Below are 56,444 nucleotides of genomic sequence, written 5' to 3' on the forward strand. Positions count from 1 at the left end.
CACGGTCGTCCGAAGAAAGAAAAGATTCAATAACAGATAAAGTCGGTCGGAACAAAACACCAAAGCCGTTGCGAACAACCAAAGCTTCAGTCCTCATCCCCCAAATCCTTCTTCACCACCGCATACCTCAACAAGGTCCTCTTCCGCGCCTCAGCATGATCCACCATAGGCTTTGGATAATCCTTCCCCAACTTCACCCCCGCAGCCTTCAACAAGTCAGCAGGACACAGCCAGGGCGCATGAATATGTTTGTCCGGCACCCCCGCCAGCTGCGGCAGATAGCGCCGGATAAACTTGCCGTCGACGTCAAACCTCTCCGACTGCGTAATCGGATTGAAGATGCGGAAGTAAGGTTGCGCATCGCATCCCGAAGACGAGGCCCACTGCCATCCGCCGTTGTTGGCCGACAGATCGAAGTCATTCAGAAAATCAGCAAAGTACTTCTCGCCCCAGCGCCAGTCGATGCCCAGATCCTTGGTCAGGAAACTCGCCACCACCATGCGCAGGCGATTGTGCATGTAGCCGGTCTGGTTCAGTTGCAGCATGGCGGCATCGACTAGCGGATAACCGGTGCGGCCCTCGCACCACTTCGCAAACAGGTCGCGCGCGTGCTTGCCGCCTTCCCACTGGATCGCGTCGTAATCGGCCTTGAAGGAACGCTCCACCACGCGCGGATAGTGAAACAGGATCATGAAATAGAAATCGCGCCAGACCAGTTCGGACAGCCACACCGGCGCACCGCGACGGCCCTCGCCGATGCGCATGGCGTCGACCGCAGCGCGCGCCAGCGTGCGGATGGAGATGGTGCCGAAGCGCAGATGCACCGACAGATACGACGGCCCTTTGACTGCCGGGAAGTCGCGCGTGTCGCCGTATTTTCCCAGCCGCGGCAGGAAGTCTTCCAGCAATTGCGCCGCGCCGGACATGCCGGTCGGGATGCGCAGGTCTTTCAGATTGGTGGGCAGGAATCCGAGGTCTTTCAGCGTAGGCAGAGCCTTGTGATGTTTCTTTGACGGCGGGGCGAGCTGTGCGAAATAGGCATCCACTGGATAAGGCTTGAGATAGAAGTCGCCGCCGGGGCCGGACAGCTTGTTCATCCACGCGTTCTTGTACGGCGTGAAGACGGAGAAGGGGCGGCCGGCCAGCGACAGTACTTCGTCCTTTTCAAAGATCACCTGATCTTTGTAGCTCAGCAATTGGCGGCCGTCTTTCTCCAATTGTTTTTTGACGGCGGCATCGCGCTTGATCGCTTGCGGTTCGTAGTCGTGATTGGCGAAGACGGCATCGACGCCAAGCTCCGCCGCCAGCGCCGGGATGTCTTGCTGCGCCGACGCATGGCGCACGATCAGCGCGCCGCCCGCCTCACGCAAGGCGGCATCGAGTTCGGCAATGCAGGCCATGATGAACTCGATGCGGCGATCGGCTTGCAGGCCGTCGGCGAGCAGAGCGTCGAGAATGTCGCGGTCGTAGACGAAGACGCAATGCACCTGTTTGCTTTGCTTGAGCGCGTAGTACAAGGCGGCGTGATCGCTGATGCGCAGGTCGCGGCGGAACCAGACGAGGGAAGAGTTGAAAGTCGGCATGGAGGAGTTGATGAAAGCAATTACGTCGGATGGTAAAGCATTCGGGCGGTACAAACAAAAACAGCGACCGTCGGGTCGCTGTTTTTGTTTGCCGAAAACCGGAAGCGATCAGCCGCCCAGATAGGCTTCGACCACTTTCGGATTGTGCAACAGGTTGGCGCCGCTGTCTTCCAGCACGATCTTGCCGGTTTCGAGCACGTAGCCGCGTTGCGCGATGCGCAGCGCCTGGCGCACGTTTTGTTCGACCAGCAGGACCGTCATGCCGGTCTTGTTGATCTCTTGCACGATGCGGAAGATTTCCTGGATGATCAGCGGGGCCAGGCCCATCGACGGTTCGTCCAGCAGCAAGACCTTGGGCTTGGCCATCAGCGCGCGGCCGATGGCGAGCATTTGCTGTTCGCCGCCGGAGAGGTTGCCGGCCAGGCCCTTGGCGCGGTTCTTCAGGACCGGAAACAGAGAGTAAACCCATTCCAGGTCGCCGGCGATGGCGGGCTTGTCCTTGCGCGTGTAGGCGCCCAGTGCAAGGTTTTCTTCGACGGTCAGCGTGGTCAGCGTGGCGCGGCCTTCGGCCACTTGCACCACGCCGCTGCCGACGATGCGGTGCGGCGACTGCTGCGTGATGTCGGCGCCGTTGAACAGCACTTTGCCGCGCGACGCCTTGACCAGGCCGGAAATTGCCAGCAAGGAGGTGCTCTTGCCGGCGCCGTTTGCGCCGACCAGCGCGGTGATTTCGCCTTCGTTCAGGGTCAGGCTGATGCCTTTGACGGCTTCAATGTGGCCGTAGGAAACCGCCAGGTCCTGGACTTGCAGAATGACGTTGGGGACTTGGCTCATGGTTACGCTTCTTCCTTGCCGAGGTAGGCCTCGATCACTTCCTGATTGTTCTTGATCTCATCCGGTGTGCCTTCGGCGATGATCTTGCCGAAGTTGAGCACGGCGACGCGGTCGCACAGGCCCATCACGAAACGCATGTCGTGCTCGATCATGAAGATCGAGAAACCGCGCTGCTTGATGTTGATGATTTCGGCCATGAGCTCGGTCTTTTCGGCCGGATTCATGCCGGCCACCGGTTCGTCCAGCAGCAGCAGCTTGGGCTTGGTCGCCAGCGCGCGGGCGAATTCCAGCTTGCGCTGTTCGCCGTAGGAGAGGCTGTCGGCGAGCATCTCGGCCTTGTGATCCAGGCGCACCCAGGACAGCAGCTCCAGCGCGCGTTCGCGGGCTTCCTTTTCGATCTTGCGGAACGAGCCGAGGTTCAGCAGCAGGCCGCCGAAGCCGTAGTCGAGGTGATCGTGCATGCCGACCACGACGTTTTCCAGCAGGGTCATTTCCTTGAACACGCGGATGTTCTGGAAGGTGCGGGCGATGCCGCGCTCGGTGATCTTGTGCGGGGCGACGTTGCCGATGTCCTGGCCGTCGAACACGATGTTGCCGGAGGAGGCGCGCAGCAGGCCGGTGATCAGGTTGAACACGGTGGTCTTGCCGGCGCCGTTGGGGCCGATCAGACCGAAGATGCCGCCTTCCGGCACATGGAACTGGACGCCTTGCAGGACCTGCAAACCGCCGAAGTTTTTACTGATCTGGTTGAATTGTAAAAGCATCAGTTCACCTTCTTGCTTGCAGAGTTAGTAGCATTACGGCGTTGCATGAACGCGCGAATGCGACGCGGATCCCAGATACCCTTCGGCAGATACAGCACGACGAGGATCAGGATCAGGCCGTTGGCGGCCAGGCGGAAGTCCTTGAAATGGCGCAGCACTTCGGGCAGCAGCGACAGGATGGTCGAGCCTATCATCGGGCCGATCAGGTTGCTGGTGCCGCCGAACACGGCCATGGTCAGGATGTCCACGGCGTTTTCAAAACCGTAGTTGTTGGGGCCGATGGTGAAGGTGTAGTGCGCATTCAAGGCGCCGGCCACACCCGCGATCGCAGCGCCGATGACGAAGGCCAAAAGCTTGTAGCCGGCCACGTTGACGCCCATCAGGCGGGCCGCGACTTCGTCTTCCTTGATCGCTTCAAAGGCGCGGCCGATCTTGGAGCGGCGCACGCGGGCCAGGAAGTACACGGTCACGCCCAGCAGCAAGACGATGTGCCACCACTCGGTCACCGGCGGCACGCCGTTGAGACCCATCGGACCGCCGGTGATGTCCATGTTCAGCACCACCACGCGCACCACTTCGCCGAAGCCCAGCGTCGCCATCGCGAGGTAGACGCCGGACAGGCGCAGCGTCGGGATGCCGATCACCAGCGCCACCAGCGCCGGCAGGGCGCCGCCGGCCGCGAGCGCAACCGGGAAGGGCAGACCTGCCTGCATGGTAATCAGGGAGGCGACGTAAGCGCCGATCCCCATGAACGCTGCGTTGGCCAGCGACAGCAGGCCGCACGACAGCGTGACGTAGATTGACAGGGCCAGCATGGCGTTGACGCCGACGCTGAAGATGACGGTGTTATACGTCGCCCAGAATCCATCCCACCATTCCATCATGTTCATGGGATTAAGCCTTTCTTTCCAGCACTTTGCCGAACATGCCGGAAGGCTTGACCAACAAAATCAAAAACAGGAGACCGAACGCTACCGCATCGCGGAAGTCGCTCGAAATGTAGGCTACCGTCAGCACCTCGGCAAAGCCGAGGAACAAGCCGCCGATCATGGCGCCGCGGATGTCGCCCATGCCGCCCAGGATGATGACGGCGATGCCCTTGTGCAGCATCGGCTGGCCCATGAAGGGCGAGATCGCGTTAAACGACAGGCCGACCAGCACGCCCGCTGCGCCACCCAGGGCTGCTGCTGCAAACGAGGTCAGGTAGAACAGGCCTTCGACGTTGATGCCCAGCAGGTAAGCGGCTTTCGGCGACTCGGCAATGGCGCGCAGCGCGCGGCCCAGTTGCGTGCGGCGCATCACGGCCAGCAGCACGATCATCAGCACGAAGGCGATGACCACGATGCCGACCTGCACGGCGGTGACGTGCAGGTTGCCGATGGTGACGCTGTCTTCCGGAATGGTGCCGACCGGGAAGCGCTTGTTCTCGGCGCCGAACAGGCCTTGCGCGAGATTGGTCAGCATGATCGCGACGCCGATGGTGGCGATCATGGGAATCAAATGGGGGGCATTGCGCTTGCGCAGCGGTTTCAGCACCAGGAAGTCGACGATGAGGCCGATCAGTCCGGTGGCGACCATTGCCGCCAGCATGGCCAGCCAGAGCGGCAGCGCCAGTTGTTCGACCAGCAGCAGGGCGGCATAGCTGCCCAGCATGAAGATCGCGCCGTGCGACAGGTTGATGACGCCGAGCACGCCGAACACCAGCGTGAATCCAAGCGCAAAGAGCGCATAGACGCTGCCTAGCGAAAGGGCATTGATAAGTTGTTGTTCTAACATAGGACCTGCGAATAGAGTAGTGACGAATGGTGAGGAGCGCCGGTCTCATCCGTCAGTCATGCATGAACATGCACGCGCTGGCAGGCTGGCGATGTATCCCTCGTTACATCAGAAAAGCGGCTTTTGGCTAGCCTGTTCTTTTTCGCGATTGGGTAAAACTGGTGACACTAACCGGGCAGTGGGAACAAAAAGACTCCGGTAAAAAATACCGGAGTCTTTGCGTTCGTTCTTCCTGCCGGAAATTACTTCAGCAGAGTGAACTTGCCGCCCTTGGCGATGCTGACGACAGCTTCCTGTTGTGCATCGAAGCCGACTTGCTTGCCGGCGACGGCAGGCGCAGCGCGGAAGGCGAACTTGCCGGTGGCGCCGTCGATCTTGACTGCAGGCAGGGCCAGACGCAGAGCGTCACGATCCTTGTCCAGTGCGCCGGACAGCTTGACGTTCTTGAGCGCTTCGGCAACCACGTGCAGCGCATCGTAGGCCTGGGCGGAGAACTGGTCAGGGTCGGATCCGAACTTGGCCTTGTACGCAGCGATGAACGCCTTGTTGGCCGGTGTCAGGTTTTCCGACGACCATGGGCTGCCCATCAGCGTGTTGTCGCCGGCATCCTTGGCGATTTCAAACAGCTTCGGCGAGTTCAGGCCGTTGCCGCCGATGAACGGTTGCTTCATGCCCAGCGTGCGGGTTTGCAGGATGATGTTGGCAGCTTCTTCGGCCAGGCAGGAGCAGACGATGGCGTCAGGGTTGCCGGCCTTGATCTTGGTCAGCTGCGCCTTGAAGTCGACGTCGCCCTTGGCATAAGCCTCGGTTGTCGTGACCGGGATCTTTTGCTGTTCCAGCGTGGCCTTGAAGACGTCGTAGCCGGACTTGGTGAACGCATCGTCGTTACCGTAGATCACGGCGACCTTCTTGATGCCGAAATGCTTGACGGCAGCCTTGACGGTCACTGGCAGCACGTCGGCTTCCATGACGGAGTTGCGGAACGTGAACGGGCCCATGGCGGTGATGCCGTCGGCAGTGTTGCTGGTGCCGAAAGCGACGACCTTGGCGGCGTTGGCGATCGGGTCAGCAGCGAAAGCGGAATTGGACAGGGTCGGGCCGAAGACCATCAGCACCTTGTCCTGGAAAATCAGTTTCTTGAAGACGTTGATGGCTTCTTCTTTCTTGCCTTGTTCGTCTTCTGCAATCAGGACCAGTTTGTTGCCGTTGACGCCGCCCTTGGCGTTGACTTCGTCGGCAGCCAAGGTGAAGCCGTTCTTGATGGCGACGCCGTATTTGGCGGCAGGGCCGGTCAGTGCTGCGGCGAGGCCGAGCTTGACGTCGGCAGCCAGTGCTGCATTTGCCAGGGTTGCACCGATCATCAGCGCAGGCAAGGTCTTTAAAGCGGTTTTAAGCATGTTGAATCGCATCGAGTTCTCTCCTTAGTTAGATATTCTTATAGAGGATGACGCGAAATATGAACCGGAGGTAACCGGTGCAGGAAATCTTGGGTGGGATCTCCCTATTTTGCTCCATCCTCTTTAGGCCGTCGTGCGGCCTTTGGGATACAACCGGTCAAGAATACCGTAAACCGGTTTAAACACACTGCTGCACTGCAACCTGATAAGTCGTTTTGCAACCGTCTGCTGACTTCGCCGAGGCGAAGGTGACACTGATGACAGATTTGATGCTGGCCTGTATTGCTACCGGCCGGTCCAACTGATTACCTCGCACTGCTACTTTTGGTACAGACTCAGTACAGCGGCATCCGGGTCGCGTTGGCAGTTCGGATGCCGCTGGTATTTCCTTATTGCTTTATTCCTTGCAGCGCATTGTTGCAACTGCGCTCTTTACAGCGACTTGCGCACTTCCGCGATCGCCAGGCGCACCTGGTTCGGGGCGGTGCCGCCGATGTGGTCGCGGGCGGCGACGGAGCCTTCCAGCGTCAGGACGCCGAAGATGTCGTTCTCGATCAATGGCGAATAGACGCGCAGTTCGTCCAGCGTCAGGTCCGACAGGTCGCAGTTGCGGTCGACGCAGGTGCGCACGGCGTGAGCGACGGCTTCGTGGGCATCGCGGAAGGGCAGGCCCTTCTTGACCAGATAGTCGGCCAGGTCGGTGGCGGTGGCGTAGCCCTGCAACGCGGCGGCGCGCATGGCTTCCGGCTTGACGGTGATGCCGCGCGCCATGTCGGCGAAAATGCGCAGCGTGTCGGTCAGCGTGTCGACGGTGTCGAACAGCGGTTCCTTGTCTTCCTGGTTGTCCTTGTTGTAGGCCAGCGGCTGGCCTTTCATCAGGGTCAGCAGGGCGATCAGGTGGCCGTTGACGCGGCCGGTCTTGCCGCGCGCCAGTTCGGGCACGTCCGGATTTTTCTTTTGCGGCATGATCGACGAACCGGTGCAGAAGCGGTCGGCGATGTCGATGAAGCCGACGCGCGGGCTCATCCAGATCACCAGTTCTTCGGACATGCGCGAAATGTGGGTCATCACCAGCGCGGCGGCGGCGCAGAATTCGATGGCGAAGTCGCGGTCGGAAACCGCGTCCAGCGAATTGCGGCAGACGTCGTCGAAGCCTAGCGTCTTGGCCACGCGCAGGCGGTCGATCGGGAAGGTCGTGCCGGCCAGTGCGGCGGCGCCCAGCGGCAGGCGGTTGACGCGCTTGCGGGCGTCTGCCATGCGCTCGGCGTCGCGGCCGAACATTTCAACGTAAGCCAGCACGTGGTGGCCGAAAGTGATCGGCTGCGCCACTTGCATATGGGTGAAACCCGGCAGGATGGTGTCGGCGTGCTGTTCGGCCAGATCCACCAAGGCGGCGCGCAGGTCGCGCAGCAGGCCGCTGATGTCGTCGATGGCGGCGCGCATGTACAGGCGGATGTCGGTGGCGACCTGGTCGTTGCGCGAGCGGCCGGTGTGCAGACGCTTGCCGGCGTCGCCGACCAGTTCGGTCAGGCGCTTTTCAATGTTCAGGTGGACGTCTTCGAGGTCGAGCAGCCATTCGAACTGGCCGCCGTCGATTTCACCCTTGATCTGGGTCATGCCGCGCTGGATATCGGCGTAATCCTGCGCGCTGATGATCTGCTGGTGCGCCAGCATTTCAGCGTGGGCAAGCGAGCCTTGAATGTCGAACTGCGCCAGGCGCTTGTCGAAAAAGACAGAAGCGGTGTAACGTTTCACCAGATCGGAAACGGGTTCGGAAAAGCGAGCCGACCAGGCTTCGCCTTTTTTCGATAATTGAGCGGTCATAGTGGGGGTCCCGGAGAATACGCGATTATAGCAAGCAGATGACATTTGAGCCACGCCACGGCGCGCCCGGACATGCATCGGCATGGCGCGGATCGTGACGGGACGCAAATTGGCGGCAAGTCCGGTGCAAGTCAATAGGGAATTTTCTGCGTGGCGCCGATGCAGGCATGATGGCAACATCGAGGCAATTTCAGTGGGGAGTGGCATAAAAAACATTGCACTCTTGCCAAATCTTGAAGATACTCAAATTGCTGTTTTGTAAATCCAACTAATTCGATTTTGTTGGGTCTGTTAACCAGAAGCCTGACAGGCTCACGTGGTCTCATCCGGGGAGAGGTCTCATGAATTTTGAAGCACTGTTTCAGCAACAAGCAGCATTGCCCAGCATTCCCAAGGTCGTACAGGAAGTCATCGAGAGCTTCAACAACGACAATGTGTCGATCGAAGACATCGCCAAGAAACTGAGCGCCGACCAGGTCCTCAGCGCCAAGCTGCTGCGCCTGGCGAACTCTTCCTACTATCACGTCTCGCGCAGCATCGGCACCGTCGACGACGCCGTGCTGATGCTGGGTTTCATGACCGTGCGCACCCTGGTGGTCAGCACCGGCCTGACCGGCAGCTTCAAGTCCATGTCGGGCGTGGATCTCAAGCTGTTCTGGCGCTATAGCCTGCATACCGCAATCGTCGCCAAATGGCTGGCGAAGAAGCAGGGACTCAACTCCGACCTGGCCTTCACGGTCGGCCTGATGCATGCCATCGGCCAACTGGTGATGCATGCCGCCATGCCGGAGCAAACCTTGCAGATCGACAAGATCGCCAGCCCTATCGATGCGCGCCGCCTGGATGTGGAACACACTTCGTTCGGTTACGATTTTTCCGACGTCGGCGCCGAGTTGGCCAAGCGTTGGCGCTTCCCTGACGAATTCTCGGATGCCATCAAGGCCTTCCCGACACCGCTGGAAGTCGCGCCTTTCAACAAGATCGCCGCCGTTATCCACATCGCGGCATGGCGTGCCCGCGCGGAGGAGAATAAGTATTCCCGCGAGGAAATGGAATCGACTTTCCCGGACGATGTTGCCGCCAAACTGGGCGTGAAATCGACGGTGCTGCTGGATGACTTGCCGCCGCTGGCCGAGCTGGGCGCGGGGATGGAAGAGTTGATTTCCTGACCGGAAATTGCTCTTCGGAAATTTGCAGATGTTGTAGGATTGCGGCCGCCTTGTCGGCCGCAATTTTTTTGACGTCGCTGAATTGAAATCTCTCAGTCGGACGAAAGCGTGCGCACCATCGTGATCTCGCTGGCGAGGAATCCCGCCTTGCGATAAAGCGCCTGCGCCGCCTCGTTATGTGCAAACACATTCAGGCTCAGGCTGCTGAGGCCGCGCAGCCTGACTTCTTCCAGCAACAGTTCCAGCGCAGCGCTGGCAAAACCGCGCCGGCGATGTTCTGCATCGATCGTCAGGTCGTACAGGAAGGCCGAGGTCTCGCCGTCTTTCGTCACTTCTCCAAACCAGATCTCGCCGACGCTGGCGCCGCTTTCTTCTTCCTGCAACAGCATCAGGTAGTGGCCCGGCGTCGCCAGTCCCAGCGGCAACAAGGCTTGCAGGTTGGCGCGCGCCTGCGGCCGGCTGGTTTCCAGCGAGGGCAGGCCGGTCAGGCGGCACTGTTCGGCGTAGTCGGCCGACGAGGTTTCGACGAAGCGCTCGAAGTCGGTGGTCGTCATGGGAATCATCTTGAGCTGGTGCGGCATGGGTGTCCTTCCGGGAATTTTTCAAGCGAGCGCATTCGGCAGCGCTCAATAGCTGGATTGACACAATTGAGCGCGGTGAATTCCTGAGCTGCCCGGTTATTTGCTGTACGGCGGCGGGGGCTGCGTACCTGCGCATCGTTGATTTGCCGGATTCCCTGTCCATTGACGAAGGGTATGCTCACTTCGGCGGGGCGATAAAAAAGCGGATGGGGCTGGCGCCCCATCCGCTTTTTTCATGATGCCGACTCCGGCTCGGGCTTATTCCAGCTTGTCTTTCAGGAATTTCAGCATCTCGCGATAGGCTTCGGCGCGGGAATCGGGATTGCCGCCGCTGGTGACGCCTTCGCCGCGTTTGCCGACGCCGGGGATGTCCATGCGCACGTGCATGGGCAGGCCGGGCGCGTCGAAGTCATGGTAGGTGTCGGGATAGAGGCGCAAGGTGATGTCGGTGTCGCTGCCCGCGACTTTCTTTTCCAGCGATTCGCAGGCTTCCGGCGGCGTCCAGTCGTCGTTCTCGCCCATCAGGATCAACATCGGCGCAGCGGGCTTGTAGGGAGTGCGGCTGCCGGCGTAGGGCGTGCAGGTCGGGTAGAAGGCAACGGCGGCCTTGGGTTGGACCTTGCGCACGGCGACGTCGGTCTGCGCCAGATTCAGCGCTGCCAGGATGGTGGTGGCGCCGTGCGACCAGCCGACCATGCCCACGCGTGCGTAGTCGACGTCCTCTTGCGTGGCGAGCCAGCGCATGGCGATCTGTACATCGTAACGGCGATTGGCGCTGCTGGCTTCACGCTGGGCCAGGCTTTCCTGGCAGATCGAGCGGCGGCCGCGCGGCGTGAAGCTGTCCGGGAACAGCACGTTGTAGCCGGCATCGGTCAGTGCGCGCGCCATGGCGATGTGGCGTGGGGTGAATTCGATTTTTTCTTTATTCACGCTGCTGTAGAGGCCGCCGCAGCCGTGCATGGCGATGATGGTCGGCTTCTTGTCCGACTTGCCTTTGCCCTTGAACCAGAAACCGAACAAGGCCGTCGCTTTGCCGCCCGGCGTATCGACGCTGGTCAGGAACACGCGTTCGGTGCGCAACGGCGGCAGCGGCGCTGGTTTGGCGGCCGGCGCCGCTGCTGTTGCAACCGCAGCGAATTGTGCGCACAGCCCTGTCAGACAGAGCGATGCAATAGTTTTGCCCCAGATACGCATGGTGAACTTCCCCAAATATTAATGTGTGCAACCGTTGGCCGCCTGCAGGTGTTTGCCTTCAGACTGACGTCGGCTTGCTGTCGATTCTGTCCGGCGACGTTGTCGTCGCCTTTGCTTTCGTTGCGGCCGGCTTCAGCACCAGCAGCAACGCCGCCCCGATCAATACGCCTCCCGCAGCGTAGGCCCAGGACAATGGTTCATTCAGAAACAGCCAACCCCACAAGACACCGAACAGCGGTATCAAAAAAGTAACGGTTAACGACTTCACAGGTCCTATATCGGCAATTAATCGGAAAAATAAAATGTAGGCCAGCGCCGAACACACAAATCCCAATGCCAACAAAGCAAACCACGTACCAGCGCTGCCGTGAAACGGGGTGCCTGCTGTGCTTGCCGTAACGGCAAAAAACGGCAACAGCAACGTAACCGCTCCCAACTGGCTGCCAAACGCAAGCAGTTTGCTGTCCAGTCCGCCGCGATCGGTGATCCAGCGCCTGGTCAGAAATCCCGCCAGCCCGTAACAAGCGGTCGCCAGTAGGCAGGCCAGCGCACCGAAAACGGTCGCCGTATCGAAAACCACCGGCCCGGTTCTTGTCAGCACGGCAACGCCGGCCAGGCCGAGCAGTACGCCCGCCGCTTTGCGGCCGGTCAGTGTGTCACCGAAAAATAACGCCCCGATGACCACGCCCATCAGCGGCGTCATCGCATTCAGGATGGCCGAATAGCCGGCAGGCAGCACCTTGGCCGCCAGGCTGTACAGCACAAAAGGAATGCCGGAATTGATGGCGCCCAGCAGCATCGCCGCACGCAGTTTTCCCTGAAATCGATATTTTACGCGCAGTGCCGCCAGGATGAGCAGCAGGCCCAACGCACCGAACAACACCCGGAAGAACGCCGTGTTCAGGGCTCCCATTTCCGGCACCGCGATGCGCATGAACAGAAAGCTTGCGCCCCAGATGGCGGACAAGACGAACAGGCGGAGCAGGTCGGCGGGTTGCATGGGGATTCCGGCAGAAGAAAGATAAGGGCATCATTCTCTGGAACGAATGATGCCCGGACACTCCGAAATTTGCTATCGTGTTTTTCCTGATGGCTCGAAGGAAGCGAAACGGGTAGGGCGAATCGCGATAGTGATCGCGTACACCGATGCGCTGCAAGCCGGTGTACGCGCAGAACAACTTACTGCATCAGCCGGTATTGCGCAGACCGGCAGCGACGCCGTTGATGGTCAGGTGGATGCCGCGCTGCACGCGTTCCTCGACCTTCTTGCCTGCTGCAGCCGTGCTGCGATGGCGCTTGATCAGCTCGACCTGCAAGTGATTCAGCGGATCGAGATAGGCGAAGCGGTTCTTGATCGAGCGCGCCAGCAGCGGATTGCCGGCCAGGCGATCCTTGTTGCCGGTAATCGCGCTGAGCAACTGGCTGGTGCGCTCATGCTCGCTGACGATGCGTCCGAAGATCGCGGTGCGCAGCTTGCGGTCGGCAACCAGCCCGGCGTAGCGCGAGGCCACCGCCAGATCGGTCTTGGACAAGACCATGTCCATGTTCGACAGCAGGGCGGCGAAGAACGGCCACTCTTTACACATGGCGCGCAGCGTCGCCAGTTTCTTGGCACTCTCTTTGGCGCCGCCTTCCTGCAGCCAGTCCGACACCGCGCTGCCGAAGCCGTACCAGCCCGGGAACAGCAAGCGGCATTGACCCCACGAGAAGCCCCATGGAATCGCGCGCAGGTCTTCGATGCGGCGCGTCGATTTGCGCGAAGCCGGGCGCGAACCGATGTTGAGTTCGGCGATCTCGGCGATCGGCGTCGACGCAAAGAAGTAGTCGGTGAAGCCCGGCGTTTCGTAGACCAGGTTGCGGTAGGCCTGATAGGCGCGTTCCGACAGGTCTTCCATCACGCGTTCGAACTCGGCCAGCTTGCGGGTTTCCTTGGCGTCGGTGGTTTCCGGCATGAGGCTGGCTTCCAGCGTCGCCGCGACCAGCAGCTCCAGATTGCGGCGGCCGATCTCCGGATTGGAGAACTTGGAGGCAATGATTTCACCTTGCTCGGTCAGGCGGATCTGGCCGTTGACCGTGCCCGGAGGTTGCGCCAGGATGGCCTGATAGCTCGGACCGCCGCCGCGGCCGACGGTGCCGCCCCGGCCGTGGAATAGGCGCAGCTTGACGCCGGTGCGGTTGAACAATTCCACCAGACGGTTTTCGGATTTGTAGAGTTCCCAGTTCGACGTGAGGAAGCCGCCGTCCTTGTTGGAGTCGGAATAACCCAGCATCACTTCCTGCAGCTTGCCTGGGTTTTTCGCATCGGCGATCAGCGGCGCCACCAGCGGGAACGACAGCCATTGCTCCATGATGTCGGCGGCGCAGCGCAAGTCGGGGATGGTTTCGAACAGCGGGATCACCATCAGTTCGAGCTCGACCAGCTTCGATGGATCCTTGGCGTCGGCATGCAGCAGGCCGGTTTCCTTTTGCAGCAGCAGCACTTCCAGCAAGTCGGAGGCCGTCTCCGTGTGCGAGATGATGTAGTTGCGGATCGCGCGTGCGCCGTAGCGTTGGCGGATCTCACGTGCAGCGCGCAGGATGGTCAGCTCGGAATTGGTTTCGTCCGAATACGTCAGGTAAGGCGAATACAGCAGGCGCGGCTTGGACAATTCGGCCAGCAGCAGCGCGATCTTTTTTTCTTCGCTCAGGCTGGCATAGGATGTCTCCACTTGCGCGCTGGCGAACAGTTCGCCCAGCACGCGCTCATGCACGTCGGAGCTTTGACGCATGTCCAGCGTGGCGAGGTGGAAACCGAAGATTTCAATCGACCGCTTCAGCACCGCCAGGCGCGGCTTGACCAGCGCCGCACCGTGATTGGCGTTGAGCGAGTCGATCAGCACCTGCAGTTCCCTGATGCATTCTTCCGGCGCGTCGTAATGCGCGGCGGCGCCGACTTCCTGACGCAGGATGTTGACCACGCCGAGATTGCGGGCGGTTGCCGCCAGGCGCGCATACACGCCGATCAGTGCGCGGCGGTAAGGCTCGTCGGCGCGATGGTTGGAGGTGTCGGGCGAGGTGTCGGCCAGCGCCAGCAATTCTGCGCTGGCGTCGACCATCAGGGTCGAGATCGACAACTCGGCGCCGAGCGCGTGGACTTCGTCGAGGTAGAAATCGAAGATCGTGGTCGACTGGCGTTGCAGCGCGCGCTGCATGGTGCCGGCGTTGACGTTGGGATTGCCGTCGCGGTCGCCGCCGATCCAGCTGCCCATCTGCACGAACGGCGGCAATTCGGCCGGCGTGGTGCGCGAACGCGCGCGTGATGGAAACTGCGCGTTGATTTCTTCTTCGATGTCGTCGTACAGCGCCGGCAGTTCGCGCAGGAAGGTGATGCGGTAATAGGACAGCGCGTTTTCGATTTCGTCGGCGACGGTCAGCTTGGTATAGCGCAGCATGCGGGTTTGCCACAGCGTGGCGATGCGGGCGCGCAGCAGTTCGGTGTTGTCGCGCAGTTCCTTGGGCGTGAGCGGGCTGTCGCGCAGCGCCAGCAGGCGGGCGATTTCGCGCTCGGCGTCGAGAATGCTCTTGCGTTGCACTTCGGTCGGGTGCGCGGTCAGCACCGGCGAGATCAGCGATTCCGACAGGAAGTTGCGCACGGTGTTGCCGGACACGCCGGCATTGTCCAGGCGCGACAGGGCATAGGCCACGCTGCTCGGCTGCGGCGCCGAGCCTGCCAGCAAATGGGCGCGGCGGCGGCGGTTGTGGTGCTGGTCTTCGGCGATATTGGCCAGATGCGAGAAGTAGGAGAACGCGCGCACCACCGAATTGGTCTGGTCGCGGGTCAGCTTCTTGAGCAGTTTGTCCAGTTCGGCGCCGGCTTTGGCGTCGGATTCGCGGCGAAAGCGCACGGCGGTCTGGCGTATGGTTTCGACCACCTCGAAGACGGCGTCGCCTTCCTGGTCGCGCAGCACTTCGCCGAGCAGACGGCCGAGCAGGCGGATGTCTTCTTTGAGCGGAGCGTCCTTGTCTGCGGACTTGACGGGGCGTTTTTCGGTGGAGCCGGGGCCAGGGGTAGGGGTGTTGCGAGCAGAAGTTTTAGTTTGTGGTTTGGTTGGCATGATCAACAATTGCTACGGTTTTCAGAGGAGAAAGTCGGGCGTGCTGGTCGAACTGTCAGTGGTGCTGCGTGCTAGAATTTGGCTCACTTGTTTGCCTCCACTATTTTTATATTTTTTATGCGCCGGGCACCTTCACAGGTGACTCGGCGACTACCGGAAGAGCCCCCTTGAAAGAATTTCCTCCCTCCAGGCTGGTCATCGCTTCGCGCGAAAGCCGCCTCGCCATGTGGCAAGCCGAGCATGTACGCGACCGGTTAGCCGCATTATATCCGCAGTGCAGCATAACTATCCTCGGAATGACCACCCGCGGCGATCAGATCCTCGATCGCACGCTGTCCAAGGTCGGCGGCAAGGGTTTGTTTGTGAAGGAGCTGGAAGTCGCCATGGCCGAGGGACGCGCCGACATGGCCGTGCATTCCCTCAAGGATGTGCCGATGGAGCTGCCGGAAGGCTTTGTGCTGGGCGGCATTCTGGAGCGCGAAGATCCGCGCGACGCCTTCGTCTCCAACGACTACGCCGGGCTGGACGATTTGCCCGCCGGCGCGGTGGTCGGCACCAGCAGCCTGCGCCGCCAGGCCTTGATCGCTGCGCGTTATCCGCACCTGGTCATCAAGCCCTTGCGCGGCAATCTCGACACGCGCCTGGGCAAGCTCGACCGCGGCGACTATGCCGCCATCATCCTCGCCGTGGCGGGGCTGAAGCGGCTCGGCCTGGAGTCGCGTGTTCGCTCGGCGATTCCGCCGGAACAAAGTCTGCCGGCACCGGGGCAGGGCGCGATGGCGATCGAGATTCTTGCCGACCGCGCCGACTTGCAACGCGTGCTGGCGCCGATCAACCATCTGGCTACCGACCGTGCGGTGACGGCCGAACGCACCTTGTCGCGCACCTTCGGCGGCAGTTGCCAGATCCCGCTGGCGGCGTTTGCCACGATAGACGGCGACAACATGCACATGCGCGCGATGGTTGCCACGCCCGACGGCCAACAGATCGCCGCCGCTGAAGCCAGCGGCCCGGCCGATGCGCCGGAAGCGCTGGGCAAGCAAGTCGCCGATCTCTTGCAAGCTCAGGGCGCAGAAGCTATTTTGGCCGCATGCAAGGCTGAATCGGCCGGGGCGGAATAATCGTCCCGGCGTATTCGATCTCGGAATCCATCCCTGAGCCGATCTCTGAATCAAACTCTGAAAGGAGCGCTGTGGCGGACCTCGGTTCCCGGCCGGTAGTCATCACGCGCCCGTTGGCGCAGGCGCAAGCCTTTGCGGGGCAGGTCGCGGCCTTGGGGCGCGCAGCGGTGATTTTTCCTTTGCTGGAGATCGCCCCGGTCGCCGACCCCGGCGAGTTGCAAGCGGTCTTGTCCATGCTGGATCGTTATGCGCTGGTCGTGTTTGTGAGCCCGAACGCAGTCGATGCGGCGTTCCGCTTCATCCAGGCCTGGCCGGACGGCGTCGCCATCGGCATCGTCGGTGAGGGCAGCCGGCTTGCCTTGCAGCGTCACGGCGTCGGCGACGACAACGCCACGATCTACGCGCCGCGCAACAGCGAGCGCATGGATTCGGAAGAATTGTTCAAGGCGCTAGCCCTCGACAGCTTGCGCGGCAAGCGCGTGTTGATCGTGCGCGGTCAGGCGGGGCGCGATTTTTTGACCGACATGCTGCGCGCCGAACAGGTTTCTGTGGAGCACGCGACCGCCTACGAGCGTTTGACGCCGCAGATGGACGAGGCAAAGATCGCGCAATTGCGTGCTCTGATCGAGGCCGACAGCGAATGGATCGTCACCAGTTCCGAGGCATTGCGCAACTTGTTGCAGATAACCACAGATGTACTCGGCGCCGAGTGTGTGGTAAAACTGCAACGTAACAAAATGATCGTTTCGCACCAGAGGATCGCTGAAACAGCGCGATCGCTGGCTTTCTCCCATGTGACCATGACCGGATCAGGCGACGAACGACTGCTTGCCGCGTTACAATCCCGACCATGAACGAACTGCAATCCTCCCCCGACCAGAACCAGCCGGACGCGAAAGCGGATCCCGGACTGCAGGCGAGCATGGTGCTCCCTTCCTTCACACCATCGGACAACGGCGTGCTGAAAAAGCGCCTGCGGCTGCTGACTTTCCTCATTGTCGTGCTGGCCGTCGTGCTGGTGGCGCAATGGTGGATGTCGCATTCCGAAATTCGCAGCCTGCGGGAAGAAGTCGCGCGCCGGCTGCAAACCGGCGACGTCGCCAACACCGAAGTTAAAGGCGTGTTGAAGACCGTGCAGGAAAGCACCAAGGAATTGCAGGCCAAGGTCAGCGTCCTCGACAGCAAGCAGGCTGAATCGCAAAGCCAGCAACTGGCGCTGGAACAGCTGTATCAGGATCTCTCCAAGAACCGCGACGACTGGGCCTTGTCCGAAATCGAAGAAGTCCTGTCGACCGCAAGCCAGCAACTGGAACTGGCCGGCAACGTGCAAGGCGCGCTGATCGCGCTCGGCAACGCCGACAAGAGCCTGTCGCGCTCGGACAAACCGCAATTCATCGCCATCCGCCGCGCCATCGCGCGCGACCAGGACCGCCTGAAAGCCTTGCCGACGGTGGACGTGCCCGGCATCGCGGTGCGCCTCGACAGCGTCATCGGCCAGATCGACGGCATGCCTTTGCTGTCGGACGAGAAGCCGGTGGTCTCCGTGACCGAACCGAAGAAACAGCCTGTCCGCCCGGCGCCGAAGGCCGCCAATGCTGCCAAGCCTAACGGCAAGGGACAGCCTGCTGATGCGGCGCCCGCCAACGACTGGCTGGCCAACGCGCAAGACAAGTGGCAAAGCCTCAGCTCAGAAATGTGGACCGAGCTGAAGCAACTGGTGCGTATCCGCAGCGTCGATACGCCGGACGCCTTGCTGTTGTCGCCGACCCAGGCTTACTACGCACGCGAAAACCTCAAGCTGCGCTTGCTCAATGCCCGCCTGGCGCTGTTGTCGCGCAACGAATTTGCCTTCCGCAACGACCTCAGCGCAGCGCAGGACACGATTGCCAAGTACTTCGACACCCGCGCCAAGCAAGTGCAGACCACGCAAGCGCTGTTGAAGCAAGTTCAGGGCAGCAACCTGTCGATCCAGATGCCGACGCTCAGCGAAAGCATCAACGCGGTGCGTAATTACAAAAGCCGGCGTGTCAATTAAAGCGGCCTAACAGTTATATGCGAATTCTCCTCTGGCTTCTTACCCTGTTTGCCTCCGCCATCGGCCTGGCGGTAGTGGCGCGCTTCAACCCCGGCAATGTGGTGCTGTTCTATCCGCCGTACCGGGTTGACCTGTCGCTGAACTTCTTCCTGCTGGCAGTGATTGTCCTGTTCATTGCGTTGTACGTAGTGATCCGTGCCGTGCGCCTGACGCAGAAATTACCGGGCCGCGTGATCGCCTATCGTCGTCAGAAGCGTGAAAATGAAGGCAACAAGGCCTTGCGCGATTCCCTGAAAGCCTTCTTCGAAGGCCGCTTCGGCCACGCCGAAAAGGCCGCCACGCGCGCTGCCGAACTGCCTGAAAACGCCGGCATCGCCGCCCTGGTCGGCGCCCGCGCCGCGCATCGCATGCGCCAGACCGAGCGCCGCGATATCTGGCTGGCCAGCACCGACGGCGACAACGGACTCAAGGCTGCGCGACTGATGACCAGCCTCGAATTGCTGGTCGATGACCACCAGTTCAAGGCCGCGCTGGAAACGGTCGAAGAACTCAACGCCAACGGCACACGCCACATCCAGGCGCTGCAATGGGCGCTCAAGGCCAACCAGCAAGCCAAGAACTGGCCGGAAGTGCTGCGTCTGGTGCAGACGCTGGACAAGCGCAATGCGCTGCATCCGGCCTTGTCCAACCGCCTGCGCGAAATGGCTTACGACGCCTTGCTGTCGGACCGTTCGCACGACGCCGAATCGATTCGCCGCCTGTGGGCCGAGGTGCCCAACGCCGATCGTCTCAAGCCTTTCATCGCCGCACGCGCCGCGCAGGCATTCAGCAGCCGCAGCCTGCACGACGAAGCGCGCACCTTGCTGGAACGCGCACTGGCGGCCGACTGGGATGACCGCCTGATCCGCGCTTACCGCGAGTCGACGGCAGAAGCCGGTTCGCCGGCCTTGCTGGCGCAGATCGAGCGTTGCGAATCCTGGCTGGCAAAGCGTCCTACCGATGCCGAACTGGCATTGACGCTGGGCATGTTCTGCCTGCGCCAAAAACTGTGGGGCAAGGCGCAGCGCCATCTGGAGCAGGCCTTGTCCGACGCGCTGGAGCCGCGCACCGTGCGTGAGTCGCATCTGAGCCTGGCGCAGTTGCATGAGGCGCTGGACCAGCATGATCAGGCGTCGGCGCATTACAAGCAATGCGCATTGGCGACCGCCATCCGCTGAAACTCCGGCATTGCCGGTTGTACAAAATCGCCGCCGCATCCCGACCCGGATCCGGCGGCGATTTTTATTGCCCGGCTTCAAGAGCGCAACTATCCGGGCCGGATGTGCGGGCCGTTAGTCTGAATGCCGTTATAATCTCGGCTTTCCCCAATTCTTCATTTCCTTACGAGAAAGCACCATGAGCCTGAATAACGTCCCGTCCGGCCGCGACCTGCCTAACGACTTCAATGTGATCATCGAGATCCCGATGAACGCCGATCCGATCAAGTACGAAGTGGATAAGGATACCGGCGCGATTTTCGTTGATCGCTTCATGGGCACCGCGATGCACTATCCGTGCAACTACGGCTACATCCCGCAAACATTGTCGGAAGACGGCGACCCGGTCGACGTGCTGGTGATCACGCCGTTTCCGCTGTTCCCGGGCGTTGTCGTGCGCTGCCGTCCTATCGGCGTGCTGAAGATGACCGACGAATCCGGCGTCGACGCCAAGTTGCTGGCCGTGCCGGTCGACAAGGTGCTGCCGATCTACACCCACTGGCAGAAGCCGGAAGACATGAACGAGCTGCGCCTGAAGCAGATCCAGCATTTCTTTGAGCACTACAAGGATCTGGAAAAGGGTAAATGGGTCAAGATCGATGGTTGGGAAGGTCCTGAATCCGCCAAGGCCGAAATCCTGGCAGGCGTCGAAGCCTTCAAGAAGCAGCAAGCCAAGTAATCGAGCAATTCCGGCCTTGCCGACAAAAAAGCGCACTCAAGGGTGCGCTTTTTTACGTCCGTGCCGGGCGCGGATCAGGTCGGCGATGAGGTGCGAAACGGATTGCGTTCGTTGAGTTCGCTCAGGTAATCGTTGATGCCGCCGCCCTCGCGTTCCAGGAAGCGTTCCACCGCATCGGCAAACGAGGGGTGCGCCAGCCAGTGCGCCGACCAGGTTTTTTGCGGCAGGAAGCCGCGCGCCATCTTGTGTTCGCCTTGCGCGCCGCCCTCGAACCAGGCGATCTTGTTGGCGATGCAAAACTCCAGCGGCTGGTAGTAGGCGGTTTCGAAATGCAGGCAAGGCACTTCTTCGAGGGCGCCCCAATAGCGGCCATAGAGCGAGTGGGCGTCATGCACCACCAGCGACGAGGCGATCGGCTTGCCGTCGCGGTAGGCCACCGTCAGCAGCAGGTGTTGCGGCATGTCGGCGGCGATGCGCAGAAAGAAATCCAGATTCAGGTAGGGCGTGGAATAGTGCGCCGAATAGGTGTGGCGATAGCAGCGATGGAAAAAGCGCCAGTCCTTTTCCGTCGCCTCGGCGCCGTCGAGATGGCGGAAGCTCACGCCGGCCTCGGCCACCTTGCGCCGTTCGGCGAGGATGTTCTTGCGCTTCTTGCGCTCCAGCGTCGACAGGAATTCGCCGAAGTCGCGATAACCTTCGTTATGCCAGTGGAATTGCACGCCGCTGCGCAGCATGAAGCCGGCTTGCGCCAGCGTCCGGGCTTCCGCTTCGGGGGGATAGAGGATGTGCGTCGACGACGTTTCTGCTGCGCTTTGCAATTCGCCCAGGGCCTGCACCAGCGCCTGCCGGGCGGTGTCGTCATGCGCCAGCAGTCGTCCCCCGGTCACCGGCGTGAAGGGAATCGCCGACAGCAGTTTGGGGTAATACGGCAAGCCGTGACGCTCGTACGCCTCGGCCCAGGCCCAGTCGAACACGTATTCGCCGTAGGAGTGGTATTTCAGGTAGAGCGGCAGCGCCGCCTTGAGCTGATCGTCTTGCCACAGCGTCAGGTACTGCGGTTCCCAGCCGGCTTCTTTGGCGGCCGAGCCGCTTTCGTGCAGCGCGTGCAGGAAAGCGTAGGACAGAAAGGGCGTTGCATCCGGCTGCGCAGCGACCAGCGCATCCCACTGGCTTTGGCCAATTTCGGCCAGAGAAGAAATGATTCGCGTGCGATAATGGACTTCTGCGTTCACTGCGTGCAGCTCCCTGGCATCGGTGTTCCGCCTTTGGTCTTCATCGTCGTCATTTTCTTACTCATTCTTACCTGCCATCATGTCAGTCAAAGTCGCCATCGCCCAGATCAACAGCACAGTTGGGGATATTTCGGGCAATCGCAACAAAATCGCCGAATTTTCGCGTCGTGCCGCCGAGCAGGGCGCCGATATCGTCCTTACGCCTGAATTGTCGCTGGTGGGTTACCCACCGGAAGACCTTTTGCTGCGTCAGGCATTCTACGCAAAAACCGAAGAAGCGTTGCAGACGCTCGCCGCCGAGCTGGCGACGTTGAAAGACGTGCACGTCGTCGTCGGCCATCCGACGCTCAAAGATGGTGCGCGCTTCAACTCCGCCTCGGTGTTGCTCAATGGCCGGATCACCGCCACCTACAGCAAACTGGAACTGCCGAACGACAGCGTCTTCGACGAGAAGCGCTATTTCACTTCGTCGGAACAGGCCGTCGTCTTCGACGTCAAGGGCACCAGGTTCGGCATCAACATCTGCGAAGACACCTGGTTCCCGTGCGCGCCCGCGCTGGCAAAGCAGGCCGGCGCACAGGTATTGCTGATCCTGAACGGCTCGCCGTACCACATGAACAAGCAATTGCTGCGCCTGGACGTGATGCGCGCCAATGTGACCCGACAAGGGATGCCGCTGGTGTTCGCCAATCTGGTGGGCGGCCAGGATGAACTGATTTTCGACGGCAATTCCTTCGCCATGGATATCGCCGGCGAGCTGGTCGCGAGCCTGGCGCATGCGGAAGAAGACCTGCAACTGATAACATTCGACGGCGTGCAGATCCGTGACCCGAAGATGGCGCCGGCGCTGTCGATCGAAGCGCAGGTGTATCAGGCGCTGGTGCTGGGCGTGCGCGATTATGTCGGCAAGAACGGTTTTCCGAGCGTGCTGATCGGCTTGTCGGGCGGGGTCGATTCCGCGCTGACGCTGGCCATTGCAGTCGATGCGCTGGGCGCCGACAAGGTGCGTGCGATCATGATGCCGTCGCCTTACACGGCCGATATTTCCTGGCTCGACTCGCGCGACATGGTCGAGCGCATCAAGGTGCGTTACGACGAGATTTCCATCAACGAATGCTTCACCGCCTTCCGCAACACCTTGTCTGAAGAATTCAAGGGGCTCAAGGAAGACACCACCGAAGAAAACATCCAGGCGCGCATTCGCGGCACGCTGCTGATGGCGATGTCCAACAAGTACGGATCCATCGTCCTCACCACCGGCAACAAGAGCGAGATGGCGGTCGGCTACTGCACGCTGTACGGCGACATGGCCGGCGGCTTTGCGGTGATCAAGGATATCGCCAAGACGCTGGTGTATCGCCTGTGCGCTTATCGCAACAGCGTGTCGCCGGTGATCCCGGAGCGTATCCTGACGCGTCCGCCTTCGGCCGAGCTGCGCCCGGATCAAAAGGATCAGGATTCGCTGCCGCCTTACGAAGTGCTCGATGGCATCATGCAGATGTACATGGAAGAAAACCGCAGCATTGGCGAAATCGAAGCCGCCGGTTATCGTATGGAAGATATCGAACGCATCACACGCCTGATCAAGATCAACGAATACAAGCGCCGTCAGGCGCCGGTCGGTATTCGGGTGACGCATCGTGCATTCGGGCGCGACTGGCGCTATCCGATCACGTCGAGATTTCGTGAGTAAGCGGCATTTCAATGCGAGGTAGGTCAGCGCATGCATTCAGGCGCGTGCGCTGAAAACTCTGATAGATTTAATTTGATTTATTGCGGCATTTTATAAGGAGGGAGTTGTCATGAAGCAAGTCACTGCTATCATCAAACCGTTCAAGTTGGACGAAGTGCGCGAGTCGCTGGCCGAGGTGGGCGTCACAGGTCTGACCGTGACCGAAGTCAAGGGTTTTGGCCGTCAGAAGGGCCACACCGAGCTGTATCGCGGCGCGGAATATGTGGTCGATTTCCTGCCCAAGGTAAAGATCGAAGTCGTTGTCGACAACAGCGTGGTCGAACCTGTCGTGGACGCCATTATCAAGGCGGCGCGCACCGGCAAGATCGGCGACGGCAAGATTTTTGTGCAGGAAGTTGAGCAGGTCATTCGCATCCGTACCGGTGAGACAGGAGCGGAAGCGGTCTAAACCGTGAAGGGGAGAACGCATGCAGGAGCGGTATCGAAACTGGTTGTTTCGAATTCTTCCGTTGCTGCTGGCGTGGTCATTCTCTCCGGTACATGCCGAAACGGGTGTCACCAATACCCGTATTCTGCTGGGGCAGTCCGCCGGACTGTCCGGGCCTACGGCGCAGATGTCGCGGCAACTGCTGATCGGCGCCAGGGCGTACTTCAACAAGATCAACAAGCAGGGCGGCGTGCACGGACGGCGCATCGAGCTGGTCACGCGCGACGACAGATACATCCCCTCCCTGGCTGCCTACAATACCCGCCAACTCATTGAAAACGACAAGGTGTTCGCCTTGTTCGGTTTCGTCGGTTTACCGACCAGCCAGGCCGCGCTTTCTGTCGCCGCCAAAGCCCGGGTCCCTTTCTTTGCGCCGATGACCGGCGGCGCGTCTGTCTATTCACCGTTCAACCGCTACGTCTTTACTCTGCGCGCCAGCTACGCCGACGAGTATCTCTACGCCTTGCGCAATCTCAGCAGCATGGGCTTGCGCAAGTTTGCACTGGTCTATCAGCAGGATCAGTATGGCGTGTCGGTCAAGCAGGCAGTGGAAAGCAGCGCCAGGGAAGAGGCCGTCGATCTGGTCACCATCGACATCGACATGGACGGAAGAAACGTCGAGCCTGTGGTTGACAAAGTGCTGGCAGCCCGCAGCGAAGTGGTGATGCTGCTCAGCGCGAATTACCTGACCAACGCGCGTATCGTCAGAGCCCTGCGCGGCCGAGGCTATCTGGGGCAATTCTTCGCCATCTCGTTCGTCGGACAGAAAGCGCTGGCGGAAGAGCTCGGCGATCTAGCGCGCGGCATGCTGGTGACGCAGGTGGTGCCGTTTCCGTGGCGGGTGTCGATGCCGCTGGTCGCGGAGTATCGCCAGTGCATGTCTGAAGCCGGCTACCAGGATCTCACTTTCAGCAGCCTGGAAGGTTATATCGCCGCGCGGGTTCTGGTGGAAGGCTTGCGGCGGGCGCGGCGCGATCTCACGCGCGAGAAACTGATCCGCGCCCTGGAGAGCATCAATGTGCGCAACTACGACGGCGGTGGTTACGCGATCAATTTTTCGCCCGACAATCACAACGCTTCCTTGTTTGTGGACATGGCCGCCATGACCAGCGGCGCGCGTTTTCTGAACTGAATATGGCTTGACCAGCATGGCGTTCCAACGATGCGATATACTGTATATTTATACAGTATATTATATCGAAGGATGGTCATGGCAAAGTCAACTTACCGACCGGTGCCGCTGCAGACGACGCGTACGCTGGAGAGCGCCGGCGAGACGTTCTCGCAGGTGTTCGACGCCCGCAAGGGGCGCGGCGCCGTCAGCAATATCCAGGGGCGGTATGAAACCGAACAGCGCGTCGGCTTCGACGACGGCTGGGGCGCCGGTGAAGAGGAGGGCCAGGGTGGCGAGCCGGATACGCTGCGCACCATCGTCACGGAAGAAGTCGCCAAAACCATCATCAGCCGCAACAAGTCTCCCGACCTGCCGTTCAATGTGTCGCTGAACCCTTATCGCGGCTGTGAACACGGTTGTGTTTACTGTTTTGCCCGCCCCACGCACGCCTATCTGGGTTTGTCGCCGGGACTGGATTTCGAGAGCCGGATTTTCGCCAAGGTGAATGCGCCGGAGTTGCTGCGCAAGGAGCTGGCGAAACCGTCCTATGTTGCCGAGACCATCACTGTCGGCATCAATACCGATGCCTACCAGCCCTGCGAGCGCGAGCTGCAGATCACGCGCCGCGTGCTGCAGGTGCTCGACGACTGCCGTCATCCGGCGGCGCTGATCACCAAGTCGTCATTGATAGAGCGCGACGTCGACATCCTTGCCGCCATGGCCTCACGACGGCAAGTGATCGCAGCGGTGACCATCGCCACGCTCGATCCTGCGCTGGCGCGCAAGCTGGAGCCGCGCGCGGCCACGCCGACACGGCGTCTGCGTGTGATCCGCACGCTGACTGACGCCGGCATTCCGGTCAGCGTCAGCATTGCGCCCATCATTCCCTTCATCAATGAGCCTGAGCTGGAAAGCATCGTCGCCGCGGCTGCCGAGGCAGGCGCGCGCCGCGCCGGTTACACCGTGCTGCGTTTGCCGTGGGAGGTCAATCCGCTGTTTCAGCAATGGCTGCTGACGCATTTTCCCGAGCGCGCCAATCGCGTGATGAATCGCATCCGCGAGATGCGCGGAGGTAAGGACAACGATTCGGATTTCGCCACGCGCATGCGCGGCGAGGGCGTATGGGCCGATCTGATTCGCCAGCGTTTCGACAAGGCGGTGCAACGCAGCGCCATGCATCAGCGCGGGTGGTTCGACATGCTCGATGCGTCGCAATTCGTCCCGCCCGCGCGTCCGCCGCGGGTATCGCTATCCGGCCAGTTCAATCTGTTCTGATGATCCGGCCGGACACCGACGTCCGGCCGGTCTTGCATTGCACCTTATTTCTCGCTGTCCAGATGCGCCATCGCGTAGGCGGCGTAGCGATCACCTGCTGCGGCGCCGGCGGGAATGGCGTCTTCGATGCGCGCCAGATCCTGCGCAGTCAGCGTGAGGCTCAGCGCGCCCAGCGACTCGGCCAGGCGCTCGGGACGACGTGCGCCGACCAGCGGCACGATGTCGCTGCCTTGCGCCAGCACCCAGGCGATGGCGACCTGCGCCGGCGTGGCTTGTTTGTCGGCGGCGACGGCGCGCAGCACGTCGATCAGCGACAGGTTGTGCTTGAGGTTGTCGCCGGAAAAACGCGGGTTGGTGCTGCGGAAGTCGTTGGCCGCCAGCTGGCGCGACGGATCCCAGTGGCCGCTGATCAGGCCGCGCGACAGCACGCCGTAGGCGGTGATGCCGATGCCCAGTTCGCGGCAGGTCGGCAGGATGTCCTTTTCAATACCGCGCGAGATCAGCGAATACTCGATCTGCAGGTCGGCGATGGGATGGACGGCGTGGGCGCGGCGCAGGGTGTCGGCGCCGACTTCCGACAAGCCGATATGGCGTACGCGGCCTGCCTTGACCTCTTCGGCAATGGCGCCGACGGTTTCTTCAATCGGCACGTTGGGATCGAGGCGCGCAGGGCGGTAGATGTCGATGTGATCGGCGCCAAGGCGGCGCAGCGTATAGGCGAGGAAATTCTTGACCGCTGCCGGGCGATTGTCCATGCCGACCCAGTTGCCGCCGGCGTCGCGCATGGCGCCGAACTTGACGCTGATGAGCGCATTGTCGCGCTTGCTTCCGGCGCCGCGCAGCGCGTCGCGAATCAGCATTTCATTGTGGCCCATGCCGTAGAAGTCGCCGGTGTCGAGCAGCGTGACGCCGGCTTCCAGCGCAGCGTGGATGGTGGCGATGCCGTCTTGCTCGTCGGCCGGGCCGTACAGATCGGACATGCCCATGCAGCCCAGTCCGATTGCCGATGAAAGCAGGCCGTTGCGGCCCAATGTGCGTTGTTCCATGATGATTCCTTCCAGTCAATAAAGTGATGCGCCGGTCCGGCAGGAATGCCTGAGCGCCTGGATCGTATTATTGGACTTATTTATTCCTGAATAAATAGCGTTAAAATGATTTCTTTATTCGAAAATGGATAATTATAAAAATGGACCGTCTTCAGGCAATGGAAGTGTTCGTGCGTGTAGCCGAACTGGGGAGCTTCAGCAAGACCGCCGAGCAGATGGGCTTGCCGGCGGCGACCGTGACCAATGCGATCCAATCGGTGGAGAAGCGCGTCGGCGTGCGCCTGCTGCAGCGGACCACGCGCAAGGTGACGCTGACCGACGACGGCGCGGCCTATCTGGAACGCTGCCAGCGCCTGCTGGCGGAATTCCAGGATGTGGAAAACCTTTTCGACCGCGAGCAGCCGCAGGGCATCGTGCGCGTGGACTTGCCGGAACGGCTGGCGCACAAGGTGGTGATTCCGCAATTGCCGGCATTCTTTGCCCGTTATCCGGATATCCGCCTGAAGCTCAACGCCAGCGACCGTTTCGTCGATCTGGTCGGCGAGGGCGTCGATTGCGTGGTGCGGGTCGGCATCCTCAGCGATTCGACGCTGATTGCGCGCAGCATCGGCGCGATGGAGCAGATCACCTACGCGTCGAAAGACTATCTGGATCGTCACGGCCGTCCGCGCACGCTGGCGGAGCTGGACAAGCACATGATGATCAATTATTTCTCCAGCCGCACCGGCCGCGATTTGCCGTGGGAGTACATGCAGAACGGCGAGCTGAAAACATTGAAGCTGCAAGGCCAGGTGTCGGTGGCCAGTTCCGAAGCCTATATGGCGTGTTGCCTGGCGGGATTGGGCATCGTGCAGGCGCCGCGTTTCGGCGTGGAAGACTTGCTGGAGCAGGGCGTGCTGGAAGAAGTGCTGCCGGCGTTCAAACCGCCGCCTATGCCGGTGTCGATCGTGTATTCGCACAACCGGCATTTGTCGCCGCGCGTACGGGCCTTCGTCGACTGGCTGGCGGAAATGCTGAAAATACGCTGAACATGCAGGGCCGCAATGCCGCGCAATCGCGGCGCGGATTTCGTCAGGCCACGTTGGTCGGCGTGCTCGACTGCAGCAGCACCACCAGCGCGCCTGAACCGCCGTCGGCCGGACGCGCCTGGCAAAAGGCGATGACCTCATCCTTTTGCGCCAGCCAGTTGCGCACTTTTTGTTTCAGCACCGGCTCCTTGTTGACCGAGCCCAGTCCCTTGCCGTGGATGATGCGCACGCAGCGTTGGCCGCGGCGGCGCGCCTGGCGCAGGAATTCGCCGAGCGCTTCGCGCGCTTCGTCGCGGCGCAGGCCGTGCAGGTCGAGCTGATTCTGGATCACCCAATGGCCGCGGCGCAGTTTGCTGAGCACGTCGCTGCCCACGCCGGGACGGGCGAAGCTCAGGTTTTCATCGCTGTTGAGCAGGGTGTCGAAGGTGAATTCGTCGGACAGCGATTCCATGAGCGCCGCCTGCTCGTCGGCGATGTGCTGGCGCGCAATCGGTAACGGTTGCGGCGGCATGAGGGTGGCTTTGTCGTTGTTGCGCAGCGGCGCTACCTTGCCGATGCTGTTGCGGAAAATGTCGGCTTCTTCGCGCAGGCGTTTTTCGTCTGCAATGCGCTGGCGTTCAGCGGCAAGGCGTGCTTCTTCCTGCGCCTTGAGATCCTTGCGCAACGACTTGAGCGCGGAAAAATCCTTGATAGTCGCCATGGTTCGCGAACCGGTGAGGGATGAAAATGCTCTCCCGAACTCAGCGGGAGAGCAGCACGAACGTTACTCCAGACCTTCCAGATAACGCTGGGCATCGAGCGCCGCCATACAGCCGGTGCCGGCGCTGGTAATGGCCTGGCGGTAGATGTGGTCCTGCACGTCGCCGGCGGCGAACACGCCGTTGATGCTGGTGGCGGTGGCGAAACCTTCGAGGCCGGTGCGGGTCTTGATGTAGCCGTTATGCATGTCGAGCTGGCCGTCGAAAATGCCGGTGTTCGGCTTGTGGCCGATGGCGATGAACAGGCCGTGCAAGGTGATCGGCGTGACGCTGCCGTCCTGCGTCGACTTGATCTTGATGCCGGTTACGCCGCTGTCGTCGCCGATGACTTCATCGAGCGTGTGATGCCATTTGATCTCGATCTTGCCCTCGGTGACCTTGTGCAGCAGGCGGTCGATCAGGATAGGCTCGGCGCGGAACTTGTCGCGGCGATGGATGATGGTGACCTTGCTGGCGATGTTCGACAGATACAGCGCTTCTTCTACCGCAGTATTGCCGCCGCCGACCACGGCCACTTCCTTGCCGCGATAGAAGAAACCGTCGCAGGTGGCGCAGGCGGACACGCCCTTGCCCATGAAGGCTTCTTCCGACGGCAGGCCGAGGTATTGCGCCGAGGCGCCGGTGGCGATGATCAGCGCGTCGCAGGTGTACTCGCCCGAGTCGCCGATCAGGCGGAATGGCTTTTCCGACAATTTGGTGGTGTGGATATGGTCGAAAATGATTTCAGTATTGAAACGTTCTGCATGTTGCAGCAGGCGTTGCATCAGTTCCGGACCTTGCACGCCCATCGGGTCGCCCGGCCAGTTCTCGACGTCGGTGGTGGTCATCAACTGGCCGCCTTGCTCGACGCCGGTGATCAGCACCGGATTGAGGTTGGCGCGCGCAGCGTAGACGGCGGCGCTGTAACCGGCGGGGCCGGAACCGAGAATCAAAACCTTGGCGTGTTTGGACGTGGTCATAAAATACTCTTAGTGAACTGAACAGAAGTGGGTGCAGCAGCAACATGGGGGCTCGCATGGTACTCAAAGCACATGATGCCGGTCTGCCGGATTTCAATATGTGCAGGGGCCAGGGCCGCTAGCGGCACGTTGCGTTGCTTGTCGGCTTATGTTGCCGTTTACCTTATATTGCGCTGCAAAACGGTTAAGATTATAGACGAAGCGCCGGACCGGCCCGATGGAATTACGCTATCCGTTCAATAGGGCTGCAGCGGTGCAAATGCCGGGCGATTTCCGCTTGCCGGTTTTCTGGACGGTAATCAGCAGAGAATCAGCAAAGAATCGCCGTTACAATGTCGCCTTAGCTCTTGAAGTGCGCCAGATAAAGATTTATGACCAAAACCAGCCAAGCCTACACCCGCACCAACAAAGCCGCCGAAGCGCCGCCGCTGCCCAGCAGGCTGGTGCGCTTGCTCTACGAAGCACGCTGGCTGGCGATGGCGACCCTGTTTGCCTACCTTGCCATCATTCTGTTGACTTACTCGCGCAATGATCCCGGCTGGTCGGTGGCCAATACCGTGCCGCACCTGCACAACTGGGGCGGCCGCATCGGCGCCTGGCTGGCGGATCTGATGCTGTACATCTTCGGCATGTCGGCATGGTGGTGGTGCGTGCTGCTGGCGCACTCCATCTGGCGCAGTTACCGCCATCTGGCCAACCGTTTCCTGGTGCAGAAGCAGACCGAGCCTGAGCATCATCAGGAGGGGCTGATCCGCGCCATCGGCTTTGTGTTCCTGCTGGCCGGCAGTCTCGGTATCGAATACATGCGCATGTACTCGCTGAAGACGCCCATGCCGCGTGCGCCGGGCGGCGTGCTGGGCGAGATGATCGGCAGCGCGGCGCAATCGTCGCTGGGCTTTACCGGCGCAACCTTGCTGCTGTTGCTGTTGTTCGGCCTGGGCTTCAGCCTGTTCTTCCACGTGTCCTGGCTGGCCGCGGTGGAGCGCATCGGCGGCGCCATCGAAGACGGTATTTTCTGGATCCGCAATTTTTACTCTGCGCGCGAAGACCGCAAGGTCGGCCACGTTGCCGCCGTCAAGCGCGAAGAAGTCGTGGTGCAGGAACGCGCCAAGATCGTCGAGGCGCCGCCGATCCGCATCGAGCCGCAAGTGGTGGCGGTGGTCAAGTCGGAGCGCATCGAGAAGGAACGTCAGACCAGCCTGTTTCAGGACATCGATTCCGGTCTGCCGCCGCTGTCGCTGCTGGATGAAGCGCCGCCGGCGCAGCAGACCGTCACAGTCGAGACGCTGGAATTCACCAGCCGCCTGATTGAGAAGAAGCTCTCCGACTTCGGCGTCGAAGTGAAGGTGGTCGCGGCCTATCCCGGTCCGGTGATCACGCGTTACGAAATCGAACCGGCGACCGGCGTCAAGGGCAGCCAGATCGTCGGCCTGGCGCGCGACCTTGCGCGTTCGCTGTCGCTGACCTCGATCCGCGTGGTGGAAGTCATCCAGGGCAAGAATTTCATGGGCCTGGAGCTGCCTAACCCCAAGCGCCAGATCGTGCGCCTGACCGAGATTCTCGGCTCCAAGGTCTACAACGACAGCCATTCCAGCCTGACGGTGGCGCTCGGCAAAGACATCGCCGGCAATCCGGTGGTGGCCGACCTCGCCAAGATGCCGCACTTGCTGGTCGCGGGTACGACAGGTTCGGGTAAATCGGTCGGCATCAACGCCACCATCCTGTCGCTGCTCTACAAGTCGACGCCGAAACAGGTGCGCCTGATCCTGATCGATCCGAAGATGCTGGAGCTGTCGATCTACGAAGGCATCCCTCATCTGCTGGCGCCGGTGGTGACCGACATGCGCCAGGCCGGTCATGCGCTGAACTGGGCGGTGGCCGAGATGGAGCGCCGCTACAAGCGCATGTCCAAGCTGGGCGTGCGTAACCTGGCCGGCTACAACCAGAAGATCATCGACGCCGACAAGCGCGGCGAGAAGATCCCGAATCCGTTCAGCCTCACGCCGGACGCGCCGGAGCCGCTGGAACAGCTCGAAACCATCGTCATCATCATCGACGAACTGGCCGACCTGATGATGGTGGTCGGCAAGAAGGTGGAAGAACTGATCGCCCGTATCGCGCAAAAGGCGCGCGCCGCCGGTATTCACCTGATCCTGGCGACGCAGCGCCCTTCGGTCGACGTCATCACCGGCCTGATCAAGGCCAACGTGCCGACGCGGATTGCCTTCCAGGTCAGCAGCAAGATCGACTCGCGCACGATTCTCGACCAGATGGGCGCGGAAGCGTTGCTCGGCATGGGCGACATGCTGTACATGCCGCCGGGTACCGGCTTGCCGATCCGCGTGCATGGCGCCTTTGTTTCCGATGAAGAAGTCCATCGCGTGGTGGACCATCTGAAAGAGCAGGGGGAACCGAATTACATCGAGGGCATCCTAGAAGGAGGCGTTGCCGACGATGCCGAAGGGGCAATCGGCGGCGGCGCTGCGGGCGGCAGCGAAGGCGATGAGCTCTACGATCAGGCCGTTGCTGTCGTGCTGAAAAACCGCCGGGCTTCGATTTCCCTGGTGCAACGTCATTTGCGCATCGGCTACAACCGCGCGGCGCGTCTGCTGGAGCAGATGGAGCAAAGCGGCCTGGTGTCGACCATGCAATCGAACGGCAATCGGGAAATCCTCGTGCCGGCAGGAAATACCTCGGAATAATCCATGCAAAGAAAAATACCAGCGATGCAAATAAAACCGGCTTTACCCCGTCTCAACAAATGGCATCTGGCCGTTTCCGTATTGGGTCTGAGCGCAGCGTTGTTTTCCGCGCAGGCTTCGGCGAGCGCGTTGGAGCAGTTCAAGCAATTCGTGTCGTCGACGCAATCGGCCAAGGGTCAGTTCGTGCAGCGCCTGGTCAAGACCGACAGCGGCACCGTCAAGGTGTCGAATACATCGAGCGGCACGTTTGTGTTTTCGCGTCCGGGCAAATTCATCTGGACCTATCAGAAGCCGTATGAACAAGTCTTGCAGGCCGATGGCGACAAGCTGTTCATCTACGACAAGGATCTGAATCAGGTCACCACCAAGAAGCTGGGCAACGCGCTCGGCTCGTCGCCTGCGGCGATCCTGTTCGGCAGCAACGATCTGGAAAAGAATTTCACGCTGAAAGAGGGCGGCGCCAAGGATGGTATGGAATGGCTGGAAGCCACGCCCAAAAGCAAAGACACGACCTTCGACCGCATCGGCATCGGTTTGAAGGACGGCGTGCCGCAAGCGATGGAGCTGCGCGATTCTTTCGGTCAGACTTCGCTGCTGTCGTTCACGCACTTTGAAAAGAACCCGCCGTTGAAGGCTACCAGCTTCACCTTCGTCGTGCCCAAGGGCGCCGACGTTTTCAACAACTGATCAGTTCGTATTGTTATCTCAGGTCGGCATCTTGAGCATGTCGATCTTGCCTTCCACGTCGCGCCATTGCTCGTGATCGGGCATCGGCGCCCGGGCCTGGGTGATCGGTTTCCAGCCCGGATGCTTGGCCAGTTTTGCGTTCAGGTCGGTGAAATGCTTCAGCGCTTCGGGCAGGTCGGTTTCGTTGTAGATCGCGCCGACCGGGCATTCCGGCACGCACATCGAGCAGTCGATGCAGCCGTCCGGATCGATCGCCAGAAAGTTGGGTCCTTCGACAAAACAATCCATGGGACAGACGCTGACGCAGTCGGTGTATTTGCAGGCGATGCAGGAATCGGTGACAACAAAAGGCATGAGCTGAAACGCCCTGAGGCGTGGAAGTGATGTAAGCAGAATGGCAAGTCCCAGCACAAGATCAACTTTAAGCCGACTCATACCTGTGAACCCGGCAGGATTCTAGCATCTGAGCCGATGTGCTGCTGTCGGATCGGTTAGACTAGCGGTCCTGCGATTTATCCGATCTTAACTCTCCATTTTGACAACCGCATGAATTCTGCGCCGTTAGCCGAACGTCTCCGCCCGCATTCCTTTGACGATGTCATCGGCCAGCAGCATCTGCTCGGCGCGGGCAAGCCGCTGCGCGTGGCGTTCGAATCGGGCGAGCCGCATTCGATGATCCTGTGGGGGCCGCCGGGTGTCGGCAAGACCACGCTGGCGCGCATCATGGCGGACAGTTTCAATGCCGAATTCATCGCCTTGTCGGCGGTGCTGTCGGGTGTCAAGGACATTCGCGAAGCGGTGGAGCGTGCGCAGGTTACCCGCGCCAATTCCGGCCGCCGCACGATCTTGTTCGTCGACGAAGTGCATCGTTTCAACAAGAGCCAGCAGGATGCCTTCCTGCCGCACGTGGAAAGCGGCTTGTTCACCTTTATCGGCGCTACCACCGAAAATCCTTCCTTCGAAGTCAACGGCGCGCTGTTGTCGCGTGCGGCCGTCTATGTGCTCAAGTCGCTGACGGAAGACGACCTCGGCGCGCTGATCGATCGCGCCTGCCGTGAAGAACTCGATGGCTTGCAATTCGAACCGGAAGCGAAAGAAATGCTGATCGCCAGCGCCGACGGCGACGGTCGCAAGCTGCTCAATAATCTGGAAATCGTGGCGCGCGCGGCGCAGGCGAAGAACGTCGGGATCGTCGGCACGGAAGTGCTGGCGGAATGCCTGGGCGACGCCTTGCGCCGTTTCGACAAAGGCGGCGACGCCTTCTATGACCAGATTTCCGCCTTGCATAAATCGGTGCGCGGCTCCAGTCCCGACGGCGCCTTGTATTGGCTGACGCGCATGCTCGACGGCGGCACCGATCCGCGCTACCTGGCGCGCCGCATCGTGCGCATGGCCTGGGAAGACATCGGCCTGGCCGATCCGCGCGCCATGACGATCGCTAATGACGCTGCCGCCACCTACGAACGCCTCGGCTCACCCGAGGGCGAGCTGGCCCTGGCGCAGGCGGTGATTTACCTGGCGATTGCCGCCAAGAGCAATGCCGGCTACATGGCCTACAACCAGGCGCGCGCTTTCGTCGCCAAGGACAAGTCGCGCGGCGTGCCGGAACATCTGCGCAATGCGCCGACCAAGCTGATGAAGGAACTGGGTTACGGCAAGCTGTATCGCTATGCCCATGATGAGCCGGAAGGCTATGCCGCGGGTGAAACCTATCTGCCGGACGGCATTCCCGATCCGCATTGGTACCAGCCGGTGCCGCGCGGGCTGGAGGCCAAGATCGGCGACAAGATGGCGCATCTGCGCGATCTCGACCGCGAATACAAGAAAAATAACAAAGGTTAAAACCGGGGTGGGTTAGCGACACCAGTCAGTTGAACTTGGAGATGGCGGTACTTGTTCAAAGAACTGTCGTCCTGACGAAAGTCAGGACCCAGTGTCGTATTGCACTTCGTGTCGTATCGCACCTCGTCACGACACTGGATCCCAGCGTTCGCTGGGACGACAGCGGTGATGATGGCTGCGTTACGCTGATACTGGCGTCTTCCACACCTCAAACACACCTTCCATCGCCCCCATGGCGCTGATCACCGCCTGGTAGGTCGCATCGTTGTCGTAACCCGGCAGCTTTGACTTGAACTCTTCCATCAGGCTTTCCAGTCCCGGCGTGTCGTTGGGCAGGCGGATGCCGCCTTTGACGGTCGCAATCATCCAGTAAGGCATAGGCAAAAAATCGTCGCCGATGGTGATCACGATGCGGTTGACGTCTTGCCAGGCAATGCTTTCAAGTTCGGCATCGCCGCGCGAGGTCTTGATGAACTCGTCGTCGAAGGCGACCGTCACCGGTTTGGCGCGTGCGGCGGCGCGGCGTGCCGGGCGCAGGTCGGCGGCGGTCGGGCCGGCATTGATCTTCCATTTGGTGGATTCAGGCGTCGGGAACAGGCGATTCTTGACGCGTTGGCCGAAGGCGAACATGGCGCCGAAGCTGAGTCCGGTCAGCACGCCGTAGCCGATGCTGGAACCGGTCAGCGCGAACTGCGAGCCGGCCCAGATGGCGCAGCAGGCGGCAAGGGCGAAGCCGATGAGGTAGGCGAACAGCGGCGGCTGCGAAGGCGTGTCGGACATGGCGCGTTCCTGTGTTGTTTCTGTGATGTGATGGAGCGATTGGCGGCAATGGTAACGCAAGCCGGAGCGGCGTTGAACACGGGCCCGGCTGTTTTCGCCGCATTATTTTTCGCAATAAGCCGCCGGATGGCGAGGACAGGCAATGTCCTTGGTACAATCTCGGTTTTACCGCATTTCTATCGCATTTTTACATTTGGCATTCCATGATCGACATCCAACTTCTTCGTAAAGACATCGACAACGTCGCCGCCCGTCTGGCTGCGCGCAAATTCCAGCTCGATGTCGCCGCTTTCAATGCGCTCGAAGGCGAGCGCAAGCAGATTCAGACCCGTACCGAGGAATTGCAGGGCAAGCGCAACAGCCTGTCCAAGCAAGTCGGCATGCTCAAGGGCAAGGGCGAGGACGCATCGGCGGTGATGGCGGAAGTCTCCGGCATCGGCGACGAACTCAAGGCGTCGGCCACGCGCCTGGAAGAAGTGCAGGCGCAACTGAGCGATTTCCTGCTGACGGTGCCGAACCTGCCGCACGAATCGGTGCCTGCCGGCGCTGACGAAAGCGGCAACGTCGAAGTGCGCAAGGTCGGCACGCCGCCTGTGTTCGATTTCGAGGTCAAGGATCACGTCGACGTCGGCGCTGCGCTCGGCCTGGATTTCGACGTCGCCGCCAAGCTGACCGGCTCGCGCTTCGCCGTCATGAAGGGCGGCATCGCCCGTCTGCATCGCGCGCTGGCGCAGTTCATGCTCGACACGCATACGCTGGAACACGGTTATACCGAGTGCTACACGCCTTACATCGTCAACGCCGAGTCGCTGCGCGGCACCGGCCAGTTGCCGAAGTTTGAAGCGGATCTGTTCGCGGCCAAGAAGGGCGGCCAGGAAGGCGACACCAGCGACAACACGGCGCTGTACCTGATCCCCACGGCGGAAGTGCCGCTGACCAATCTGGTGCGCGACGAGATCGTCGCCGGCGACACCTTGCCGCTGAAGATGACGGCGCATTCGCCGTGCTTCCGTTCCGAAGCCGGCAGCTATGGTCGCGACACGCGCGGCATGATTCGCCAGCACCAGTTCGACAAGGTCGAAATGGTCCAGATCGTGCATCCGGAAAAGTCCTACGAAGCGCTGGAAGAGATGCTCGGCCACGCTGAAAACATCCTCAAGAAGCTGGGTCTGCCTTACCGCGTGATCACGCTGTGCACCGGCGACATGGGCTTTGGCGCGGCCAAGACGTATGACATCGAAGTCTGGCTGCCGGCGCAAAACACTTATCGCGAGATTTCGTCGGTGTCGAACTGCGAAGCCTTCCAGGCGCGTCGCATGCAAGCGCGTTTCCGCAATACCCAGGGCAAGCCGGAACTGGTGCATACGCTTAACGGCTCCGGCCTGGCAGTTGGCCGCACCCTGGTCGCAGTGCTGGAGAACGGCCAGCAAGCCGACGGCAGCGTGGTGATTCCGGAGGCGCTGCGTCCTTACATGGGCGGTCTGGAAAAGCTGGCGCCTTAAGCCTCGGCAACATGCCGCGACAATAAGCCGCTGCAATGAAAAATGGCTGACGATGCAATCTCGTCAGCCATTTTTTTTGTACGGCCGCCTGTCAGTGACAGCCGTGCTTGTTATCGTTTACATTGCCCACGAGAAAGTTGCCGGAATGCGCCGCTCGATGAACAGGCTGTTGCCGGGCGTCTTCTTGGCCTGCTTTTTGGCCTTGGTGGCGGCCGAGGCGATCTGGTGCGGCGACGAGTATTGCGACGGTTCGATCTTGACCGCGCCCAGCGACAGGCTGACCAGCGGATGGAGCACGCGCGCGCCCTGGCGGTCTTCGCTGTAGTAGCCGCCGCGCTCCTTGTCTTCCATATAGTAGAAGCTCTGCGACGCGGTGCTGAAGGCATCCAGCATGGCCTTGCAGCGATGTTCCCAATCCTCGCTCTGGAACATGATCAGGAAATCGTCGCCGCCGATGTGGCCGATGAAGTCGAGCTGCGGATCGCAATACTGGCTCAGCGTGCGGCCGGTCAGCTGGATCATGTCGTCGCCCTTGCGATAGCCGTAGACATCGTTGAAGGGTTTGAAGTTGTCCAGGTCGCAGTAGCAGATGCAGAACTCCACGCCGCTTTGCAGCAGGAACTCGATGTGCTCGTTGATCGGCACGTTGCCGGGCAACTGCGTCAGCGGGTTGGCGTAGCGCGCCGCTTCGATCTGCATCTGCGTGATTTCGCGCAGCAGGTCATGGCCGGTGCCCATGCCGACATATTGCCCCTGGTCGACGATGATGAAACCGTTCGACAAGTGATGCGATTCGGCTTGTACGAGGATGTGGCTGAGGTCTTGCAGGCTGGTGTCCTGCTCGGTCAGCAGGGGATTCGGATCCATGAAGAAGGTGCAGGACTTTTTGCCGTACAGCTCGCGGCCGTAGAGGCGCGCGAAGCGCTCCACCATGCTGTAGCGATTGATCAGGCCGACCGGAATGCCGTTGCTGACCACCGGCAATGCCTGGAGCTGCGGATCGTTGACGAACAGGTCGTAGACCTCGTCGTTATGAACGGCAGGCGAGACGTATTGCGTTTCGCGCAGCAGCTTGAAGACGGTGGCGCTTTTTTTGGTCGGGCCGTATTTTTGCGTCGCCAGCGGCACCTTGTCGCGGCGCAGGATCTTGCTGATGTCGTCGCCGACCACGGTCTTCGGATGGGCATGCGGGCGGGCGATGTGATAACCCTGGCCGCAGGCGATGCCGAGGTCGCGGATGGTCAGCAGCTCAGCCTGGGTTTCGATGCCTTCGGCGATGACGATGGAGCCGGACTTCTCGGCGATCTCCTGAATGGAGCGCACGAACTGCAGTTTCATCGGGTCGTTGTTGATGCCCTGGATGAAGTGCATGTCGACCTTGACGTATTCCGGTTGCAATTCCGACCACAGGCGCAGGCTGGAAAAACCTTCGCCGAGATCGTCGATCGCAATCTGGAATCCCATGTCGCGGTAATGCATGGCGGCGTTGCGCAGCAACTGGTAGTCGTAGGTCGGTTCGTTTTCGGTCAGTTCGATGATGATGCGCTGCGGGTTGATGCCGAGTTTTTCCAGGTGGCGCAGGGTTTCGCCCTGAATGGCTTCCGGTTGCACCAGCGCGCCCGGGCTGACGTTGAGGAACAGATTTCCGGGCAAGCCCGATTGTGCGAACTGGGCCATGACGATATGGCGGCACAAGTGTTCGACCTGCACCGACAGCTTGTTGGCGCGCGCGACCTTGAACAGATTCAACGGCGAGTGCAGGGGGCTGTTGGATGGACCGCGGATCAGGCCTTCGTAACCGACGATCTCGCCGCTGCGCATGCGGATGATCGGCTGGAACAGGGCCGTCAGGCTGCGTTGCGCAATGATTTCGTGCAGATGGGACAACAGTTGCGATTCCTGTTGCTCTTCGAGCAGGCGCGCGTTTGCCGCGCCTGCTTGCGCGGCAGGGAAGGGCGGAATATTGTCGAAATCATGTGCGGCAAAAGGTGCCATTGTCAGGTCCACTGGGTCCAACCGTAGGTGAGTGTGAATGCCTTGTCCGAACGGCAGGCAACATCTGATCGTAGTGGAGATTTATGACAAGATGATGATGTGTAAATTATTTTCCAGGCCTGCCTGCATTTTCATCAGGAATAAAATTTATATAAAAACATCGCAGACCTATTTCCATCTCTAAAATGATTCTGCTATAATCTTTTGCTTTGCTGCCCTCGGGCGGTAATTTCGACTAGGTTAACCGGAGAGGTGGCAGAGTGGTCGAATGTACCTGACTCGAAATCAGGCGTACGGTTTCCCGTACCGTGGGTTCGAATCCCACCCTCTCCGCCAGATACAAGCAAAACGCCCGCTTTACGCGGGCGTTTTGCTATCCAGACTGCATCGGCATGTCAGAGGTGGTCCTTGCCGCTTCCAGAAAAATTGTTTTTTGTGTTGATTGCGCCTGAATCGTTGCCTGATCCAGGGCCGGGTTTGTTGCTTTGCGCCTGAAGAATGAATAATTGCGGACCGCTGCATCATGAAGGCGCCGCTGAAAATTGCCTGATTTGCAATTTCGACGTTCCGGCAGGTATTTCGAAGGTAATAAAGATGTCGCTGAATCGCTTATTCTGGTTAATCTCGGTTGCGCTGATGCTGATCTTTCTCGCGTTGACCGCACGGATCGTCTCCAGCGAATGGGGCGAATATCGCCGCGGCGCTCGCAGCGTCGAGACGGTGCGGCTGGTGCAGCTCACCATGATCGCCATGGAAAAGACGTCCATCGAGCGCGGTCCGTCGAATGGGCTGATGGGCGGCGAGTCGGCAGACCTGCCGCAGCTTTCCAAAAAACTCCAGGCTGCGCGCGAGCAAACCGACGAGTCGATCATCACCTTGCTCGATGCCTTGCGCGCGGATGCCGATGTGCGCTATGCCCCGGTCATCCGCAAGATCGAGTACGTCAAGGGTGCGCTGGAGCCGGCGCGACTGGATGTGGATCGCCAGGCAGGATTGCCGCGTTCCCAGCGTTCTTCCGATGATGTCTCTGCCGCAGTCAACGGCATGATCAATCTGATTCCTCCCTTTGTGACCGCCGTTGCCGATTTGACCAGCATCGCGATTCAATCCGACCCGGAATTGCTGGACGGCCTGACCGGCATGCGCGTGGCGTCGAGCTTGCGCGAATACGCCGGGCAGGTCGGCTCGAAATTTACGGCGCCGGTCGTCACGCAGCGACCCTTGACCAAGGACGAGGTCATCGAGATCGGCAAACTCTACGGCCGCATCGAGCAGCTGCGTTCCTTGCTCAATATCCAGATGCGGGCTTACCGGAACAATGCGGCATACAACGCCGCCTTGTCGGAGCTTGACGCGCAATACTTCGGCAAAGGCTTGCCGATTTTGGGCGAGTTGCTGCAAGTGGGCCTGATTTCCGGCGGCTATGAACTGACGACGGCCGAATTGGCGGCGCGCTATGTGCCGCCGATGGCGTCGATCCTGCGTTTGCGCGATGTCATTCTGGCGGATCTGGTTCACGATGCAGAAATCCGCAATCATCAGGCGCGCAATTATCTGATCGCCACGATAGCCATGGCGATCGCGGCCTTCGTCTTTTTCTTCGTGCTGATGTATCTGGTGCGCCAGCGCGTACTGGCGCCGATTTTGCGCGCGACCAGGCTGGTGACCGGGCTGGCGGTCGACAATCTCGATGTGAAGATTCCGGAGGCGCGCTATCAGGACGAAATCGGCGACATGTTGCGTGCATTGCACGTGCTGAAGGCGCGCAGTCATGAGCGTCTCGAGCTGGCCAGCGAGCGCGAGACGCTGATTCAGCAATTGCAGGTGTCGTCGAATACGGACTTCCTGACCGGCGTGCTGAACCGGCGCGCGTTCTTTGCGCACAGCGAGCAGCAACTGGCGGTGGCGCAGCGCTACAAGCGCAATCTGGCGCTCATTCTGCTGGATATCGACCACTTCAAGCGCATCAACGACAATCATGGCCACCTTGCCGGCGACAGTATCCTGCGCAATGCCGTCCAGTTGATCGCGCAGTTGCTGCGCAAGGTGGATATCCTTGCGCGCTACGGCGGCGAGGAGTTCATCATTCTGCTGCCGGAGGCCGATCTGGAGCAGGCGCTGATCGTGGCGGAAAAACTGCGGGCGACATTGGCGGGACACGCCATTGCCACTGACGATGGCTCGCAAATTTCTATTACTGCCAGCTTCGGCGTGAGCGCGCTTGCCGGCGAAGAAAATCTCGATCACATGATCCGGCTGGCCGACGAGGCGCTGTACGTCGCCAAGAATGGCGGGCGCAATCGGGTTGTGCGCGCAGGCTGAAGCGCATTGCCGTCAGTCGCGGTCGTTGAAGGCCGAGATGTTCGAGACCTGAAAGACGCTGGACAGCGAGTGCAGTTCGTTGCGATGCAGTTCCGCCAGACGATGCAGATATTGTTCGCCGATTTCCGTCAGCCTTACCTGCACCAGGCGCTTGTCCTTGTCGTCCTGCGTGCGTGTCACCAATCCCGCTTTTTCGCATCGCGTCACCAGCGCCACCACGCCGTGGTGTTGTGATTGCAGGCGCTCGGCCAACTCGCTGATGCTGGCCCAATCGCGTCCCGGAAACCCCTTGATATGCAGCATCAGCAGATATTGCAGTGGCGTGAGGCCTTCGCTTTGCGCGGCGTCTTCGCTGAAGCGGATGAAGCGGCGCAACTGATAGCGAAACTCCGACAGGGCTTCGAAATCGTCTTTTTGCAAGCGTGAGGGTGTTTTCATCGATGGTGTGGCGAGGCGGTGGTGCGGGAGTGAAAATCCCGCAATCCTGCATAGTAATGCCTTGCTTCGGCAAAATATATCATCTTGTGATGTAATTGCGTATTCGGTTTTGTTGATTACTTCCAAGAATGGGTTGGGGCATGCGCGATTTTATCCTGCAATGGCTGGAGAGTTTTATTCCGCAAAAGGCGGCGGTGGATCGTTTTGAACGCATGCGCGCCAGTGTGGGCGCCTTGTTCGGCATTTTGCTGACGGGATTGTTGAGTGTGTCGGTCTTGCCGCACGAGGCGGCGGTATGGCTGATCGCGCCGATGGGGGCGTCGGCAGTGCTGTTGTTTGCTGTGCCGGCCAGCCCGCTGGCGCAGCCGTGGTCGCTGATCGGCGGCAATCTGGTGGCGGCGCTGGTGGGGGTGACATGCGCCAGGCTGGTGGCTGAACCGTTTCTGGCGGCGGCGTTGGCGATTGCCCTGGCGGTCGCGTGCATGTTCGCGTTGCGCTGTATCCATCCGCCCAGCGGCGCGGTGGCGTTGACGGCAGTGCTCGGCGGGCCGGCGGTGCATGCCATGGGATATGGTTTTGTGTTGGCGCCGGTGCTGCTCAATTCATTTCTGTTGCTGGCGACGGCCCTGTTTTTCAATAACGCGACAGGGCGCCGCTATCCGCATGCCCAGCAAAACGAACATCGCCACAACATGCACCGGACGGCCGATGCAGCGCCGACGACGCGCCTGGGTTTCTCGCATGACGATCTGGACGCGGTGCTGCGGCGTTACAACCAGGTGCTGGATATCAGCCGCGACGATCTGGAAGAGATTTTCTTGCAGACGGAGATGGAGGCGTATCGTCGCCGCTTTGGCGAAACGGTGTGTGCGGACATCATGTCGGGCGATGTCGTGGCGGCGGAGTTTTCGACCGAACTGGCGGAAGCGTGGCGGCTGATGCGGGAGCACAGGCTGCAGGCTCTGCCGGTGGTCGACAGGGCGCGCCGGGTCATCGGCATCGTTACCAAAACCGATTTTCTCCAGCATGCCGGTCCGCACGATTATCAGCATCTGGGCGACAAGCTGCGCGCCTTCCTGCAGCGCACGCCGCATACGCACTCCATCAAGCCGGAAGTGGTCGGGCAGATCATGAGCGCCAAGGTCAGGACGGCATCGGTGTATTTGCCTATCGTGCAACTGGTGCCGCTGATGGCGGATGAGGGTGTGCATCAGATTCCGGTGATCGATGACGAGAAGCGTCTGGCCGGCATGGTGACGCAGGCTGACATGGTGGCTGCGCTTTACGTGAATAACCTCGCGCGCGCTTCGACCGGCCTGCGCGCAGTGGCGTCCTGATGCGATTGCTGCCGGCGTCGAACGATTTGATCCGATGGCGTCTAAAATAGCGAGGGCATACAAAGCAAAGATCTGGATTAATACAGGAGGCCGCCATGCGCCAAGCTGCTCTGATTTCAGTCATTCTCGCCATGCTGCTGACGGCCGCGTGCCAGCGCAAAGGCGATCCGCCGAAGCCGACCGTGTCGATGGCGCCGGTAGCGGAGCGTGCAGGCTAGCGCTTGTGGCGTAAGTTATTGGATTTGTGAATATCTGCTATTGGAACAATAAAGCAGACGAGGGCAGAGGTGATCGCTATAGTTGCACCTGTCTCCTCCAATTTTCCTCCTTAAGAAATTGGATTCAGCCCGCAACCTCTGGTTCGCGGGCTTTTTTTTGCTCAAAATCTGACCCAAAAGACTGCGGCTCCGCTTCTTGGTAAGATGTCGGCCAGTTGCCACGCAGTCCTCGTAAAGATATCCATGTCCCAAACTCCCCCGGAACGCCCTGATACCCCTTGTGTCGCCGTTTGCTCAACAACTTTTGACGATGTTTGCCGTGGTTGCGGCCGTACCGTGTCGGAGGTGGCGCACTGGGTATTCATGACCGAGGAAGAAAAAGACGTGGTCTGGAAGCGTATTACCGCCGAGGGTTATCCGCGCCGCCAGAAATAAGATGCACCGCTGAATTCCGAATACCTCTGTTATTGATGATGAAGTACGTCCCCACTTAAGGAGTCGCAAACATGATTCAAAAACGCTTTGCTTATCAGGTTGCATCGGCATTCATGCTCGTCGCGTTGACGGCATGCAGTGCTGTTCCGCCGGCTGCGCCCGCAACTGCCGGCGCCAATACGCTGCCGGAAATTCCTGCGCCCGCGCCGGTAACGCTGGCTGCCGGCACGACGGCTTTGCTGGTGCTGGATATTAATTCTGCCGTGTGCCAGCCGAATCCGGCTTGCCTTGCCACCGTGCCGGCGATCGTCTCGCTCATCAACAAGGCGCGTGCAGCCAAGGTTCCGGTCTTGTATTCGACCACCGTCAGCCCGGCCGGTCCGCCGCCTATGTTGTCGGCGGTTGCGCCGCAGCCGGGTGAGCCCGTGGTCTCGACGCGCGCCAACAAATTCACCGGCACCAATCTCGAAGAACTGCTGAAGCAGGTCAAGGCGGAAACGCTGGTGATCGTCGGCAGTGCGGCCAATGGCGCGGTGATGTACACGTCTTTCCATGCCAATACGCGCGGATTTACCGTGGTGGTGGCGGAGGATGGTATTTCCAGCCCGGCCGCCATCAGTACGCAGGTGGCGCGTTATCAGGTGCTGAATCAGCCTGGCTTCATCAATGCAAACAACACGCCGCTGGCGGACAAGAAGGTTACCTTGAGCCGCGGCGATCTGATCACGTTCAAATAAGCGCGTGATCGGTTTCGGCGGTTTTTATCTCTGAACCGGCATCGACGATAAGGGGCTTTTGCCCCTTATTGCATTGTGCGGCGTGTGTTTGCGTGCGGCGGATCAGGCCGGGATGGTGTTGATGATGCCGAAAAACGGCATGCCTGCCTTGCGCAGCATGCCGGTCAGCGCAATCATGGGCAGGCCGGTCAGGGCGGTAGGGTCGGTGCTGTCGATTCGTTCGAGGATGGCGATCCCCAGGCCTTCGTTTTTTGCGCTGCCGGCGCAATTGTAAGGTTGCTCAATGCGCAGGTAGGCGTCGAGTTCGGCGTCGGGCAGCTTGCGGAAGGTGACGAAGGTCTGGATATTTTCGATTTGCATGACGGGCTCGCCGGGGTTGCGATTGTCCAGCAGGCATAGCGCCGTGTGGAAGGTCACGCGCCGGCCGCGCATCAGTATCAGTTGCTTCAAGGCATTGTCGTGGTTGCCGGGCTTGCCGATCTGTTCGCCGTCGAGCGTGGCGACCTGGTCGGAGCCGATGATAAGCGAGTTCGGGCTGTGTTTTGCGATGGCCTCGCCTTTTTGCCTGGCCAGGCGGAGGGCCGTGGCTTCCGGGCTTTCTCCTGCTGCCGGCGTCTCGTCGATGTCCGGTGAAATCGCCTCGAAAGGCAGTTGCAGCCTCGCTAACAGCTCTTTCCGGTAGGTCGAGCTGGAAGCCAGAATCAGGCGGGGGAGGGGCGCGGAATTGGGCATTATGCGACAGCAGGTAAGAAGTGTTTGCTAAAAATGCGCTAACACTTTGACGAATAAGGGAAAACGCTGTTATTATCGCAGGTTTTCCGGATTCTGCTTTCGCCATGGGCACTTTTGTGATCGACGCATTTGAATTTAGTCGGCTCAAAGAGCACGCCGAAGGCGAGTTGTCGGTAGCCGATCTGGCGCGTCTTGCCGGTGAAACGGTTGATCGCTCCGGCGCCATCAAGTGGTCGTTGAGCGGCGGTGTCGACAAGCTCGGACATCCGCAATTGAGTCTCTCTATTTCCGGTCAGGTTAATCTGGTCTGTCAGCGTTGTTTGACGTCGATGCCGTTTCAGGTGTCGTCCGATTCGAAGCTGGTGCTGGCCAAGGATGAAGATGCCGCGGACGCCATCGAAGAATTGCTCGATGACGAAGAAGTTGATGTCATTGTCGGCGACGCGGCCTTCGATGTCGCCGTCCTGGTCGAGGATGAGGCTTTGCTTGCGTTGCCGGTGGCCCCGAAGCACGATGTGTGTCCCGGTCATGTGGCGGCGGAAGCGGTTGCGGCAGAGAAAGTTTCTCCGTTTTCGGTATTGAAGAATTTAAAGCAGTAATTGTTGGTGGCGGGCTTTCGGGCTTGCCAAAGTACGGATTCTCGGTTGGTCAGTCAATTTGCTAGCCGGATATGTTAAAATTTTAGAACTTAAGGTTTAGGAGTTATCATGGCTGTTCAGCAAAACAAAAAGACCCCATCGAAGCGCGGTATGCATCGTGCACACGATTTCCTGACAGCGCCACCGCTGGCAGTCGAGCCGACAACTGGTGAAACACACCTGCGTCACCACATCAGCCCGAACGGTTTCTACCGTGGTCGTAAAGTTCTGAAGACTAAGAACGACGAGTAATCGGGATTGCTGTTAAGGCGGAATGCGGCGCAATGATTTTTTAATTGGCGCCGCTTTTTATATGCTGAATCAGCGTAGCGCGTCATTTTGAATCGCGCCAAATCTGCCCCATAATGCGGGTTGGCAAGGCTCTGAATCAAAACAATGACCATCAAAATTTCCATTGACTGCATGGGCGGCGATCACGGCCCGTCAGTTACTATCCCAGCCGCCATTTCTTTTCTGCAGCGCGAACCCGACGCCGAGTTGATCTTGGTCGGTCAGGAAGAGTTGCTGCGTGCTGTTTTGCGCAAGCAAAAGCAGGCAGATGTCGCCCGGATTCGCATCCAGCACGCATCTGAGGTCGTCACCATGGACGATCCGATTGAAGTTGCCCTGCGGCGCAAAAAAGACTCGTCCATGCGCGTCGCCGTGAATCTGGTCAAGGACGGCCAGGCCAATGCGGCGGTTTCAGCCGGCAACACCGGCGCGCTCATGGCGGTGTCCCGCTATGTACTCAAAACGATACCAGGCGTCGATCGCCCGGCTATCTGCACTATTCTCCCGAATCAAAAAGACGGTCCGACCTACATGCTCGATCTGGGCGCCAATGTGGATTGCGAGCCGCAGCATTTGCATCAGTTTGCACTGATGGGTTCGGCCCTGGTTTCCGCCATGGAGGGCAAGCCCAAGCCGTCCATCGGTCTGCTCAATGTTGGCGAAGAAGAAATTAAAGGCAATGAAGTGGTCAAGCAGACGGCTGAGTTGCTGCATGCCGACCATGAAAAGGGCATACTTAATTTTTACGGCAATGTCGAAGGAAATGACATTTTCGAAGGCACCACGGATATCGTGGTGTGCGACGGTTTTGTCGGCAACGTGACGCTGAAGGCTTCGGAAGGGTTGGGGCGCTTCGTCAAGATCGTTCTTACGACGGAATTCAAAAAAGGCTTCTTCAACAAGCTGGGTGCCCTGATTGCCTATGGCGCCATCAAGGCCCTGTCGCGGCGGCTGAATCCGTCCCGTTACAATGGCGCCAGCTTGCTGGGCTTGCGCGGGCTGGTATTCAAGAGCCACGGCGGCGCCGATGTGTATGCATTCGAATGGGCGATCCGTCGCGCCTACGATGCGGCCAAATATGACGTGTTGTCGCGTATCACGACAACGATGGCGGAATTGATTCCGCAGGTGGAGGCCTTGCATGTTGCTGAGCGCGCCGCCACATCAACCGAAACAACAGAACAGAAAACGGTATGACTCTCTATAGCAAAATTGTCGGCACCGGCAGCTATCTGCCGCCCAAGCGTGTGACCAACGACGAGTTGGCAAAGCAGTTGGCAGCAAAGGGTATCGAGACTTCCGACGAATGGATCGTATCGCGCAGCGGCATTTCCGCGCGCCACTATGCCGAGCCGGACGTATTGTCGAGCGACCTCGCCATAGAGGCTTCGCAGCGCGCGCTTCAGATGGCCAAGCTGCAGCCGAATGATATCGATCTCATCATCATGGCGACATCGACGCCGGATCATCTGGGCGGTTTCCCGAGCACGGCCTGTGTCGTTCAGCGCAAGCTGGGCATTACCAACGGCGCTGCGGCGATGGACGTGCAGGCGGTGTGCAGCGGCTTCGTCTATGCGATGTCGGTGGCGGACAGCTTCATCAAATCCGGCGCGCACAAGAACGTGCTGGTGATCGGCGCGGAAGTGTTTTCGCGCATCCTGAATTTTGAAGACCGCACCACCTGTGTGCTGTTCGGCGACGGCGCCGGCGCGATTGTCATGACGGCGTCAAAAGAGCCCGGCATTCTCGCCTCCAAATTGCATGCCGACGGCAGCCACGGTCACATCCTGTGCGTGCCGGGCAACGTCAATGACGGTGCAGTTGCCGGCAATGCTTACCTCTACATGGATGGCCCGGCGGTATTCAAGCTGGCGGTTTCCGTGTTGGACAAGGTCGCGCGTGAAGTGCTGGCGATCGCTCAGGTCGACGCCAAGGAAGTCGACTGGCTGATTCCGCATCAGGCGAATATCCGCATCATGCAAGGCACGGCCAAGAAGCTCGGCCTGCCGCTGGAAAAAATGGTGGTGACCGTGGATGAACACGGCAATACCTCCGCAGCGTCGATTCCGCTGGCGCTGGATCAGGCGGTGCGCGACGGTCGCGTCAAGCCGGGGCATAACGTCATGATGGAAGGTGTTGGCGGCGGCTTCACCTGGGGTGCCGTGCTGGTCCGGATGTAAGCAGGCTCGCATTCTGTGCTGATACGAATTGATTTACTAACGACAAAATAGAGCATGACAAAATTTGCTTTTGTTTTTCCGGGCCAGGGTTCGCAGGCCATCGGAATGTTGAACGGATTTGCCGATAACGAAGTCGTCAAGGCGACTGTTGCGGAAGCTTCCGATGCGCTGCAATTCGATCTCGGCAAGCTGATTGCCGAAGGTCCGAAGGAAGATCTCGATCTGACCACCAACACTCAACCGGTCATGCTGACTGCGGCCGTGGCGTTTTATCGTGCCTGGCTGGCCGCCGGCGGCAAGGCGCCGGCGCTGGTTGCCGGTCATAGCCTGGGCGAGTATTCCGCGCTGGTGGCTGCGGGCGTGATCGCCTTCAAGGATGCGGTGCCGCTGGTGCGTTTCCGTGCGCAAGCCATGCAGGAAGCGGTTCCTGTCGGTCAGGGCGGCATGGCGGCAATTCTCGGTTTGTCGGATGACGATGTGCGTGCCGTCTGTGCCGAAGCTGCGCAGGGCGAGGTGGTCGAGGCCGTCAATTACAATTCGCCGGCGCAAGTCGTGATTGCCGGCAGCAAGGCGGCCGTCGAGCGCGCCTGTGAAATCGCCAAGGCCAAGGGCGCCAAGCGCGCGCTGGTGTTGCCGGTGTCGGCGCCGTTCCATTCGTCGCTGCTCAAACCGGCTTCGGACCGTTTGCAAGCCTATCTGGCGAACGTGCCGTTCTCTGCGCCGCAACTGCCGCTGATCAATAACGTCGACGTCGCGATCGTCAATGATCCTGCCGCCATCAAGGACGCCTTGGTGCGTCAGGCTGCCAGCGCCGTGCGCTGGGTCGAGACTGTGCAAAAGATGTCGGCTGAAGGCATTACCCACGTGGTCGAATGCGGTCCCGGCAAGGTGCTGGCCGGTCTGACCAAGCGTATCAATGGCGACCTGACTGGCGAAGCTATCGTCGATCAGGCTTCTCTGGACAAGGTATTGGAGTTGTTGAAGTGACTGATCAAAATTCGCAAATTTCGCAAAACCTGCAAAATCAAGTCGCGCTGGTCACCGGCGCATCCCGTGGCATCGGCCGCGCCATCGCTCAGGAACTGGTTCGCCAGGGCGCCAAGGTGGTCGGCACGGCGACGTCTGAAGCCGGTGCTGCCGCCATCAGCGAATATCTGGAGCAATTGCAGCCAGGCTGCGGCAAGGGCGTCGTTCTCAATGTGACGGACGTTGCTGCCTGTAACGCCGTCATTGATACGATCCAAAAAGAATTCGGCAGCCTTTCGATTCTGGTCAACAACGCCGGCATCACGCAAGATCAGCTCGCCATGCGCATGAAGGAAGAGGAGTGGGATAATGTCATCTCCACGAATCTGACGGCTGTGGGGCGCCTGTCGCGCGCGGTGCTGCGCGGCATGATGAAGGCCAGGCATGGCCGCATCATCAACATCACATCCGTGGTCGGCTCGGCCGGCAACGCGGGGCAGATGAACTACGCAGCCGCCAAAGCGGGTGTGGCCGGCATGAGCCGCGCGCTGGCGCGTGAAATCGGCAGCCGCAACATCACGGTCAATTGCATCGCGCCGGGCTTTATCGACACCGATATGACCAAGGTGCTGGGCGAGCAGCAAACGGCCGCCTTGTTGCAGCAGATTCCGCTGGGCCGTCTTGGCGCTCCCGAGGACATCGCTGCCGCCGTCGCATTCCTGGCGTCGGCGCAGGCCGGTTACATCACCGGCACGACCTTGCATGTCAATGGCGGCATGTATATGAATTAAGCGTCTTTGGACGCAATTGGCAGCAATTTAAGTATTCTTGTTAAGAATACTTAAAAGTAAATTTTTAGCGTGCAAACCTGATAAAATGCGCGCACTTTTGTAACCTATCCACTGGAGGCACTTATGTCCGATATCGAACAACGCGTTAAAAAGATCGTCGCTGAGCAACTGGGCGTCGCTGAAGCAGACATCAAGACAGAATCGTCGTTCGTGGACGATCTGGGCGCTGACTCGCTCGACACAGTCGAACTGGTCATGGCACTGGAAGATGAGTTCGAAATGGAAATCCCTGACGAACAAGCTGAAAAAATTACAACCGTGCAACAGGCGATCGATTACGCCAAGGCACACGTCAAGGCCTAAGCTGGTTTTGAACGACTCTAGGAGAATTGCTTGAGCCGCTCACGTGAACGTCGTGTAGTCATTACCGGTCTGGGTTGCATTTCACCTGTTGGCAATAACATTGCCGATGCATGGGGTGCAGTCAAAGAAGGTAAGTCGGGCATTGCTACCATCACGAAATTTGACGCCACTCCTTTCACCACGCATTTTGCGGGTGAAGTGAAGGGCTTCAATATCGAAGACTACATCCCCGCCAAAGAAGCCCGCCATATGGATACCTTCATCCATTACGGCATGGCGGCCGGGATGCAGGCCATGCAGGACAGTGGCCTGGTCGTGACCGACGAAAACGCCGAGCGTATCGGCGTCATCATCGGTTCCGGCATCGGTGGTTTGCCTCTGATCGAGCAAACGCATGAAGAGCTGACCAATCGCGGCCCGCGCCGCATCAGCCCGTTCTTCATTCCGGCGTCGATCATCAATATGATTTCCGGTAACTTGTCGATCAAGTACGGTCTGAAGGGCCCTAATCTGGCCATCGTGACTGCTTGCACGACAGGTCTGCATTGCATCGGTTCGGCCAGCCGCATGATTCAGTACGGCGATGCCGACGTGATGATCGCCGGTGGTGCGGAATCCAGTGTTTCGCCGTTGGGTATCGGTGGTTTCGCCTCTGCGCGTGCACTGTCGACGCGCAATGACGATCCGGCGACTGCGTCCCGTCCGTGGGACAAGGATCGCGACGGCTTCGTGCTCGGCGAAGGCGCCGGCGTGATGGTGCTGGAAGAGTATGAGCATGCCAAGGCGCGCGGCGCCAAGATCTATGCTGAAGTGCTGGGTTTCGGGATGAGCGGCGACGCTTATCACATGACCGCTCCGAATCTGGATGGTCCGCGTCGTTGCGTGGTTTCGGCCTTGCGCGATGCCGGCGTCAATCCGGACGAAGTGCAGTACCTGAATGCGCACGGTACGTCGACCCCGCTGGGCGACCAGAACGAAACCGACGCAATCAAGGCGGCTTTCGGTGATCATGCTTACAAGATGGTCGTCAATTCCACCAAATCCATGACCGGCCACTTGCTGGGCGGTGCAGGCGGGCTGGAATCGGTGTTCACCGTGTTGGCGTTGCATAATCAGATCTCTCCGCCGACCATGAACATCTTCAATCAGGATCCGGAATGCGACCTTGATTACTGTGCCAACCAGGCGCGCGATATGAAGATCGATATCGCCGTCAAGAATTCGTTTGGATTCGGCGGCACTAACGGCACGCTGGTGTTCGGTAAGGTATAAAGATGTCAGTATCAGGCTCGGCTTTCAATTGAAAGCCGAGTTCGTTTCTCCACTCCAATTTATATGTCGATAGCAGTCTCCGCGGATATCAAGCCTTCCCGTACGCTATTGATCATGATGGCTGCAGCAGCTATCGTCGTCGCCCTCATCGGCGTTATCTTTGCTTTTGCTCTGGTGGGGCAATTGTCTTTCATTCTCAGAATGTCTCTGGCTGCAATCTGCGTGGCGGCGGCGTTGCTGGCATTCTGGCTGGTGCTGCAAAATCGCAAGGCGGTCTGGCTGCATATTTCCGGAACGGGGCAGATCCGGCTGGTGGAGCATCATGCCGTCGTGCGTGCGAAGACCGGATCCCGTGTCGTGAGCGGCGGTCTGGCGCAGTTGCTGGCCGGTTCCACCGTGTGGCCGAATCTGCTTTTGCTGCGTCTCAGACTTGAAAACGGCAAAGTACGCACCATACCTGTCTTGCCGGACTCTGTCTCGAAGGAAACTTTCCGGGCGCTGCAAGTGGCTTGCCGTTGGGTTGCAAGTCATAATAACGACGCCCGCTAGGCATGCGATTCACTAAAAAGCTGAAAAGATAGTACGCTTGCTGAATTTATTGCGTCACAACTGGTCAATGATTCGGTTTGTGCAGAAATGATAAAAAAACAAGGAACCTGGATTTGACGACGGAACGCGAAATTGATCAACTGCTTGTCGAGCGTGTACAGCGTGGCGATAAGAAGGCGTTCGAGCTATTAGTTGCCAAATATCAACGGAAACTGATGCGGCTCGTTTCGCGTTTGGTGCGCGATCAGGCTGAAGCCGAGGATGTGGTGCAGGAGGCGTTCATCAAAGCCTACCGCGCGCTGCCCCAGTTCCGCGGTGATTCCGCGTTTTACACCTGGTTGTATCGTATCGGGATCAATACTGCGAAAAATTACCTCGTCACTATGGGACGCAGGGCTCCCACATCAACCGAGGCGGATGCCGAAGAAGCTGAAACTTTTGACGATGGAGAGCACCTAAGGGACATCAATACTCCCGAGTCGATGCTGGCGACCAAGCAAATTGCTCAGACCGTCAACGTGGCAATGGAGGCGCTGCCCGAGGAATTGCGGACCGCAATCACCTTGCGAGAGATTGAAGGACTGAGTTACGACGAAATCGCCGATGCCATGGGATGTCCGATTGGCACCGTGCGCAGCCGGATTTTCCGGGCGCGCGAAGCGATTGCTGAAAAGCTGAGGCCGTTGCTGGGCACGGCAATCGACAAGCGTTGGTAAGGTCGACGGCTGTATGCAGAATGCGGTGGTAGTGCGTTAAGTGTTTTATAGAGTTTTTGTAGCTAAGCGACATAAAAATAAGAGTGGGTGATGGAACTGAATTTTGTGGCCGGGTGACTACTTATGGATACCAAAGAAATTAGCAGAGAACAGATTTCGGCATTGGCCGACGGCGAGCTGGTTGACGCACACGTCAACGTAGCGTTGGCCGTGTTGCGACAGCCTGAAGAGCAGATCACATGGGATCTGTATCATCAGATTGGCGACGTTCTGCGCTCCGATGAAATGGCTTTCTCGCTGAGCGAAGGGTTCGCGGCGAAGATGAGCGCACGTCTCGATGCCGAGCCGGCAATCATCGCCCCACAGCTGAATGCCGTGGCGGCGGAGCAGATTATTGTTCCCGCAGCCGCCAATGGCGGATCGGCGCGCAGACGTTTCGTACGACGTTTTGCCATGCCGGGTGCGGCGGTGGCGGCAGCTGTCGTGGCGGTCGTTTTCGTGACCTCTCCGCAGCAATCGGTGACGATGGCCAATAACGGCGCTGCGACGTCGACCGTCCTTGCTCCGGCAGGCTCGGGCGTCACTACCGTGGCGGCATCGTCGTCTCCGCAAAGCGCCGTACAGGTCAGCAGCCTGGCGCAGCAGGGCGAGGTCGCGCGCGATCCTCGTATCGACGATTATCTGCTGGCTCACCAGCGTTTCTCGCCATCCATGTACAGCTCGGTCCAATATGCCCGTTCGGCGGCCTTCGCAATTGACTCAGACAAATAATATGCGGCAGACACAAGGTTTGCTCCGGGTAGTTCTATTCCTTTCGGCATTCATGGCATTCTCCGCCCGGGCGGAGAATGCACTGCCGGCAAAAGTGAGCAACAATCAGGACGCGCAGGTCTTACTCAAAAAAATCCAATCCGCAGCTCAGCGGCTCAATTATTCCGGTACTTTCGTTTATCAGCAGTCCAACCAGATACGCACATCGCGCATTACGCATATCCTGGCCGGCAAGAACGAGATTGAAAAACTGGAAGTCCTCGACGGCAAGCCGCGCGAATACATCCGCAACAACGATGACGTCGCCTGTTACGTGCCGGAAGCGAAAACGGTTCTGATCGAAAAACGCATCACGCGTGACGTCTTCCCTGCGATTCTGGCCGCCAACCCGACGGACCTGGTCGACTATTACAGCGTCAAAATGGGTGAAACCGGACGCGTTGCCGGCCATGATTGCCAGGCGGTGATCCTGGAGCCGAAAGACAAGTTGCGCTACGGTTACAAACTCTGGGCCGACAAGGCTACCGGACTGCTGTTGCGGGCGCAGACCTTCGACGCCAAGAACGACGTGGTGGAGCAGATCTCCTTTACGCAAATCGAGATCGGCAACATCGACCACAATCGCGTCAAACCAAGCTTTACCAATACCAATGGCTGGCACATCGAAAACTCGGTCATGAGCCAGGTCAATTTGTCCGGCTGGTCGGTAACGCCGCCGCCGGGATTCAAGAAGATCCAGGAAGTCAAACGCCTGATTTCGGACACGCAAAACACCGGCACCTCTGCGGCCCAGCATGGCGTCACAAGCCAGCGCGAAGTTTCCCAGATCGTGTTTTCGGATGGCCTCGCCGCGATATCCGTCTTTATCGAACCCGGTTCGCAAAGCCGTACGGAAGGCTCGATGCAGCAGGGCGCCATGAATATTGTCGGTCGTCGCCAGGGCGACTACTGGCTGACTGTTGTCGGCGAAGTGCCGGGTACGGCGATTCGGCAAGTGTCGAATTCAATAGAGTTCAAATCCAAATAATACAAAAATACATGATGATCCCCGCCAAGAAAGTCTTGTTGTCGTCGTTGCTGAGCGCCTCGGTGCTTGCACTGTCGCCGTCCTTGTCCGGCCTGAGCGCCGCAGTCGCCGCGCCAGCAGTTGCCGGTTTGCCGGATTTTGCCGATATCGTCGATCGTACCGGTCCCGGCGTCGTCAACATTCGTACGACTGAGCGCGTCAAAACCGGCCAGCCGCAGGCGGGTGCCGATGACGAAGAAATGCAGGAGTTTTTCCGCCGTTTCTTCGGCGTGCCCATGCCTCGTCAGCAGCCGAATACGCCTAACACGCCGAATGCGCCAAGTGCGCCACGCAACAAGGGCAAGGGCGGAAACGCTCAGCCGCAGGAAGAAGTGCCGCGCGGTGTCGGCTCGGGCTTCATTATTTCTGCCGACGGCTACATCATGACCAACGCTCACGTGGTTGAAGGCGCGAGCGAGGTTTATGTCACGCTGACAGACAAGCGTGAATTCAAGGCCAAGATCATCGGTTCCGATACCCGTACCGACGTGGCGTTGTTGAAAATCGATGCATCCAGCCTGCCGCGCCTGGTGATCGGCGACTCCGACAAGATTCGCGCCGGTGAGTGGGTGTTGGCGATCGGTTCTCCTTTTGGCCTGGAGAGCACCGTGACGGCTGGCATTATTTCCGCCAAGGCACGCGACACCGGCGATTATTTGCCCTTGATCCAGACCGACGTGGCCGTCAATCCGGGCAATTCCGGCGGTCCGCTGATCAACCTCAAGGGGGAGGTCATCGGTATCAACTCCCAGATCTATAGCCGCTCAGGCGGCTTCATGGGGATTTCGTTTGCCGTGCCTATCGATGAGGCGCTGCGTGTTTCGGATCAGTTGAAGGCGAGCGGTCGCGTGACGCGCGGCCGTATCGGCGTGCAAATCGGTGAAGTCACGAAGGACGTCGCCGAGTCGCTGGGCTTGAGCAAAGCGCAGGGCGCGCTGGTGCAACGCGTCGAGCCGGGCGGTCCTGCCGACAAGGGCGGTCTGGAAGCCGGCGACATCATCCTCAAATTCAACGGCGCCGCGATTGAGAAGCCGAGCGATCTGCCGCGCATGGTCGGAAACATCAAGCCGGGTTCGCGCGCAACAGTCAATATCTGGCGCAAGGGTGCGGCGCGCGACGTCAGCCTGACGGTTGTCGAGCTCGAGGCCGACAAGCCGGCCAAGGTCGAAGAGAAGAAGCCAAAGCAAGAGGCTGCGCCAAATGCCCTGGGGCTGA

The 56,444-nt window shown here is 59.9% G+C and carries 53 protein-coding genes and 1 tRNA gene (1 of these 54 running past the window's edge); 34 read left to right on the forward strand and 20 right to left on the reverse strand.

Going from position 1 to position 56,444, the window contains the following annotated elements; translation table 11 throughout:
* Window positions 1–86: 86 nt before the first annotated feature.
* From AKL25_RS05410 to argH, 7 genes are all read right to left on the reverse strand, one after another.
* Window positions 87–1,583 (reverse strand): cryptochrome/photolyase family protein, encoded by a 1,497-nt coding sequence (locus AKL25_RS05410; protein WP_050476644.1) that lies wholly within the window; start codon window positions 1,581–1,583, stop codon window positions 87–89.
* A 108-nt stretch (window positions 1,584–1,691) separates the two neighbouring features.
* Window positions 1,692–2,417, reverse strand: coding sequence for an ABC transporter ATP-binding protein (locus tag AKL25_RS05415; RefSeq protein WP_050476645.1), 726 nt, complete (start codon window positions 2,415–2,417; stop codon window positions 1,692–1,694).
* A gap of 2 nt (window positions 2,418–2,419) precedes the next feature.
* On the reverse strand, window positions 2,420–3,181 hold the full coding sequence (locus AKL25_RS05420) for an ABC transporter ATP-binding protein (protein WP_050476646.1): 762 nt from the start codon (window positions 3,179–3,181) through the stop codon (window positions 2,420–2,422).
* On the reverse strand, window positions 3,181–4,071 hold the full coding sequence (locus AKL25_RS05425) for a branched-chain amino acid ABC transporter permease (protein ID WP_050476647.1): 891 nt from the start codon (window positions 4,069–4,071) through the stop codon (window positions 3,181–3,183). The genes AKL25_RS05420 and AKL25_RS05425 overlap by 1 nt, the downstream gene beginning before the upstream one ends.
* 4 nt (window positions 4,072–4,075) lie before the next feature.
* Window positions 4,076–4,957 carry a branched-chain amino acid ABC transporter permease gene (locus tag AKL25_RS05430; protein ID WP_050476648.1) on the reverse strand — a complete coding sequence of 294 codons (882 nt, stop codon included), beginning with the start codon at window positions 4,955–4,957 and terminating at the stop codon, window positions 4,076–4,078.
* Between the two features lie 242 nt (window positions 4,958–5,199).
* Window positions 5,200–6,366, reverse strand: coding sequence for an ABC transporter substrate-binding protein (locus AKL25_RS05435; protein WP_050476649.1), 1,167 nt, complete (start codon window positions 6,364–6,366; stop codon window positions 5,200–5,202).
* A 420-nt stretch (window positions 6,367–6,786) separates the two neighbouring features.
* Window positions 6,787–8,178 (reverse strand): argininosuccinate lyase, encoded by a 1,392-nt coding sequence (gene argH / locus AKL25_RS05440; protein WP_050476650.1) that lies wholly within the window; start codon window positions 8,176–8,178, stop codon window positions 6,787–6,789.
* A 341-nt stretch (window positions 8,179–8,519) separates the two neighbouring features.
* On the opposite strand from argH, the gene AKL25_RS05445 reads away from it, so the two are divergent.
* Window positions 8,520–9,347, forward strand: coding sequence for an HDOD domain-containing protein (locus tag AKL25_RS05445; protein ID WP_050476651.1), 828 nt, complete (start codon window positions 8,520–8,522; stop codon window positions 9,345–9,347).
* 92 nt (window positions 9,348–9,439) lie between these two features.
* Here the strand turns inward: AKL25_RS05445 and AKL25_RS05450 are convergent, their stop codons facing one another.
* The 4 genes from AKL25_RS05450 to ppc form a co-directional block, all read right to left on the reverse strand.
* Entirely contained in the window at window positions 9,440–9,928 is a 489-nt protein-coding gene (locus tag AKL25_RS05450; RefSeq protein ID WP_050476652.1) for a GNAT family N-acetyltransferase, read from the reverse strand.
* A 258-nt stretch (window positions 9,929–10,186) separates the two neighbouring features.
* Window positions 10,187–11,122, reverse strand: coding sequence for a dienelactone hydrolase family protein (locus AKL25_RS05460; protein WP_050476654.1), 936 nt, complete (start codon window positions 11,120–11,122; stop codon window positions 10,187–10,189).
* 58 nt (window positions 11,123–11,180) lie between these two features.
* The gene (locus AKL25_RS05465; protein WP_050476655.1) at window positions 11,181–12,122 is read right to left on the reverse strand and encodes a DMT family transporter; all 942 of its coding nucleotides are present in this window, start codon (window positions 12,120–12,122) and stop codon (window positions 11,181–11,183) included.
* Between the two features lie 187 nt (window positions 12,123–12,309).
* Window positions 12,310–15,216 carry a phosphoenolpyruvate carboxylase gene (gene ppc, locus AKL25_RS05470; protein WP_050476957.1) on the reverse strand — a complete coding sequence of 969 codons (2,907 nt, stop codon included), beginning with the start codon at window positions 15,214–15,216 and terminating at the stop codon, window positions 12,310–12,312.
* Window positions 15,217–15,383: 167 nt separating this feature from the next.
* On the opposite strand from ppc, the gene hemC reads away from it, so the two are divergent.
* The 5 genes from hemC to ppa all read left to right on the forward strand — a co-directional run bounded on the left by hemC (window position 15,384) and on the right by ppa (window position 20,307).
* Window positions 15,384–16,337, forward strand: a complete 954-nt coding sequence (hemC, locus tag AKL25_RS05475) for a hydroxymethylbilane synthase (protein WP_050476656.1) — start codon at window positions 15,384–15,386, stop codon at window positions 16,335–16,337.
* Window positions 16,338–16,408: 71 nt separating this feature from the next.
* A complete protein-coding gene (locus tag AKL25_RS05480) occupies window positions 16,409–17,191 on the forward strand; it encodes a uroporphyrinogen-III synthase (RefSeq protein ID WP_050476657.1) in 783 nt (260 codons plus the stop codon).
* Window positions 17,188–18,372 (forward strand): uroporphyrinogen-III C-methyltransferase, encoded by a 1,185-nt coding sequence (locus tag AKL25_RS05485; RefSeq protein WP_050476658.1) that lies wholly within the window; start codon window positions 17,188–17,190, stop codon window positions 18,370–18,372. Before AKL25_RS05480 ends, AKL25_RS05485 begins: the two co-directional genes overlap by 4 nt.
* Window positions 18,373–18,389: 17 nt before the next feature.
* Window positions 18,390–19,589 carry a heme biosynthesis protein HemY gene (locus AKL25_RS05490; protein WP_050476659.1) on the forward strand — a complete coding sequence of 400 codons (1,200 nt, stop codon included), beginning with the start codon at window positions 18,390–18,392 and terminating at the stop codon, window positions 19,587–19,589.
* A 178-nt stretch (window positions 19,590–19,767) separates the two neighbouring features.
* On the forward strand, window positions 19,768–20,307 hold the full coding sequence (gene ppa, locus AKL25_RS05495) for an inorganic diphosphatase (protein WP_050476660.1): 540 nt from the start codon (window positions 19,768–19,770) through the stop codon (window positions 20,305–20,307).
* 74 nt (window positions 20,308–20,381) lie between these two features.
* On the opposite strand, the gene AKL25_RS05500 is transcribed toward ppa, so the two are convergent.
* Window positions 20,382–21,539, reverse strand: coding sequence for a GNAT family N-acetyltransferase (locus AKL25_RS05500; protein WP_083444587.1), 1,158 nt, complete (start codon window positions 21,537–21,539; stop codon window positions 20,382–20,384).
* A 79-nt stretch (window positions 21,540–21,618) separates the two neighbouring features.
* Here AKL25_RS05500 and AKL25_RS05505 point away from each other — a divergent pair, with 79 nt between their 5' ends.
* The 4 genes from AKL25_RS05505 (at window position 21,619) to AKL25_RS05520 (ending at window position 26,108) form a co-directional block, all read left to right on the forward strand.
* Entirely contained in the window at window positions 21,619–23,232 is a 1,614-nt protein-coding gene (locus tag AKL25_RS05505) for an NAD+ synthase (protein ID WP_050476662.1), read from the forward strand.
* 109 nt (window positions 23,233–23,341) lie between these two features.
* On the forward strand, window positions 23,342–23,680 hold the full coding sequence (locus AKL25_RS05510; RefSeq protein ID WP_007881397.1) for a P-II family nitrogen regulator: 339 nt from the start codon (window positions 23,342–23,344) through the stop codon (window positions 23,678–23,680).
* Between the two features lie 43 nt (window positions 23,681–23,723).
* On the forward strand, window positions 23,724–24,851 hold the full coding sequence (locus AKL25_RS05515) for an ABC transporter substrate-binding protein (protein ID WP_167541858.1): 1,128 nt from the start codon (window positions 23,724–23,726) through the stop codon (window positions 24,849–24,851).
* Window positions 24,852–24,929: 78 nt separating this feature from the next.
* Window positions 24,930–26,108 (forward strand): PA0069 family radical SAM protein, encoded by a 1,179-nt coding sequence (locus AKL25_RS05520; protein WP_050476958.1) that lies wholly within the window; start codon window positions 24,930–24,932, stop codon window positions 26,106–26,108.
* Between the two features lie 44 nt (window positions 26,109–26,152).
* Here AKL25_RS05520 and AKL25_RS05525 read toward each other — a convergent pair whose 3' ends face one another.
* The gene (locus tag AKL25_RS05525; RefSeq protein ID WP_050476664.1) at window positions 26,153–27,154 is read right to left on the reverse strand and encodes an aldo/keto reductase; all 1,002 of its coding nucleotides are present in this window, start codon (window positions 27,152–27,154) and stop codon (window positions 26,153–26,155) included.
* A gap of 140 nt (window positions 27,155–27,294) precedes the next feature.
* On the opposite strand from AKL25_RS05525, the gene AKL25_RS05530 reads away from it, so the two are divergent.
* Window positions 27,295–28,182, forward strand: a complete 888-nt coding sequence (locus AKL25_RS05530; RefSeq protein ID WP_050476665.1) for a LysR family transcriptional regulator — start codon at window positions 27,295–27,297, stop codon at window positions 28,180–28,182.
* A gap of 43 nt (window positions 28,183–28,225) precedes the next feature.
* Here the strand turns inward: AKL25_RS05530 and AKL25_RS05535 are convergent, their stop codons facing one another.
* Both AKL25_RS05535 and trxB read right to left on the reverse strand, forming a co-directional pair.
* Window positions 28,226–28,882 (reverse strand): Smr/MutS family protein, encoded by a 657-nt coding sequence (locus tag AKL25_RS05535; RefSeq protein ID WP_050476666.1) that lies wholly within the window; start codon window positions 28,880–28,882, stop codon window positions 28,226–28,228.
* A gap of 63 nt (window positions 28,883–28,945) precedes the next feature.
* Window positions 28,946–29,899 carry a thioredoxin-disulfide reductase gene (gene trxB, locus AKL25_RS05540; protein WP_050476667.1) on the reverse strand — a complete coding sequence of 318 codons (954 nt, stop codon included), beginning with the start codon at window positions 29,897–29,899 and terminating at the stop codon, window positions 28,946–28,948.
* A 371-nt stretch (window positions 29,900–30,270) separates the two neighbouring features.
* Here trxB and AKL25_RS05545 point away from each other — a divergent pair, with 371 nt between their 5' ends.
* Window positions 30,271–32,601 (forward strand): DNA translocase FtsK, encoded by a 2,331-nt coding sequence (locus tag AKL25_RS05545; protein WP_050476668.1) that lies wholly within the window; start codon window positions 30,271–30,273, stop codon window positions 32,599–32,601.
* A gap of 24 nt (window positions 32,602–32,625) precedes the next feature.
* Window positions 32,626–33,288 (forward strand): outer membrane lipoprotein chaperone LolA, encoded by a 663-nt coding sequence (gene lolA / locus AKL25_RS05550; protein WP_157050503.1) that lies wholly within the window; start codon window positions 32,626–32,628, stop codon window positions 33,286–33,288.
* Window positions 33,289–33,306: 18 nt separating this feature from the next.
* Here lolA and fdxA read toward each other — a convergent pair whose 3' ends face one another.
* Complete coding sequence (gene fdxA / locus AKL25_RS05555) at window positions 33,307–33,642, reverse strand: ferredoxin FdxA (RefSeq protein ID WP_050476669.1); 336 nt, start codon at window positions 33,640–33,642, stop codon at window positions 33,307–33,309.
* A gap of 192 nt (window positions 33,643–33,834) precedes the next feature.
* On the opposite strand from fdxA, the gene AKL25_RS05560 reads away from it, so the two are divergent.
* On the forward strand, window positions 33,835–35,130 hold the full coding sequence (locus tag AKL25_RS05560; RefSeq protein WP_050476670.1) for a replication-associated recombination protein A: 1,296 nt from the start codon (window positions 33,835–33,837) through the stop codon (window positions 35,128–35,130).
* A gap of 180 nt (window positions 35,131–35,310) precedes the next feature.
* Here the strand turns inward: AKL25_RS05560 and AKL25_RS05565 are convergent, their stop codons facing one another.
* The gene (locus AKL25_RS05565; RefSeq protein ID WP_050476671.1) at window positions 35,311–35,910 is read right to left on the reverse strand and encodes a hypothetical protein; all 600 of its coding nucleotides are present in this window, start codon (window positions 35,908–35,910) and stop codon (window positions 35,311–35,313) included.
* 203 nt (window positions 35,911–36,113) lie between these two features.
* Here AKL25_RS05565 and serS point away from each other — a divergent pair, with 203 nt between their 5' ends.
* Window positions 36,114–37,412 carry a serine--tRNA ligase gene (gene serS, locus AKL25_RS05570; protein ID WP_050476672.1) on the forward strand — a complete coding sequence of 433 codons (1,299 nt, stop codon included), beginning with the start codon at window positions 36,114–36,116 and terminating at the stop codon, window positions 37,410–37,412.
* Between the two features lie 117 nt (window positions 37,413–37,529).
* Here the strand turns inward: serS and AKL25_RS05575 are convergent, their stop codons facing one another.
* A complete protein-coding gene (locus tag AKL25_RS05575) occupies window positions 37,530–39,407 on the reverse strand; it encodes a GGDEF domain-containing protein (protein ID WP_240475651.1) in 1,878 nt (625 codons plus the stop codon).
* 246 nt (window positions 39,408–39,653) lie between these two features.
* Here AKL25_RS05575 and AKL25_RS05580 point away from each other — a divergent pair.
* A tRNA-Ser gene (locus AKL25_RS05580) sits at window positions 39,654–39,743 on the forward strand.
* A gap of 300 nt (window positions 39,744–40,043) precedes the next feature.
* Complete coding sequence (locus AKL25_RS05585) at window positions 40,044–41,729, forward strand: GGDEF domain-containing protein (protein ID WP_338034470.1); 1,686 nt, start codon at window positions 40,044–40,046, stop codon at window positions 41,727–41,729.
* 12 nt (window positions 41,730–41,741) lie between these two features.
* Here the strand turns inward: AKL25_RS05585 and AKL25_RS05590 are convergent, their stop codons facing one another.
* A complete protein-coding gene (locus tag AKL25_RS05590) occupies window positions 41,742–42,167 on the reverse strand; it encodes a MarR family winged helix-turn-helix transcriptional regulator (protein ID WP_050476673.1) in 426 nt (141 codons plus the stop codon).
* Window positions 42,168–42,307: 140 nt separating this feature from the next.
* On the opposite strand from AKL25_RS05590, the gene AKL25_RS05595 reads away from it, so the two are divergent.
* The 4 genes from AKL25_RS05595 (at window position 42,308) to AKL25_RS05605 (ending at window position 44,894) form a co-directional block, all read left to right on the forward strand.
* Entirely contained in the window at window positions 42,308–43,504 is a 1,197-nt protein-coding gene (locus AKL25_RS05595; protein ID WP_050476962.1) for an HPP family protein, read from the forward strand.
* 95 nt (window positions 43,505–43,599) lie between these two features.
* The gene (locus tag AKL25_RS24725) at window positions 43,600–43,722 is read left to right on the forward strand and encodes a hypothetical protein (protein ID WP_276203002.1); all 123 of its coding nucleotides are present in this window, start codon (window positions 43,600–43,602) and stop codon (window positions 43,720–43,722) included.
* Window positions 43,723–43,965: 243 nt separating this feature from the next.
* Window positions 43,966–44,157, forward strand: coding sequence for a DUF1289 domain-containing protein (locus tag AKL25_RS05600; RefSeq protein ID WP_050476674.1), 192 nt, complete (start codon window positions 43,966–43,968; stop codon window positions 44,155–44,157).
* Window positions 44,158–44,228: 71 nt separating this feature from the next.
* Window positions 44,229–44,894, forward strand: coding sequence for a cysteine hydrolase family protein (locus AKL25_RS05605; RefSeq protein WP_050476675.1), 666 nt, complete (start codon window positions 44,229–44,231; stop codon window positions 44,892–44,894).
* 102 nt (window positions 44,895–44,996) lie between these two features.
* Here AKL25_RS05605 and AKL25_RS05610 read toward each other — a convergent pair whose 3' ends face one another.
* Window positions 44,997–45,626: a Maf-like protein gene (locus AKL25_RS05610; protein WP_050476676.1), complete on the reverse strand. Its 630-nt coding sequence runs from the start codon at window positions 45,624–45,626 to the stop codon at window positions 44,997–44,999.
* 104 nt (window positions 45,627–45,730) lie between these two features.
* On the opposite strand from AKL25_RS05610, the gene AKL25_RS05615 reads away from it, so the two are divergent.
* The 13 genes from AKL25_RS05615 to AKL25_RS05670 form a co-directional block, all read left to right on the forward strand.
* Window positions 45,731–46,225: a YceD family protein gene (locus AKL25_RS05615; protein WP_205627217.1), complete on the forward strand. Its 495-nt coding sequence runs from the start codon at window positions 45,731–45,733 to the stop codon at window positions 46,223–46,225.
* 108 nt (window positions 46,226–46,333) lie between these two features.
* A complete protein-coding gene (rpmF, locus tag AKL25_RS23680) occupies window positions 46,334–46,516 on the forward strand; it encodes a 50S ribosomal protein L32 (RefSeq protein ID WP_006463510.1) in 183 nt (60 codons plus the stop codon).
* A gap of 144 nt (window positions 46,517–46,660) precedes the next feature.
* Entirely contained in the window at window positions 46,661–47,752 is a 1,092-nt protein-coding gene (plsX, locus tag AKL25_RS05620; protein ID WP_050476678.1) for a phosphate acyltransferase PlsX, read from the forward strand.
* Window positions 47,749–48,735: a beta-ketoacyl-ACP synthase III gene (locus tag AKL25_RS05625; RefSeq protein WP_050476679.1), complete on the forward strand. Its 987-nt coding sequence runs from the start codon at window positions 47,749–47,751 to the stop codon at window positions 48,733–48,735. Before plsX ends, AKL25_RS05625 begins: the two co-directional genes overlap by 4 nt.
* Before the next feature lie 54 nt (window positions 48,736–48,789).
* On the forward strand, window positions 48,790–49,722 hold the full coding sequence (gene fabD, locus AKL25_RS05630) for an ACP S-malonyltransferase (RefSeq protein WP_050476680.1): 933 nt from the start codon (window positions 48,790–48,792) through the stop codon (window positions 49,720–49,722).
* Window positions 49,719–50,492 (forward strand): 3-oxoacyl-ACP reductase FabG, encoded by a 774-nt coding sequence (gene fabG / locus AKL25_RS05635; protein ID WP_050476681.1) that lies wholly within the window; start codon window positions 49,719–49,721, stop codon window positions 50,490–50,492. The genes fabD and fabG overlap by 4 nt, the downstream gene beginning before the upstream one ends.
* A gap of 123 nt (window positions 50,493–50,615) precedes the next feature.
* Window positions 50,616–50,855: an acyl carrier protein gene (gene acpP / locus AKL25_RS05640; RefSeq protein WP_007881445.1), complete on the forward strand. Its 240-nt coding sequence runs from the start codon at window positions 50,616–50,618 to the stop codon at window positions 50,853–50,855.
* A 30-nt stretch (window positions 50,856–50,885) separates the two neighbouring features.
* Window positions 50,886–52,127 carry a beta-ketoacyl-ACP synthase II gene (gene fabF, locus AKL25_RS05645; protein ID WP_050476682.1) on the forward strand — a complete coding sequence of 414 codons (1,242 nt, stop codon included), beginning with the start codon at window positions 50,886–50,888 and terminating at the stop codon, window positions 52,125–52,127.
* Window positions 52,128–52,190: 63 nt separating this feature from the next.
* Window positions 52,191–52,676, forward strand: a complete 486-nt coding sequence (locus AKL25_RS05650; RefSeq protein ID WP_050476683.1) for a protein YgfX — start codon at window positions 52,191–52,193, stop codon at window positions 52,674–52,676.
* Window positions 52,677–52,789: 113 nt separating this feature from the next.
* Complete coding sequence (gene rpoE, locus AKL25_RS05655) at window positions 52,790–53,392, forward strand: RNA polymerase sigma factor RpoE (protein WP_007881448.1); 603 nt, start codon at window positions 52,790–52,792, stop codon at window positions 53,390–53,392.
* Between the two features lie 123 nt (window positions 53,393–53,515).
* On the forward strand, window positions 53,516–54,163 hold the full coding sequence (locus AKL25_RS05660) for a sigma-E factor negative regulatory protein (protein ID WP_050476684.1): 648 nt from the start codon (window positions 53,516–53,518) through the stop codon (window positions 54,161–54,163).
* Between the two features lies 1 nt (window position 54,164).
* Window positions 54,165–55,190 (forward strand): MucB/RseB C-terminal domain-containing protein, encoded by a 1,026-nt coding sequence (locus AKL25_RS05665; RefSeq protein ID WP_050476685.1) that lies wholly within the window; start codon window positions 54,165–54,167, stop codon window positions 55,188–55,190.
* Window positions 55,191–55,204: 14 nt separating this feature from the next.
* Window positions 55,205–56,444 carry the 5' portion of a DegQ family serine endoprotease gene (locus AKL25_RS05670; RefSeq protein WP_050476963.1) on the forward strand. The gene runs 266 nt beyond the window's last position, so only the first 1,240 of its 1,506 coding nucleotides appear in the window; it begins with the start codon at window positions 55,205–55,207; its stop codon lies beyond the right edge, outside the window.

Source organism: Herbaspirillum rhizosphaerae (genome assembly GCF_001189965.1).
Lineage (GTDB): Bacteria > Pseudomonadota > Gammaproteobacteria > Burkholderiales > Burkholderiaceae_D > Herbaspirillum > Herbaspirillum rhizosphaerae.

Excerpts from the sequence above, each read along its gene's own strand:
- trxB (WP_050476667.1), bottom strand. The coding sequence starts at position 29,899 with ATGACCACGTCCAAACACGCCAAGGTTTTGATTCTCGGTTCCGGCCCC.
- AKL25_RS05585 (WP_338034470.1), top strand. The coding sequence starts at position 40,044 with ATGCTGATCTTTCTCGCGTTGACCGCACGGATCGTCTCCAGCGAATGG.
- AKL25_RS05510 (WP_007881397.1), top strand. The coding sequence starts at position 23,342 with ATGAAGCAAGTCACTGCTATCATCAAACCGTTCAAGTTGGACGAAGTG.
- rpmF (WP_006463510.1), top strand. The coding sequence starts at position 46,334 with ATGGCTGTTCAGCAAAACAAAAAGACCCCATCGAAGCGCGGTATGCAT.
- AKL25_RS05625 (WP_050476679.1), top strand. The coding sequence starts at position 47,749 with ATGACTCTCTATAGCAAAATTGTCGGCACCGGCAGCTATCTGCCGCCC.
- AKL25_RS24725 (WP_276203002.1), top strand. The coding sequence starts at position 43,600 with ATGCGCCAAGCTGCTCTGATTTCAGTCATTCTCGCCATGCTGCTGACG.
- AKL25_RS05610 (WP_050476676.1), bottom strand. The coding sequence starts at position 45,626 with ATGCCCAATTCCGCGCCCCTCCCCCGCCTGATTCTGGCTTCCAGCTCG.
- AKL25_RS05660 (WP_050476684.1), top strand. The coding sequence starts at position 53,516 with ATGGATACCAAAGAAATTAGCAGAGAACAGATTTCGGCATTGGCCGAC.
- AKL25_RS05575 (WP_240475651.1), bottom strand. The coding sequence starts at position 39,407 with ATGGCACCTTTTGCCGCACATGATTTCGACAATATTCCGCCCTTCCCT.
- AKL25_RS05485 (WP_050476658.1), top strand. The coding sequence starts at position 17,188 with ATGAACGAACTGCAATCCTCCCCCGACCAGAACCAGCCGGACGCGAAA.
- AKL25_RS05600 (WP_050476674.1), top strand. The coding sequence starts at position 43,966 with ATGTCCCAAACTCCCCCGGAACGCCCTGATACCCCTTGTGTCGCCGTT.
- ppa (WP_050476660.1), top strand. The coding sequence starts at position 19,768 with ATGAGCCTGAATAACGTCCCGTCCGGCCGCGACCTGCCTAACGACTTC.
- AKL25_RS05505 (WP_050476662.1), top strand. The coding sequence starts at position 21,619 with ATGTCAGTCAAAGTCGCCATCGCCCAGATCAACAGCACAGTTGGGGAT.
- acpP (WP_007881445.1), top strand. The coding sequence starts at position 50,616 with ATGTCCGATATCGAACAACGCGTTAAAAAGATCGTCGCTGAGCAACTG.
- AKL25_RS05520 (WP_050476958.1), top strand. The coding sequence starts at position 24,930 with ATGGCAAAGTCAACTTACCGACCGGTGCCGCTGCAGACGACGCGTACG.
- AKL25_RS05460 (WP_050476654.1), bottom strand. The coding sequence starts at position 11,122 with ATGCGTATCTGGGGCAAAACTATTGCATCGCTCTGTCTGACAGGGCTG.
- AKL25_RS05615 (WP_205627217.1), top strand. The coding sequence starts at position 45,731 with ATGGGCACTTTTGTGATCGACGCATTTGAATTTAGTCGGCTCAAAGAG.
- AKL25_RS05565 (WP_050476671.1), bottom strand. The coding sequence starts at position 35,910 with ATGTCCGACACGCCTTCGCAGCCGCCGCTGTTCGCCTACCTCATCGGC.
- AKL25_RS05410 (WP_050476644.1), bottom strand. The coding sequence starts at position 1,583 with ATGCCGACTTTCAACTCTTCCCTCGTCTGGTTCCGCCGCGACCTGCGC.
- AKL25_RS05490 (WP_050476659.1), top strand. The coding sequence starts at position 18,390 with ATGCGAATTCTCCTCTGGCTTCTTACCCTGTTTGCCTCCGCCATCGGC.
- AKL25_RS05595 (WP_050476962.1), top strand. The coding sequence starts at position 42,308 with ATGCGCGATTTTATCCTGCAATGGCTGGAGAGTTTTATTCCGCAAAAG.
- AKL25_RS05425 (WP_050476647.1), bottom strand. The coding sequence starts at position 4,071 with ATGAACATGATGGAATGGTGGGATGGATTCTGGGCGACGTATAACACC.
- AKL25_RS05465 (WP_050476655.1), bottom strand. The coding sequence starts at position 12,122 with ATGCAACCCGCCGACCTGCTCCGCCTGTTCGTCTTGTCCGCCATCTGG.
- lolA (WP_157050503.1), top strand. The coding sequence starts at position 32,626 with ATGCAAATAAAACCGGCTTTACCCCGTCTCAACAAATGGCATCTGGCC.
- AKL25_RS05560 (WP_050476670.1), top strand. The coding sequence starts at position 33,835 with ATGAATTCTGCGCCGTTAGCCGAACGTCTCCGCCCGCATTCCTTTGAC.
- serS (WP_050476672.1), top strand. The coding sequence starts at position 36,114 with ATGATCGACATCCAACTTCTTCGTAAAGACATCGACAACGTCGCCGCC.
- AKL25_RS05435 (WP_050476649.1), bottom strand. The coding sequence starts at position 6,366 with ATGCGATTCAACATGCTTAAAACCGCTTTAAAGACCTTGCCTGCGCTG.
- AKL25_RS05430 (WP_050476648.1), bottom strand. The coding sequence starts at position 4,957 with ATGTTAGAACAACAACTTATCAATGCCCTTTCGCTAGGCAGCGTCTAT.
- AKL25_RS05525 (WP_050476664.1), bottom strand. The coding sequence starts at position 27,154 with ATGGAACAACGCACATTGGGCCGCAACGGCCTGCTTTCATCGGCAATC.
- AKL25_RS05450 (WP_050476652.1), bottom strand. The coding sequence starts at position 9,928 with ATGCCGCACCAGCTCAAGATGATTCCCATGACGACCACCGACTTCGAG.
- AKL25_RS05420 (WP_050476646.1), bottom strand. The coding sequence starts at position 3,181 with ATGCTTTTACAATTCAACCAGATCAGTAAAAACTTCGGCGGTTTGCAG.
- AKL25_RS05535 (WP_050476666.1), bottom strand. The coding sequence starts at position 28,882 with ATGGCGACTATCAAGGATTTTTCCGCGCTCAAGTCGTTGCGCAAGGAT.
- argH (WP_050476650.1), bottom strand. The coding sequence starts at position 8,178 with ATGACCGCTCAATTATCGAAAAAAGGCGAAGCCTGGTCGGCTCGCTTT.
- AKL25_RS05545 (WP_050476668.1), top strand. The coding sequence starts at position 30,271 with ATGACCAAAACCAGCCAAGCCTACACCCGCACCAACAAAGCCGCCGAA.
- AKL25_RS05605 (WP_050476675.1), top strand. The coding sequence starts at position 44,229 with ATGATTCAAAAACGCTTTGCTTATCAGGTTGCATCGGCATTCATGCTC.
- AKL25_RS05650 (WP_050476683.1), top strand. The coding sequence starts at position 52,191 with ATGTCGATAGCAGTCTCCGCGGATATCAAGCCTTCCCGTACGCTATTG.
- ppc (WP_050476957.1), bottom strand. The coding sequence starts at position 15,216 with ATGCCAACCAAACCACAAACTAAAACTTCTGCTCGCAACACCCCTACC.
- plsX (WP_050476678.1), top strand. The coding sequence starts at position 46,661 with ATGACCATCAAAATTTCCATTGACTGCATGGGCGGCGATCACGGCCCG.
- AKL25_RS05665 (WP_050476685.1), top strand. The coding sequence starts at position 54,165 with ATGCGGCAGACACAAGGTTTGCTCCGGGTAGTTCTATTCCTTTCGGCA.
- fdxA (WP_050476669.1), bottom strand. The coding sequence starts at position 33,642 with ATGCCTTTTGTTGTCACCGATTCCTGCATCGCCTGCAAATACACCGAC.
- AKL25_RS05530 (WP_050476665.1), top strand. The coding sequence starts at position 27,295 with ATGGACCGTCTTCAGGCAATGGAAGTGTTCGTGCGTGTAGCCGAACTG.
- AKL25_RS05590 (WP_050476673.1), bottom strand. The coding sequence starts at position 42,167 with ATGAAAACACCCTCACGCTTGCAAAAAGACGATTTCGAAGCCCTGTCG.
- fabD (WP_050476680.1), top strand. The coding sequence starts at position 48,790 with ATGACAAAATTTGCTTTTGTTTTTCCGGGCCAGGGTTCGCAGGCCATC.
- AKL25_RS05445 (WP_050476651.1), top strand. The coding sequence starts at position 8,520 with ATGAATTTTGAAGCACTGTTTCAGCAACAAGCAGCATTGCCCAGCATT.
- AKL25_RS05415 (WP_050476645.1), bottom strand. The coding sequence starts at position 2,417 with ATGAGCCAAGTCCCCAACGTCATTCTGCAAGTCCAGGACCTGGCGGTT.